A 57,671-nucleotide genomic window follows, 5' to 3' on the forward strand; every position below is an offset into this window, starting at 1 on the left:
GGCCTGCAGTTCCTTGAGTTCATGCAGCTGCTCGGCAGTGATGTTGACCGCGGCCCGCGCGGCCAGCTCTCCACCGACATGTGCCTGCACGTTCGCCACGTCGGTGACGTCTCGGCCGGTGACCGGCAACACCACGAAGCCGCGACGGGGCTGCTGGGCGATCAGCCCCTCGGCACGCAGCGCGAACAGCGCCTCACGGACCGGTGTGACACTGATCCCCAACTCGGCGGCCAGTTGGTCCAGCCGAATATAGGACCCCGCGGTATAGACGCCGTCGAATATCCGCCCACGGATAATCCGCGCGACGTCCTCGGAAAGTTGAGGGCGCGCAGCGAAATCCGGAACGCTCATCTGCCTACACCTGGTATTCCGCGAGCAATCGCTTGCTGATGATGTTCTTCTGGATCTCGCTGGTTCCCTCGCCGATCAGCAGGAACGGCGCGTCACGCATCAGCCGCTCGATCTCGTATTCCTTGGAATAGCCGTAGCCGCCGTGGATCCGGAAGCTCTGCTGAGTCACCTCGGTGCAGTATTCGCTGCACAGATATTTGGCCATTCCGGCAGCGACGTCGTTACGCTCGCCCGAATCCTTCAGCCGCGCCGCGTTGACCATCATCAGATGTGCCGCTTCGACTTTCGTCGCCATCTCGGCCAGCTGGAACGCGATGGCCTGGTGCTCGGCGATCGGCTTTCCGAACGTCTGGCGCTGCTGCGCGTAGCGCACCGCGAGCTCGAAGGCACGCAGCCCCACGCCACACGCGCGCGCCGACACGTTGACCCGGCCAACCTCGATGCCGTCCATCATCTGGAAGAAGCCCTGTCCGGTGATGCCGCCGAGTACATCGTCGGCGCTGGCCCGGTAACCGTCGAAAATCATCTCGGTGGTTTCGATGCCCTTGTAGCCCAGCTTGTCGATCTTGCCCGGAATGTGCAGGCCGGCAACGACTTCGCCGAATCCGACCGGCTTCTCGACCAGGAATGCGGTCAGGTTGCGGTGCGGTTTGTCCGAGCCTTCGTCGGTGCGCACCAGCACCGCCACCAGGGTGGAGGTGGCGCCGTTGGTCAGCCACATCTTCTGGCCGTTGATGATGTAGGTGCCGTCGGCCTCGCGACGGGCCCGGGTGCGGATCGCCGCCACATCAGAACCCAACTCAGGCTCCGACATCGAAAAAGCACCGCGAGTCTCGCCGGCCGCCATCCGGGGCAGGAAGCGCTGCTTCTGCTCGTCCGTGCCGTGCTGGCGCAGCATGTACGCCACGATGAAATGGGTGTTGAGCACCCCGGACACGCTCATCCAGCCGCGCGCCAGCTCCTCCACGCACAACGCGTAGGTCAGCAGCGACTCCCCCAGCCCGCCATACTGCTGCGGAATCATCAGTCCGAACAGGCCCATCTCGCGCATCTGGTCGACGATGTGCTGCGGGTAGGTGTCGCCGCGTTCGAGTTCGGCCGCGTTGGGGATGACTTCTTTCTCGACGAATTGGCGCACCGTGGCGATGATCTCGGTCTGGAATTCGGTCAGCCCGAGGGTTTGGGCGAGCTTGGTCATGTGCTGTGGTTCCTTCCGGCTCAGCAAGCGATGGTGTTCGCGCTCGCGAGGCGCTCGATGTCGGCGGTGGTCAAGCCCAGGCGCCGCAGGACCTCGGCGGTGTCTTGCCCCAGGGCAGGCGCGGGCGCGGGACCCGGATGCGCCCCGTCGAACGCGGCCGGCAGGCCCGGTGCCAGATAGTCGCCCACGCCGGGTTGCCGCAGACGCGAAAACATGGGATTAGCAGTTACTTTCGGTTCGGCAGCAACCTCGGCGAAGGTGCGGTAGCGCTCGAACAACACCGTGGTGTCCGACAGCGCGGCGGTGATCTCATCGGCGGTATGGTCGGCGAACCAGGTGGCGAATAGACCGGACAGCACGTCCCGGTATCGGTAGCGATCGCCCTCGGAACCGAAATCCACCCCCAGCGCCTCAGCGAGCGCCGACACCGCGGCGCCCGTATTCGTCACCCTGAGCAGGTCGCGAAAGTGCCTGCCGGTCAACAGGACAACCATGAACCGGACCCCGTCGCGGCTGGTGAAGTCCTGCCCGTACTGACCGTAGATGGCATTGCCCAGCCGCTCGCGCTGCGTCCCGTTGACTTGAGGTTCGGTCAGCAAGCCAAGATTCGCGGCGGTGGCCAGGGCGACATCCTCCAACGCCAGGCTGATCCGCGCCCCGACCCCGGACTGCTCGCGACGCCGGACGGCAGTCACGACCGCCAACGCGGCGTACAGTCCGCAGCACACATCCCAGGCCGGCAACACGTGATTGATCGGACCGGCCGCGTCGGCCGGGCCCGTGACGAGCGGGTAGCCGATGCCGGCGTTCACGGTGTAATCCACCCCGGTGGACCCGTCACCGCGCCCGAGCAACTGGACGTGAACCACGTCGGATCGCTTGGCCGACAGCACATCGTGGCTCAGCCAGGACAGGCCGGCGGCATTGGTCACCACAATCCCGTCGCCCTCGATGATCAGCCGCGAAACCAGCTCCTGCCCCTCGGGCGAACGCATATCGATGGTGGCCGAACGTTTTCCCTTGTTCAGACCCGTCCAATAGATCGAGGTGCCGTCCGCCGACAGTGGCCAGCGCTGGACGTCGGAGGCGCCGCCGATCGGGTCGACGCGGATCACCTCTGCGCCAAGCTGACTCAGCGTCATGCCACATAGTGGCGCGGCGACGAAACTGGACACCTCGACCACGGTGAGGCCGGCCAGCGGCAACCCGGGATTGCTCATCGTTAGCTGACCCGTTCGAAGATCGCGGCCAGGCCTTGACCGCCGCCGATGCACATGGTCTCCAGCCCGTAGCGTGCCTGGCGACGGTTGAGCTCACGCGCCAAAGTGGCGAGCATCCGCCCGCCGGTCGCGCCGACCGGATGCCCCAGCGAGATTCCCGAGCCGTGCACATTGGTTCGGTCGAAATCGCCCGCGCCGAACTTCCATTCGCGCATCACCGCAAGGGCTTGGGCGGCAAAGGCTTCGTTGAGCTCGATGAGATCGATGTCGGACAGTTGCAAACCGGCCTTGGCCAGCGCAGCCTCGGTAGCGGGAACCGGACCGATCCCCATGATGTTGGGCGCCACCCCCGCCAGGCCCCACGACACCATGCGGACCAGGGGTGTCAGGCCATACTCGTCTGCTTTCTCCAGCGTGGTCACCACACACATCGATGCGGCGTCGTTCTGCCCGCTGGCGTTGCCCGCGGTGACCGTCGCCTCCGGATCATCCTTGAGCAGAACCGGTTTGAGCCTGCTCAGGGATTCCACCGAGGTGTCGGCGCGGGGATGCTCATCGGTGTCGATCACTTCCTCGCCGCCGCGAGTGGTCACCGCGACTGGAATGATCTCGTCGGCCAGCACGCCGTCCTGCTGCGCGGCGACGGCGCGCTGATGCGACCGCACCGCAAGCTCGTCCTGCTCCTGACGTGAAATGCCGTACCGGCGGCGCAGGTTTTCCGCGGTCTCGAGCATCCCTCCCGCAACCGGGTAGTGACGGCCACCGGCGGTCGTGCGCCCGCGCGCCAGCCCGTCGTGCACCCGCACGCCGTTGCGGGCGCCCCAACGCATGTCGGTGGAGTAGAAGGCGACATTGCTCATGCTTTCGCATCCCCCGGCGATGACCAGGTCATTGTCCCCGGCGCCCACCTGCTGGCAGGCCTGGATGACGGCCTGCAGGCCCGACCCACAGCGACGGTCCACCTGCATGCCGGGCACCGTCACCGGCAAGCCGGCGTCCAACGCCACCACCCGTCCGATCGCGGGCGCATCGCTGTTGGGATAGCAGTGACCGAGGATCACGTCCTGCACGGCATCAGCAGCCAGTCCGGTGCGCTCCAGCAGTCCTTTGAGCGCGGCAACCCCGAGATCAACGGCGCTGAGCGGCTTGAACATTCCGCCGTAACGGCCGATCGGCGTGCGGACGGGCTCGCAGATGACGACCTCGGCACTCATAGGTGGCGGCCGCCGGTGATTTCCATAACGGTGCCGGTCATGTACGACGACAGGTCGGATGCCAGGAACAGCGCCACGCTGGCCACCTCACTGGGCTCGCCGGCGCGGCCCATCGGCACCTCGGCGACCTTCGAGTCCCAAATGCGTTGGGGCATAGCCTCTGTCATGGCGGAGCGGATCAAACCCGGAGCGATGGCGTTCACCCGTATACCCAGGTAGGCCAACTCCTTGGCGGCCGCCTTGGTCATGCCGACAATGCCGGCCTTGGCCGCCGAGTAGTTGGTCTGGCCGACCATGCCGACCTTCCCCGAGACCGAGGACATGTTGATGATCGCGCCGCGCTTGTTTTCCCGCATGATCGCCGCGGCGAGCCGGGTGCCGTTCCAGGTCCCCTTCAGGTGCACGTTGATGACCTGATCGAACTGTTCCTCGGTCATCTTGCGCATGGTGGCATCGCGGGTGATGCCGGCGTTGTTGACCATGATGTCCAGGCCGCCGAAATGTTGCACCGCGGTCTGGATCAGGGCCTGCACGTCAGACGATTGCGTGACATCGCAGCGCACCGCGACGGCGACGTCATCACCGCCCAGCTGTTTGGCCACGACTTGGGTTTCCTCGAGGTTGACGTCGCCGAGCACCACGCGCGCACCCTCGGCGACAAACCGCTGCGCGATGGCCAGACCCAGGCCCTGCGCTCCGCCTGTGATTACCGCCGTCTGACCTGTCAACAACGACATCTGGCTCCACTTCCTTCACTGTTTTCGTCACCCACCGGGCACGCTCCAGGCAAATATCATATTTGATATAGGATCCTGCCCTGGACCAGGGCATCCCGCCAGGGAGAGGAGTGTGACGCCAATGGCCACCGCCGAATCCGCAGCAGTCAGCGACGATGATTTCCGCGAGATCCTCGCTCAGACAAGGCAATTCGTGCGCACCGCCGTCGTTCCCCGCGAGCAAGAGATCCTTGACGAGGATCGCGTCCCCGACGACCTGCGCGACGAGGCCAAGAAGATGGGTTTGTTCGGCTACGCGATTCCCCAGGAATGGGGCGGTCTCGGCCTGAACCTGATGCAAGACGTCGAGCTAGCGATGGAGCTGGGCTACACCTCGCTGGCCGTGCGTTCGATGTTCGGCACCAACAACGGCATCGCCGGGCAGGTGTTGGTGGGGTTCGGCACCGAAGAACAGAAATCCCGCTGGCTGGAACCGATAGCCTCCGGCGATGTTGTCGCATCGTTCGCGCTGACCGAACCCGGCGCCGGATCCAACCCGGCCGGCTTGCGCACCAAAGCCGCTCGAGTCGATGACGATTGGGTGATCTCCGGCCAGAAGCGCTTCATCACCAACGCACCCGTCGCCGATCTGTTCGTGGTGTTCGCGCGCACCCGCCCGGCCGACGACGAGGGTCCGGGGATCGCGGTGTTCCTGGTTCCCGCCGATACCGCGGGTGTCGAGGTGGGCGTCAAGGACGCCAAGATGGGCCAGGAAGGCGCGTGGACGGCCGACGTCAACTTCACCGACGTTCGCGTCGGCTCCGATGCGCTCGTCGGTGGCAGCGAAGACGTCGGCTACCGGGCCGCGATGACGTCGCTCGCGCGGGGACGAGTCCACATCGCCGCGCTGGCGGTGGGCGCCGCAACCCGCGCGCTCGACGAATCCGTGGCCTACGCCGCCACCGCGACCCAGGGCGGCGCGGCGATCGGCAGCTTCCAGTTGGTGCAAGCGATGCTCGCCGACCAGCAGACCGAGGTGATGGCCGGGCGCGCGTTGGTACGCGAGGCCGCCCGGCTCTGGGTGACCGACGAGGACCGCCGGGTGGCGCCGTCCGCGGCGAAGCTGTACTGCACCGAAATGGCGGGCCGCGTCGCCGATCTCGCGGTGCAGATTCACGGCGGTAGCGGGTATATGCGTGGCGTGGCCGTCGAACGCATCTACCGCGACGTGCGGCTGTTACGACTGTACGAGGGCACCAGCGAGATCCAGCGTCTGATCATCGGCTCGAACCTGGTCAAGGCCGCGGGGCGGGCTACCACAGCGAAGGAGCGCTAATGGCAGGCAAGTTGGAGGGGCGTGTCGCTTTCATCACGGGAGCGGCGCGCGGACAGGGCCGGGCCCACGCCGTGCGGATGGCCGCCGAAGGCGCCGACATCATCGCCGTCGACATCGCCGGCAAGCTGCCGTCCTGCGTTCCCTACGATCCGGCGACGGAAGAGGACCTGGCCGAAACCGTTCGCCTCGTTGAGGAAACCAACCGTCGCATCCTCGCCTCGGTTGTCGACACCCGCGACCTGGAAGCGCTGCGCAAGGCCGTCGACGATGGCGTCGCCGCGTTCGGACGCCTGGACATCATCGTGGCCAACGCCGGGGTCGCGGCCCCGCAGCCGTGGAACGAGATCACGCCCGAAGACTTCGGCCACGTGCTGGACATCAACGTGACGGGCACCTGGAACACCGTGATGGCCGGTGCGGACAAGATCATCGAAGGCGGGCGTGGCGGCTCGATCATTCTGATCAGCTCGGCAGCCGGGGCCAAGCAGCAGCCGTTCATGGTGCACTACACGGCCAGCAAGCACGCCGTCACCGGGCTGGCCCGGGCCTTCGCGGCCGAACTGGGCAAGCACTCGATCCGGGTCAACAGCGTCCACCCTGGCCCGGTGAACACACAGATGGGCTCCGGCGACATGGTCGCGGCGGTAGCCAGGGCGATGGAAACCAACCCCCAGCTGGCGCACGTATTGACGCCGTTTCTGCCCGACTGGGTTGCCGAACCGGAAGAGATCGCCGACGCCGTCTGCTGGCTGGCCAGCGACGAGTCGCGCAAAGTCACCGCGGCCCAGATCCGGGTCGATCAGGGGTCGAGCCAATACTGACGAGTGGACATCGGTAGCCGCAACGCCACCGAGCTACGAAATGCCCCAACATGTTTCGTTCTGACAACGTCAGATGGAGCCGTTTGTCGGTTACCCGATGAGCTGCGCATTACGTCGCCGTAATGTGATATACATCACATCGTTATTGAACGACCTGGGCGACACACCCACCCGGTGGAGCAAAAGACTAAGAGCGTTACTTATTCTCTCAACATGGGACGGCCCCAAATGTCGATTAATGCTGCTGAGCCACTGGCGGCTGACATTAATGATTACGTCCGCGCCGACGGCTCCATCGTCCTGCCGGACGGCTTGACGCTCACGTCGTTCTTCGACCAGAACCGTGCGGCATTCGGCGACCGTCCGTCCTACCGGTTCATCGACTACGCCAAAGAGCAGGACGGCCGCGTCCTCGAACTGAGCTGGAACGAGCTGTGGACCCAAGTCCGCTCGATCGGCGCCCGTCTCCAGCAGGTTGCCAAGCCCGGAGATCGTGTCGCGATCTTGGCGCCCCAGGGTCTTGAGTATGTGGCGTCGTTCTTCGCCGCCGTCCACGCAGGCAATATCGCGGTTCCGCTGTTCGCTCCCACCCTGGCCGGTCATACCGAGCGGTTGACGGCCGTGCTGTCCGACGCGCGCCCCGCCGTGGTGTTGACGACCACCGCGGCGGCCGAGTCCGTGCGCGAGTCACTGCGCGCGCACCCGGTGGCCGGGCGCCCACGCCTGATCGCGGTCGACGCGATCCCGGCGTCGCTGGCCTCGATGTTCGTCGAGCCGACGATCGGCACCGACGACATCGCGTACCTGCAGTACACCTCGGGGTCGACCCGCAGCCCGGCCGGCGTGGAGGTCACCCATCGCGCCGTCTGCACCAACGTGCTGCAGATGATCCTGGCCGGCGACCTGCACCGAAACACGCACAGCGTGAGCTGGCTGCCGCTGTACCACGACATGGGACTGATCATGATCATGTTCCCGGCGTTGTGCGGTGGCGAATACCTGACGCTGCTGGATCCCATGGCCTTCGTACGCCGGCCGTTCCGGTGGATCAAGGGATTGAGCGCGGAAGCCGCCAACGGCCCGACGTTCGCCGCCGCACCCAATTTCGCATTCGAATTGGCCGCCGAGCGCGGGCTGCCCCCCGAAGGCGCCGACATCGACCTGCGCAACGTGGTCGGCCTGCTCAACGGCTCCGAGCCGGTCACGATTGCCGCCATCGAGAAATTCACCAACGCCTTCGCGCCTTACGGACTGCCCGCGACAGCGGTCAAACCGTCCTACGGGATGGCGGAGGCGACGCTCGGAGTTGCCAGCACTCCCCCACATTCCGGGTTCAAGGCGGTCTACCTGGACCGCGCTGAACTCGCCGCGGGGCGCGCGGTGATCGTCGAACCGGACGCCGAGGGTGCGGTGGCCTATGTGTCCTGCGGCCGTCCGTTCCGCGATCTCTGGGCCGTGATCGCCAGCCCGGACGGGGGCGAGGTGCCGGACTACGGTGTCGGGGAAATCTGGCTGCACGGCAACAACATCGCCCGCGGCTACTTCGGGCGCGAGGAAGAGTCGCAGCGCACGTTCGGCAACAAGCTGCAGTCCCGCCTCGAGCAGGGCAGCCACGCCGAGGGCGCACCGGACAACTGCTACTGGCTGGCCACCGGCGATCTCGGCGTGTACATCGACGGCGAGATCTACCTGACCGGTCGGATCAAAGACCTCATCATCATCGACGGCCGCAACCACTATCCGCACGACATCGAAACCACGGTCAGTCAATCGTCGCCGGCCATCCGGACCGGCTACGTGGCGGCATTCTCGGTGCCGGCCGAGGTTTCCGACGGTGGCTCGGCCGAGCAACTTGTCATCGTCGCCGAACGCGCCGCGGGTGTCGGCCGCGCGGATCCCGAGGCGATCGCCGCGGCCGTGCGGGCGGCGGTCGCACGCGAGCATCAGGTTCGGGTAGCCGACCTGCGACTGGTTGCCGCCGGCGCGATTCCGCGCACCACCAGCGGCAAACTCGCCCGCAACGCGTGCCGGGCCGAGTATCTCGACGGCCGGTTCAACCGATAACCGGGCTCAGCCGAGCAGTTCCAGCGTCCCCAGATCGCGGACGGCCTGGCAGCCACGACTGAGCATCGCCAGCACCATGTCGTCACCGCGTTCGGTCGAGGTCGCGAAGGCGAAGCCCAGGGCGGAGATCAGCAACGCCTGCGGCATCCCGAGTCGGTAATCGCGCCAACATGTTTCGCGGTCGTAGCCGGTGACGCCGTAACCCAGCAGCGCTTGATGATAGTCGATGACGAGGTCTTGCTCGACGGTGGATCGAAGCTGCGAATTCAGGCTCGTCGCCGTGAAATACGCGAGATCCCGCGCCGGCAGACCCACGCCGAGCGTTTGCCAGTCGACCACACTCACCCGGGTACGCCCCGGATCGAAGAGCAGATTGTCCAGCCGGTAGTCACCGTGCAGCAACGCGAACCGGTCCCGCTCGGACGACAGCCATGGTGTCACCAAACCCATTGTCGTGGTGAAGGTCTCGCGATCTTCGGCACTCATCCGGTCGCCCAGCTTTTCCAGGGTGATGTCGGCACTCATCTTCGCGACTTCGCCGAGACCCTTGGCCATGTCGTCATCCGGACGGGGAAACGCGAGCCCGGGCAGATCCAGCCAGTAGGGGTCGCACCAGCTCGGCCCGTGCAGCCCGGCCAGCGCCAGCACCGACAACCGCGCCTCCTGTTCGCCGCAGCCAGCGATCTGGTCGCCTTGCACCGCGGGCGCCTGGTCGGCCAGCAGCAGCGCGTATTCCATGGCGTCGTCGGTGATCTGGCAGTAGTAGCAACTCGGGGTAGGCACCCGCACACGGTCGGCCACCGACGTGTAGAAGGCGCATTCGCTGCGGTAGCCGATCACGACGCGGTCGCGCACGGTGTCGTCCTGGGCGGGCAGCTTGATCACGAAGGTCTGCGGCAGCTCACCGGGATCGGCGGCGTACTCGGCCGTCACCCGATAGGTCGCCCCGGTCTGGCCCGTGCCGATGGCCACCACGTCGACTGCGGACACCTCGACCGGTGCGTGCCGTTCGCTCAGTGCCGCGGATAGCCATGCGGGTGTCACATCGCCGGGGTACCGCGGAATCGAGACCACAGCACTCATACGCAACCACGCCTCCGGGATCCACCAGCTGACCGACCGATCAACTGTAAGGCATACGGCAAGTGCCACCAGCCGTGGCCTAATCGGCGACTTAATCAGTGACTATGTGCCAGTCGGCGGCCTCGTGCTGCTGCCGCCAGAATTCGCTGAATCGTCCACCAGCAGCGAGCAATTCGTCGATCGAACCGTCCTCCGCGACACGCCCGTCGTCTACGAACAGCACGCGGTCGGCGTGACGGATGCTCGCCAGCCGATGGGCCACGATCACGCGTGTGCGCGCTTGCGGGTCGGCGGTGAGCGCGTCGACCACCGCAACCTCGTTCTCGGTGTCCAGGGCGCTGGTCGCCTCGTCGACCAACAACACGGGAGCGGGCTTCAGCAGCGCCCGCGCGATGCTGACCCGTTGCCGCTCGCCACCGGACAACGCCGAGCCGGCCTCACCGACGACGGTGTCGGCGCCGCCTGGCAACCGGTCAATAAGCTCGTCGACCCGCGCCAGCGCGACGGCCCGGCCGAACTGCTCCGCGCCCGCGGCCGGATTGCCGGCCAGGACGTTGTCACGGATCGTCCCGTGGAACAGGTACGGATGCTGGAATACGACGCTGCTGAGGCCGCGGCGCGCGTCGGCGTTGAGCGTGGCGGCGTCGGTGCCGTCGATGACGACACGGCCGCGGTTGGGTTGGTGCAGTCCGGCGATCAGCGCCAGGATGGTGCTCTTTCCGGAGCCCGACGGCCCCACGATTGCCGTCGTGGTTCCGGGGTCCAGTGCGAAGCTGACCCCGTCCAGCACCGGCGCGCTGGCGCCGTCGTAACCGAAGGCGACGTCGTCGAATTCGATGCGTGGGGCGGACGCGGTGTCCGGTAAGTCGGCGGCGCCCGACGCCACGGCCGGTGCGGTGAGCACACTGCGGATGCGGTCGAGGGTGGCGCGGGTGCTCTCCAGCGCCGGTGCCAGCTCGCTGACGGTGGTGAACGGCTCCAGGTAGCGCGCGATCACGACGATCAAGGCAACCGCCTCCGCCGCGGTGAGCGTGCCGTCCATGGTCAGCGCCGTGGTGGCGCCGGCCAGCGCGATCAGGGCCAGCTGGCTGGCGACGCTGAACAACAGCTGGCCGGGGATCTGCATGCCGAGCAGGCGCATTGTCGCGCGGTGTTGCTCGCCCAGCGCGGAACCCACCAGGCTGCGGGCCGGCTCGACCCGCCGCGCGGCCCGCAGCGCCTGCTGGGTCCGCGCGAACTCGATGATCCGTTCGGTGAGTGCGGTATTGGCGTCCCCGGCCGCCGCGTCGGCGCGCCGGGTCAACCGGAGCGAGGCCCACAGCGCGCCAAGCAGCAGCGGCACACCGGCCAGCGCCGCCACACCGAGCTGCCACGAGATGGGCAGCAGCGCCAGGCCGATCACCGCGGGCAGCAGAATCGACGTCGTCAGCGGCGTCAGCAGGTTGACCACCAAGCCGACCAGTTCCGGGCCGGTCGCCGCGATCGCCTGGCGGGCCGTCGCGGTGTTGTCGGCGGTGAACCAGTCCAACCGAACGCCGGGCAGCCGGTCCGCGACGTCGTGCTGGGAATGGTCGAGCACGGCGAAGCCCAAGTCGAAGCTGGTGCGCGCGGTTACGGTGTCGACGATCCATCCGGTTACGGTCACGGCGGTCAGCCAGCCCAGCCACGCCAGCGCACGCTGCGGTGTGTCACTGAACAGTGCGCCCACCAGCGGGACGAGCAGGACCGCGCCGACAGCGCGCACCACGACGGAGATGAGCGCGAGGATCCCGTAAGCCGTCACCTTCGCGCGGCTGTGCGCCGGAATGAGGCTTATCCAGGTGCGAATCATCGCCCACCCTCCTGCGCCGCGCCGGTCGCGGCCACCGCAGCGCCCTGACCGGTATCCCATAACCGCCGATACCGCCCGTCGGCGGCGAGCAACTCCTCGTGGGTGCCGCGTTCGGCGACCTGTCCGTGGTCGAGCACGATGATCTGGTCAGCTTGGGTGATGGTGTGCAGGCGGTGCGCGATCACCAAGACGGTCCGATCGTGGGTCAGTCGGTTAAGTGCTTGCTGTACAAGGTATTCCGATTCCGGATCGGCGAACGCGGTGGCCTCGTCGAGGATCAGAACCGGAGTGTCGGCGAGGATCGCGCGGGCAATGGTGAGGCGTTGGCGCTCACCGCCCGAGAGGGCGGCATTCGCGCCCAGCATGGTGTCGTAGCCCTGCGGGAGCCGCAGTATCCGGTCGTGGATCTGTGCCTCGCGGGCGGCGGTCTGGATCTGTTCGCGGGTGGCATCCGGCACGGCCAGCGCGATGTTCTCCGCGACGGTGCCCTGCACGAGTTGAGTCTCCTGCAGCACGAAACCGACCCGCGTGTAGAGCTGATCAGCCGTCAGTGACCGGATATCTTGTCCCCCAACACGTATCGCGCCGTGTTCGACGTCGTGGAACCGGGCCAGCAGAGCCGCCAGCGTCGACTTGCCGGATCCGGACGGGCCGACGAGCGCGGTCACCGTTCCCGGGCGCAGCTCCAGCGATACGTCGCCGATCACCGGAACCCCGGGGCGATAACTGAAGCCGACCCGGTCGAACACCACCGTGGCCACCGAGTCGCCGCCCGCCGCGCCCGGTTGTTCCCTCACCTCGAGATCTTGCTCGTCGAGCGCGATCTGCAGGCGCCGGGCGGCGAGCATGCCGGTGCGAATGCCGCCGAGCCCGTAGGCGATGCCCAGCAGCCGGACACCGAAAGTGGTGCCCAGCAACAGAAACGGCAGCAGGTTGACCGGATCCATCCGGTGCGTGACGACGAGCAGGGTGCCGATGACCGAGATCAACCACAAGAAGGTGGATGGGCGGGTGGCCAGATCCATCGCGGTTTTCTTGCCGGCCAGCGGGCGCTGCCAGGCCACCAGGAATCCGACGTACTCGTCGAGCCGGCGCCGGAAGCTCGACGCTGCCGCGCCACCGAAGACGCGGATCACCGGTTGGCCCTCGAGGTAGGCGCCGGCCTCGGAGGTCATCCTTTCGGCCCAGCGCGCCGACTGCGCGATCTTCGGACCGGATTGGATCGACAACGCCGACGCCATCACGAGATAGACCAGCACCGGCCCGAACAAGACGAGCGCCACCCGCCAGTCGACGGCAAACAGATAGACCAGCACCGCCACCGGCGCGACGATCGCGTTGACCGCGTCCGGGATCGCGTGCGTGACCAGATAGTGCAGCGACAGGGTGTCGTCGGTGACCAGCTGCTTGATCGCGCCCGATCCACGGGCGGTGAACCAGCCCAGCGGCAGCCGCGACATCTTGCCCAACAACCGCGAGCGCAGCTCGGCGGCGAAGCGGGCATCGATCACATGCAGCCAGAGGGTGAGGGCGGCACCGAGCACAGTGCCCAGCCCCAAAAGCAGGACGGCCGCGATTCCCACATCCCACAATCGCGAGGCGTCGGCGCCGGTCACCAACAGCCGGGCGAGCTCGACCAGCAGCACGAACGGCGCGAGCTGCACGAGTGTGATCACGGCCTGCAGCACGCCGGAGAGGATCAGCGCCCAACGCAGCGGCGCGAGCAACCGGCCGGCGGCCTGAGCGCGCCAGTTGCCGGGGTTCGCCGTCACCTCGTCAACGGCGGCCGCCGGTGTCTCGGACTGTGCCGCAACGCTTTCCAGCGTCGCCTCGTCAGCGGGCGCCGAGGGGGTCTGCGAGTCGCCACCGCGGCTGGTGCCCATTTCGCGACCGGCGCTCCAGTACGCCTGCGCGTGAACCTCGGATTTGGGAAAGCCGAAGGATTCCTTCAGTCGCTTGCGCACGTTCTTCAGCGTGGTGGCCTCGGGTGTCGCCCAGGCGTACCAGTTCGACCAGTCGCGGGACTCGATGGCGTCGGCCAGCGATTTCTCGTCCCTGCGCGGCACCCAGTGCACCCGCAGCCGGGGGTGGGCGGTGATCGGGATCGCTGTGTCGTGGTCGTCGTGCTGCTCGAGGTACATCTCGATCGGCACGTCGTCGGGAATCGTGCCGATGATGCCGTTCATCCCCGGGATCGATGCCGAGTCGCCGATCAGCAGGTAGCCGGCCGGCTGCTCTTCGGGCGGGTCGAACCGCGACGAGCCCATCAGCGACATCACCGCGATCGTGGTGCCGGGCGCGACGGTGCGGGCCCACGTCGATGCCGGGCCGGCGGGTTCGTGCAATACGACGTCGACCGCGAAGCGGCCCGTCGTGGCATCGGCCTCGGAGATCGTGTAGCCGCGCTGAAACTCGGTGCCCGATCCGGCCGGGTCGGGGAACCAGAACCGCAGCCACGCGGCGGGCTCGGCCTCGACGTCTTCGAACAGGGTTGCCGACTCCATCCGGACCCGCACGAAATGCGGTGCGATGTGCACGGTTTCGAGCACGGTTGCGATGTGATCGCGCGCGCCGAATCCGCGCAATATCGCGCCCTGGAACCCGCGGGCCATCAGCGGTCCTCTCCACCCTGGTCGTGACTCAGCTCAAACTAAGGGTTGCCTTACCATAGCTGAAGCCACGAGGGCGGTCGAGGCGCGGTCGGCTGGCACGCCGGGGCGCGCAGCCACGCGTCAGGCGGCGACTCGGCCCGCCTGTAGTTCGCGCAGCGCGGTGCGCAGGCCCCGCCGTTTACCGGTCGCGGGGTCGACGAAGCTGTCCCTGAGGCCCCCACGCACGCGGAACTTCAACTCGGAGTTTGTCTCCGGGGCGTCGTCGGCTGTTGCGGTGAGCAACTTGTCCGGCAGGGCGAGCTTGAGGATCGTCCAGAACGACTGCCAGTATTGCCGGCCCAGCGACCCGGTGGTGTACGGCAAGTCGTACTTCTCGCACAGCTCACGCACCCGCACCGAGATTTCCGCGTACCGGTTGCTGGGTAGATCGGGGAAGAGGTGGTGCTCGATCTGGTAGCACAAATTGCCACTGATGAAAGCCATCAGTGGGCCGGCGTGGAAGTTCGCCGAGCCCAGCATCTGGCGCAGGTACCACTGCGCTTGCGTCTCGTTCTCGAACTCTTCTTTGGTGAACTTCTCGGCGCCGTCGGGGAAGTGACCGCAGAAGATCACCATGTAGGACCAGTAGTTGCGAATCAGGTTGGCGACGGCGTTGGCCCGCAGCGTGTGCTTCCAGTTACGTCCGGCCAGCACCGGAAAAACGATGTAGTCCTTACCGACCTGCTTACCGACTTTCTTGGCGATGATGCGCAGGTCTTTGCGGACTTCGGCCCACGTTTTCTCGTGTCGGCGGACTCGGGAAAGCTCCAGCCCGTGCGCCGCCACACCCCATTCGAACAGGGTGCCCAGCAGCAGGTTGTAGATCGGGTTGCCGATCATCCAGGGCGCCCAGGGCTCGTCGCGGGTGACCCGCATGATGCCGTAGCCGACGTCGTCGTCCATGCCGACGATGTTCGTGTACTTGTGGTGGATGAAGTTGTGCGACTTCTTCCAATGCACGCTCGGTGAGGTTGTGTCCCATTCCCATTCGGTCGAATGGATTTCCGGATCATTCATCCAGTCCCACTGACCGTGGGTGATGTTGTGGCCGAGTTCCATGTTCTCGATGATCTTGCCGGTACCCAGCATCGCCGTCCCGGCAACCCACGCGTACCGATTGTTGCTGGCCATCAACAAGATTCGAGCACCAACGACCAACATTCGTTGCAAGTGCACGGCTCGCCGGATATACCGGGCGTCGCGCTCGCCGCGCGATTCTTCAATGTCGGCGCGGATCGCATCGAGTTCGCGCCCGAGCGCTTCGACGTCCTCTTCGCTGAGATGTGCGTATTCCTTAACGTCGGTAATAGCCATCGGATTCCTCCTCAAATCTTGAGCGTGCAGTCGCCGGATGCCGTCGAGATGCACGTTTGGATGCGGTCACCCTCGCCGTGCTCGGTTCCGGACCGGAAGTCGCGCACGTGCCCCGCCTCCAGGGGCAGCACACAGGTTTGGCAGATGCCCATTCGGCAGCCGAACGGCATCTGGATGCCGACCTTCTCCCCTGCCTCTAAAAGGGATGTGGCGCCATCGATTTCGATTGTCTTGTCGGATATCGCGAATTTGACGGTGCCGCCCTCGCCGCCTTTGTCGGTAGCGGCGATAGTGAACCGCTCCATATGCAGCTGCTCGCCGCAACCCGCGTCCTTCCAGGCACGTTCGACGGTGTCGAGTAGGGCGGGAGGCCCGCAGGCCCAGGTAGGGCGCTGCTTCCAGTCACCCACGATGCCGCTCAGGTCGCCGAAATCGAGGTGGCCCGCAGTTTCGGTGAGGTGCAAGTGAAGTCGATACCCGGGCTCGTTGTTTTCGAGCTCGCGCAATTCGTCGTGAAAAATCACGTCGTCGGCCGTCGGCGCGGAGTGGACGTGCACGATGTCGGCACCGTGTCCCCTGGCCCTCAGGGTGCGCAACATCGCCATCACGGGCGTGATCCCGCTGCCGGCCGTGACGAACAGGATCTTCGCCGGTGGCGGGTCGGGCAGCGCGAACTCTCCTTTCGGAGTCGCCAGCCGCACGATCGTGCCCGGTTCCACGCCGTTGACCAGGTGTGTGGACAGGAAGCCCTCGGGCGTCGCCTTGACGGTGATCGTGATGTTCTTGTTGTCGCGCTGCGGAATTGAGGTCAGCGAGTACGAGCGCCAATGCCACCGTCCATCGATCCGCAATCCAATGCCGACGTACTGGCCCGGCCGGTATTTCCCGGAGAAGCCCCACCCGGGTTTGATGGTCACGGTCGCCGAATCGGCGGTCTCCGGGTGCACGTCGACGATGAGGCCGCGCAGCTCGCGCGCCGACCATAAAGGATTGAGCATCTTGAGGTAGTCGTCGGGCAGCAGTGGAGTGGTCGCACGGGCGGCGAGCCCTCGTGGCACGTTGACCCAGGACTTGGCAGCAGTGACACCCTTAGCGGGTGCCTTGCTCCAGCGAGTGAGGCTGTGCAGCGTAGAACCCATACATCGTCCCAACGTCTTTGTCGGATTGCCGTGCATCGGCTGAGGCACGGTTCTCCTCGAACTACCCGGGCTGGAAATTCACTAAACACTTGTTCGCTGAACGACGCGGATGCATCCGCTGGTCACGGAATCAAGATCAGGCGAGCTCGGCACATCCGTGCACGGCACGGGGACGAGAACGCTAGAGTGCGCAAGGGGGGACTCGAACCCCCACGTCCTAAGACACTGGAACCTAAATCCAGCGCGTCTACCAATTCCGCCACTCGCGCCTGGGCGTAGCGATATTACCGCTCCGGCGCCCGTAAGGACGTCACTGCGGCTGCGGCCAGGCCAACCAGAGCTCCCACAAATTTGGCATGCCTAACCTAACCCGAAGCGCGACTCGGGTAAGGTCAGCAAACGATGAACGGAGCCGCAAGCACCCAGACCGATGATTCGTCGACCCAGGTACTCAAGCGTGAGCGCAAGGACCTCTCCGACGACGTCCGACGCGTTGGCCCCCTTCCGGTCCCCGCGCTCGACTCGCCATACCACCTGCGCGCCGCGGTCAGCGGCGACGCAGAAATGGTGTCGGAGTGGATGAATCGCCCGCACCTCGCCGAGACCTGGGAGTACGCCTGGCCGGTGTCACGCTGGCGCCGCCACCTCGGGGCACAGCTCGCGGGGACCTATTCGCTACCGCTGATCGCCACCCTGCGCGGCGAAGAGTGCGCCTACCTCGAGATCTATTGGGCAGCAAAGGACATGATCTCGCGTCACTACGACGCTCATCCCTACGACATCGGTCTGCATGCGGCTATCGCGGATCTGCGGCTGGTCAATCGCGGCTTCGGCCCGCGGGTGCTACCGCGAATTGTGGCCAGCGTGTTCGCACAGGAACCACGCTGCGAACGGATCATGTTCGACCCGGATCACCGCAACACCACCGTGCGCCGGCTGTGCGAATACGTCGGATGCCGATCGCTGGGCGAGCACGACGCGCCGAACCGGCGGATGGTGCTCTACGCGTTGGACCGTACGACCCAATCCTGATAGCCGTCGTGGTCGGCCTTCATGCCGGCCGCGACCAATTCCCAGAGGACTTCGTCGGTGCCGCCGCCGACGCGGGCCAGCTTCATGTCCCGCCACACCCGGCCCAGCGGTGTTTCGTCGACGAGATAGCCGGACCCGCCGAAGATGTGCATGCACTCGCCGATGACTTCCTCGCCGAGGCGTGCCGCGGTGACCTTGATCCCCGCGGCCGCCCGCAGATCCAGCCGTCCCTGAGTGGCAATGCCGTGCAGCGCGAAACGCAGCTGGTCGACCCGCGCCTGCAGGTCCGCCATCCGTAGCCGCAACGCCTGATGCTCCAACAATGTGCTGCCGAATTGACGCCGATTCATCATGCGGGCCAAGGTAATTCCGATCACACGCTGGCACGACGCCGCGATCTGGCCGGCGATCGACATGCGCTCGTGCGCCAATCCCCAACTGATGGCCGCCAGCCCGGTGCCGGCCCGCGCGACCAGCGCGTCGGCCGGGACCCAGGTATCGATGTGGACCGCCGCGGTGTCCAGCGGCCCGGCACCCACTTTGTTGTACGGCTGCTGCACGTCGACATGTGTGGTCGGCACCGCCACTACGACGACGTTGCCGTGCCGGCTGGACGAGTCGTGGTCGACGCTGCGCGCCACGACCATGATGTGGTCGGCGATCGGAGACAGCGAGACGAACTTTTTGATGCCGCGGACCGCCAAACCGCCGTCGTGCGAGCGGACCTCGGTTTCAACGATCTGCAGATCCGATCCACCGGATTCTTCCGAGGCACCGATGCACAGCACGGCCTCGCCGCGAATCGCCTTCTCGCAGATGTCCTTCAGGTAGTCCGATTTGCCGAACCTGCGCAACACGGCGATAGCCGAGTCGTGCAGGCTGACGCCCACGCCGATACCGGCCGACGCCAGGTGGCCGAGTGCCAGGGCCAGCTCGATCAGCTTGCCGACGTCGGGTTGGACCTGGTCGGTCCACTTGTCGGCAAAGACACCGCTTGCTCCCAGATGCTCGATCAGCTTACGCGGAAAGCGTTGCTGCGCTTCGGCTTCGGAGGTCCACTCGATGACGCGGTCGTCGAACGCCTGGGAGAGCAGCGCGCGGTAGTCGGCATCGAAAACCGTCTGCCCTGTCGCGGTCACGTCAGTCCACCAGCTCGAGAGTGCGTCGCACTTCCAGCCGGCGCAGCTTGCCCGACGAGGTTCGCGGCAGGGAACCCGGCGACATGAAAACCACGTCCGCCGGCACGATCCCGCATACCGACGCGATGCGCTGGATCACTTCGGTGCGAGCCTGGGTCTGGTCGTCACCTTTGAATTCGGCGGCGACGACCAGGCCCGGGCGAGCGGACCGTTCGCCGGTGCCCAAGGCGACCACGCAGCCTGCTCGCACCCCGGTGACTTGAGCGGCGATCAGCTCGATCTCCGTCGGGAAGATGTTGCGTCCCGCGATCGAGATGATTTCCTTGGCCCGGCCACACACCACCAGACCGCCGTCATCGAAAAAGCCCAAATCGCCTGTGGGGAACCAGCCTTCGCGATCGATGGCCGGCTGTCCCAGGTAGCCATCCATCATCGACGTGCCCCGAATCTCGATCTCACCGATCTCGCGGTCGGCCGTGCCGGCATAGCGATCGCTGGATACGACCCGGATTTCCATGCCGGAAAGCGCCTGCCCCAGGACGGCGTATTTCCGCGAACCACTCTCGTCCGAGACGGTGGCGAAGGTCAATCCGGTACCGGGCGCGGGCAGAGCGACCGCGCAGGTGGACTCGGCGAGGCCGTACGACGGCGCCGGCGCTCCGGCGTCAAATCCGAACGGCGCCATGGCTTCTGTGAAGCGCGCGAACCCGTCGCAGTCCACCGGTTCGCCACCGTTGATGGCAACCCGCATGGCCCCGAGATCGACGTCGGACACCAGCGACGCGTACTTGCCGAGGATGTTGTAGGCGAGGTTGGGTGCGGCGGTGATCGTCGCACGGCTTTCCGAGAGCCACTTGAGCCAGTTGAACGGCGACGCGGAGAACGCCGTTGGCGAAGACAGCCACAGTGGCATCCCGGCCAGCGTCGAGGCGAGCACGCAGGTGAGCCCCATGTCGTGAAACAGCGGCAGCCATGAGCAAACAACGTCACGGGACGGGTCGAAGTCGAATCGTTGATCGAGACCACGCATGTTGCTGAGCACGGCGCCCGGCGACAGCATCGCGGTCTTGGGCGATCCGGTCGATCCCGCCGTCCCCTGCAGAATGGCCGGGCCGATTGTTTTGGCGTGCGGGATGCCCGAGGCCGAGCGGTTGGTGCGCGCCGCGGTGGCGAGGTCTTCGGTGACGATGTTCGGGCGCGCAGCGGCTCGCAGGCTTTCCAACTGCGAGCCGTGGCTTAGTACCGCGCTCACCCCGATGCCGGCAAACCGCGTGAGCGTCGACTCCGCCCAGTGCTGCGAGTCCGCGCCTCGTACCGGCCCCGGCAGGATCGAGATGGCTGCGCCGGTCAGCCACGAACCCTGGATCGCGGCGATGAACTCGACGGTCGGCTCACCGACGAGGCCGACCGCAGCCGGCCGGTCATGGTCGAGTAGCCAGGCCGCGACCCCTTCGGCTAACCCGTGCACTTCCGGCCACGGGAGCCGTTTCCAGTCCGACGTCTCCTTGTCGAAGACGGCCAGGTCGGAGGTCGCGGTCTGCATTGACCGGGTGATCGCCGCCGCAAGTTCGCTCATTACGGTGTTTTCGCCGCGATCGCCGCGTCCAGATCGGCGACGGTGTCGCAGGTCAGCAGCTCTTCCTCGGACAGCGCGACGCCGAGCCGCTCTTCGATGGCAACCATGCCCACAGCAAAGGCCACCGAATCCAGGCCGACATCGTCGACCAGCCTGGCGTCGGGCGTAACCCGGGCCATGTCGACGTTGAGGTCGTCACGCAGAATGCTTTGCAGCGCAGTGGTCACCGCGGGGGAAGAGGAGGCCATGGCGAGGGACCTTACACGTCGAAGTAAGGCAAGGCTGGCCTTCTATTAAACGGTGAGAGTTTTGACACACCAGTCCGCCAGCGAACCCTCCGCGCTGCTGTCACCGAGCGTCAACAGCGCGCGGTACCGTCGAGGGGTGTCCAATCAGGCCCGTCGGGCGCGCCATCACCGGCCCGCACTGATCGCTTTGGCGATCGTCGCGGCCGGTGGTTGCCTGGCCCTGGGCTGGTGGCAGTGGACACGCTTCGAGTCCCCGTCGGGCACATTCCAAAACCTCGGCTACGCATTGCAGTGGCCGTTGTTCGCGTGGTTCTGCGTCTACGCGTACCGCAACTTTGTCCGCTACGAAGAGGCACCGCCGCAACCGCGCCATCACGGGGCGGCCACCGAGATCCCGGCCGGGCTGCTGCCCGAGCGGCCCGAACCCGCGCAGCACCCCTCCGACGACGACCCCGCCCTGCGGGAGTACAACGCTTATCTGGCCCAGCTCGCTGCCCAAGACGCCGAAAAGCAGAACAGGACCACCGCATGACCGCGCCCGAGACACCGTCGGAAACCAGCGGAGCCGTCTCCGCCGACCGCATCCGCCCCGCCCTGCTCGGCTACCGGGTCATGACGTGGACCACGGGTCTGTGGCTGATCGCACTGTGCTACGAAATCGTCTCGCATGTGGTTTTCCACCACGAGATTCGATGGATCGGAATCGTGCACGGCTGGGTGTATTTCGCTTACGTGCTAACGGCTTTCAATCTGGCGATCAAGGTGCGCTGGCCGATCGGCAAGACCATCGGTGTGTTGCTGGCCGGCACCATCCCGCTGCTCGGCATCATCGTCGAGCACTTCCAGACCAAGGACATCAAGGCCCGCTTCGGGCTGTAGCGGCGAGTTACATCGCCGCGCGCTCGGGGACAACACTTTTTGCCCGCCTCCGAGCGACAAATTGGGTTGAGCCCGGTTGCGGGGTCCGGCGGTCGTCGCGTTGTCGCTCGGAGGCGGGCAAGTCGCCTGTTGGGTCTGCGGCGGCCCTTCGGCCACGCACCGCTTAGGCCAAGGCGCGCAACGCGGGCAGTAATAGCGCCAGCGCGCGACCACGATGCGAGGCCGCGTCCTTCTCCGCCGGACTCAACTGCGCCGCGGTGCAGTCACTGCCGGCCGGGATGAAGACCGGGTCGTAGCCGAATCCACCGTCGCCGCGCGGCGCGTGGGCGATCGTGCCCGGCCACTCGCCGCGGACGACGACTTCGCCGCTGTCCGACACCAACGCACAGGCCGACACGAATGCCGCGGAGCGCCGTTCGTCGGGCACATCACGCAGCTGGGCAAGCAGCAGCGCGGTGTTGCCGGCGTCGTCGCCGTGAGTGCCCGCCCAGCGTGCCGACAACACGCCGGGCATACCGCGCAGCGCCGCCACCTCCAGGCCGGAATCATCGGCGACGGTCGCTAACCCGGTGGCCGCGAACGCGTCCCGCGCCTTCGCCAACGCGTTGTCCTCGAACGTCGCACCGGTTTCCGGCGCCTCGTCGAACGGCGCCACGTCGTCGAGCGACACCAGCGTCAACCCCGACAACCCGGCGGCATCCAGCACCCGGCGCAGTTCGGCCAGCTTCTTGGGGTTGCGGCTGGCGACGAGCAGCCGAGTCAGCTGCCGAACGCCTTCGACTGCCCGGGCCCCTCGGGGAGCACACCCGGATATGGCAACTCCAGCGCCTCGCGCTGGGCGGCGAAGAGCGTGTCGCAAGCGCCCAGCGCCATATCGAGCAGCTTGTCCAGCGTCGAGCGCGGGAACGTCGCGCCCTCGCCGGTGCCCTGGATCTCCACCAGGGTTCCGGTGTCGGTGGCGACGACGTTCATGTCGACCTCGGCGCGCGAATCCTCTTCGTAGGGCAGGTCGACGCGGATCCTGCCGTCGACCACACCTACGCTGACCGCCGCGATCGCGCACGACAACGGCCGCGGATCCGACAGCTTGCCCGCCGCCGACAGGTAGGTCACCGCGTCGGCCAGCGCCACATAGGCACCCGTGATCGCCGCCGTGCGGGTACCGCCGTCGGCCTGCAGCACATCGCAGTCGACGGCGATCGTGTTCTCCCCCAACGCCGCCAGGTCGATGCACGCGCGCAGCGATCGACCGATCAGCCGACTGATTTCCTGAGTGCGCCCGGACAGCCGGCCCTTCACCGATTCCCGGTCGGAGCGAGTGTGGGTGGCCGACGGCAGCATCGCGTACTCCGCGGTCAGCCAGCCCAGGCCAGTCCCCTTGCGCCAGCGCGGCACTCCCTCGGTGACACTCGCGGTGCACAGGACCTTGGTTCCACCAAATCCGATCAGAACCGAACCCGCGGGATTCTCGGTGAAGCCCCGCGTGATGACTAGCGGGCGAAGCTCGTCGTCATTGCGACCGTCTTCTCGTTTCGACACGACGCCACCCTAGCCCGCCGTACGTCACGCGGGCAGGTCGGCTGAATCAGACCCGTTCGGAGTGCCGAACGTCGAATGTCTCGTTGCACACCACGGCGTGCACCGGACCGTCGAACTCGGCCTTGGCCTCGCTGATCACATCCTCCCGCGAGGTCCACGGCGGTATGTGGGTCAGCAGCAGCTCGCGCACGCCGGCCTGCGCGGCGACCCGGCCGGCTTCGGTGCCCGACAAGTGCAGGGCGGGCGGCCGATCCGGCGCGTGCGTCCAGGACGCCTCGCACAGGAACACGTCGGCGTCGCGAGCCAGCTCGACGAGCTGATCGCAGACTCCGGTGTCCCCGCTGTAGACAAACGACGCCCCGCTGGGGTCGGTGATCCGTAAACCGTAGGACTCGGTGGGATGCGCGACAATGCGTGGTGTCACGGTGAGGGCACCGACTTCGACCGGCTCGCCATCGACCCAGTGACGCACGTCGAATATGTCCGAGCAGTCGTCGATTTCGCCGCCGTATGGCGACGACGCGGCGCCCAACCGCGACCAGGTGTCGCTGGGGCCGTACAACATCGCCTTGCCGAGTGGGCGCGACGACGGGTGGTAGCGACGCCACACGAACAGTCCCGGCATATCCAGACAATGGTCGGCATGCAGATGGGACAACAGCACGTGCACGGAACCCGGGTCGGCGTAACGCTGTAACGCGCCGAGCACACCCCCGCCGAAGTCCAGCACCAGCGGCGGAGTGTCCGGAGCCCGAAGCAAATATCCCGACGCTGGCGAGTCCGGACCGACCACGCTGCCCGAGCAGCCGAGCACGGTTATTCGCACAGGCACTACTGTGCCATGCCCGGAAGCACCATGAGAAAAACATCGCGCGATTGATGTGATGAGAATCTCTCTGTCGACTAGCCAATCGGCGAGTGCTGCACGGGCCGGACGCCACTGACGGCGGGCCCCAGGAATCGCGCCGCCAGTTTCGAGAAGGCCTCGGGGTCGCCGGTGGCTTCGAAGACCCGCGTTGCCGGCGCCGCGTCATGCGGGCGCAGCAAATCCTGTTCGGTGAGCACCCGCAGCACTTCCTTCGCGGTTTCCTCAGCGCTGGAAACGAGCGTCACGTTTTCACCCATCGCCAGCTGAATCAACCCCGACAACAGCGGATAGTGCGTGCAGCCCAGCACCAACGTGTCGACCTGAGCGCGTTGCAGCGGCTCCAGGTATCCCTCGGCCAGTCCCAAGACCTGACGCCCGCTCGTCACACCGCGCTCGACGAAGTCGACGAAGCGCGGGCAGGCCACTGCGGTGATCTCGGTGTCGCGGGCGGCGGCGAACGCGTCTTGGTAGGCGTGCGACGCAATGGTCGCCTGGGTGCCGATCACGCCGATGCGGCCGCTGCGGGTGGTGGCCACGGCGCGGCGCACGGCCGGCAGGATCACCTCGACGACGGGCACGTCGTAGCGCTCGCGGGCATCGCGCAGGCAGGCCGCCGACGCGGTGTTGCACGCGATCACCAACACCTTCACCCCACGGCCCACCAGATCGTCACCGACGGCCAGCGCGTGGGCGCGCACCTCCGGGATGGTGAGCGGGCCGTAGGGACCGTTGCCGGTGTCGCCGACATAGACGATGTCCTCGTCCGGCAGTTGATCGATGATCGCGCGCGCGACCGTCAGTCCCCCCACGCCGGAATCGAAGACCCCGACGGGCGCCAATGGTGAGCTCATGTGGGCGTGCCGGCTTTTCGCTTCGCCCGGGCCTTGCGTTCGGGGGCGGACAACAGATACGCGGCGACGACGCCCGCGATGGCGCCACACAGGTGGCCCTGCCAGGACACCCCGCCGCATTGACCGAGCACCGGCATCGCGCCGAGCAGCACGCCGCCGTAGATGAACAGCACCACCAGGCCGATCACGATGTCGACGAACCGGCGCACGAATATGCCGAAGACCAGCAGAAAGGCCAGCCAACCGAAGATCAGCCCGGAGGCCCCGATATGGTCCGTCGGCCCGCAGTTACTACCCCAGTTGCCGATCAGCCAGGTGCCGAAGCCGCCCAGGATCCACACGATCGCGGTCGCCCACACGAAGCGGGACAAACCCGCCAGGGTCATCAAGAACCCCAGCACTAGCAAGGGAACGGTGTTGGCCATCAAGTGCTGCCAGTTGGCGTGCAGCACGGGCGCGAAGACGATGCCCCACAGGCCATCGGTTTCCAGCGGTCTGATGCCGTTTGCGTCCAGGGAATGCCGCGAGAGTTGGTCGAACAGTTCGATCAGGTAGAGCAGCGCCACAAAGGTGAGGATCGTGGCCCCGCCCACCACCCACTCGGGCCGCTTTTTTTGGGTAGCGGGTACGCGTTGCTGTCTGGGGCTCATGCCCGTCACTGCCCTTCTAGAGCGTCCTCGGCATCATCCAGGCTACCGGCATAGGCGTCGCCAGCCTGGTACTTCCCCCCAGCGTCGGCGCGCACCACAGGCACGTCAGCTCCCTGCCTTGAAGGCGCCCGGCAGCGTGTCCCGGTAGGTCGGTATCCCGGCGACCGACTCCGCGGACAACACACCGATCAGCACCGCACGGGCCAGGCAATCGGCCGCGGCCGCGCCCACCTCGGTGACCAGGGGCGTCTCCGGGGACATCGCCGCGGGCGCATCGGCTGGCGTCGGCACCTCGACCGCCCCGGTCGCCAGCGCGAACACGGTGTCGCCGTCCAGCGGGGTGTGCGCCGGGCGGATGGCGCGGGCCAGACCGTCCTGGGCGGCGATCGCGACCCGCCGGCACGCCGCGGAACTCAGCGCCGCGTCGGTGGCGACCACCGCGATCGTCGTGTTGAGCGGTTCCAGCGGCGAAGGTAACTGCGCGAGCGCGTCGATCTGGTCGGCCGGCGGCGGCGTCAACGCGAACGCCTTGATCGCATCCGCCATCCACGGCAGGCCGGTGGTCCGGTCGACGACCTCGCCGGCGGAGTTGACCGCGACGACCGCGCCGACGGTGACGCCCGACGGCAATGTCGTCGACGCCGTGCCGATGCCGCCTTTGAGCACGCCGGCCCGCGCCCCCACCCCGGCGCCGACCGTGCCGACTGCCACCGTCGAGCCGGCCGCTTCGCAGGCCAAAAAGCCGAACTCCGCCGTCGGGCGGCAGTCCCAGCCGCCGACCGGCAGGTCGAAGATCACCGCGCCCGGGACGATGGGCACCAGTCCGCCCTTCATCGCCACGCCGCGCTCGTGTTCCTCCAGCCAGCGCATCACGCCGTCGGCGGCCGCCAAACCGTAGGCGCTGCCGCCGGCCAGCAGGACCGCGTCGACGAACCGCACCGTGTTGGCCGGGTCCAGCAGATCGGTCTCCCGTGTGCCGGGTGCGCCGCCGCGGCAATCGACCGCGCCGACGGTCCCCGGCGGGGTCAGCACGACAGTGACACCGCTGGCCCATCCGGCGCCTAAGGAGACGTCCGGATCCAGGCGCTGATAGTGGCCGACGCGGATGCCCCCGACGTCGGTGAGCGCGTTCATCCGGCCTGCTTACCCATCAGCACCAACACCAGGTACTCCTGCAGTACGGTCAGCCACTGATAGACGTCGAAGTGGGTGGCCATCGGATGGTCGGCCGACAGCCGTTCCGGCCCGTCCGGCCCGATTTCGAGCATGACTCCCAGCGCCAGCCGAATGTCGTTGACGGCCGAGATCCAGGCGTTGGCCTGGTCCTCGCTCAGCTCGAACCGTCCGCCACTATCCGGAATTGTGCGCAATAGCTGCTGTGCCGCAACCCGTTTGGCGTCGATAATCTCGGGCTCGTGCAGACTGCGCAGCGCCGAGTTCAGCCCTTCGGGAGTTTGCGACCCGGCGCTGGACGCGTCCTCGTCGTCGGGCCGGAAGAAGTCCGGTAGCAGCCGTCGCAGCGTCGGATCTCGAGGCGGCTCCGAATTTCCGGTCTTGATCCCGGTGATCTCCTCGAGTTCGTCTGACGGCGAAGAGGATTCGCGCTCGTCGAGCAAACCGATCAGCGCCCCGACCAGATTCTTCAGCAGCTCCGCCTCGTGCGGAGCCAGCGAGGACCGGAATCGGGGACCATCGGCGGTCTCAACCCGCTTCCATTTGCGCACCGGAAATCGATCTCAGCGGTCCTGTTGCAGCGTCGCCCACAAACCGGCGGCGTGCAGCTTGGACACGTCGACTTCCATCGACTCACGGCTACCCGCCGACACCACTGCCTTGCCCTCGTTGTGCACCTGCAGCATCAACTTGGTGGCATGCGGCTCGCTGTAGCCGAACAACTTCTGGAACACGTACGTCACATAGGTCATCAAATTGACCGGGTCGTCCCACACGATGGTGACCCACGGACTGGCGGTGACCTCGACTGGAGTGGACTCGCGTTGCCCGGTGGTGCCGGGCTTGGTGGGCGCTGCTGCGGCAACCATGGCCTCCAGGATACCGAGCGAACGGCCGCCCGCCGCCAGCCGTTACCGTTGCGAGAATGAACGAGCCGGCCTTAGCTGGGCTGTTAACCGACAAGTACGAACTGACGATGCTGGCAGCGGCGCTGCGCGACGGCACCGCAGAACGCCGGACCACGTTCGAACTGTTCGCCCGCCGCCTTCCCGGAGGTCGGCGCTACGGCGTGGTCGCCGGCACCGGTCGTTTGCTGGAGCTCTTGCCACAGTTCAGGTTCGACGACGACGCGTGCCGGCTACTGGGGCAATTCCTGGACGCCGACACCGTGCGTTATCTCCGCGATTTCCGGTTCACCGGCGATATCGACGGCTACGCCGAAGGCGAGCTGTACTTTCCGGGCTCTCCGGTGCTCTCGGTGCGCGGCAGCTTCGCTGAATGTGTGATGCTCGAAACGCTGGCGCTGTCGATCTTCAACCACGACACGGCGATCGCCTCTGCCGCGGCACGCATGGTCAGTGCGGCCGGCGGGCGCCCGCTGATCGAAATGGGATCGCGGCGAACCCACGAACGATCGGCCGTCGCCGCGGCCCGCGCGGCCTACATCGCCGGTTTCGCCGCGACGTCGAACCTCGAGGCCGAGCGTCGCTACGGCGTGCCAACCGAGGGCACCGCCGCACACGCGTTCACGATGCTGCACACCGGCGCGGGTGGACCCGACGAGCTCGCCGCGTTTCGGGCCCAGGTCGACGCGCTGGGCGTGGACACCACGCTGCTGGTGGATACCTACGACGTGACCAACGGCGTGGCCAACGCCGTGGCCGCCGCCGGGGTGACGCTCGGCGCGGTGCGACTGGACTCCGGCGAGCTCGGCGTGCTGGCCCGCCAGGTGCGCGAGCAGCTCGACCAGCTGGGCGCCACCGGTACCCGCATCGTGGTCTCCGGCGATCTCGACGAATTCTCCATCGCCGCGCTGCGGGCCGAGCCGGTGGACAGCTACGGCGCCGGCACCTCGGTGGTGACCGGTTCGGGCGCCCCGACCGCGGGCATGGTCTACAAGCTGGTCGAAGTCGACGGCATACCGGTGCAAAAACGCAGCAGCCACAAGGAGTCCCAGGGCGGTCACAAAGAAGCGCTGCGACTGTCCCGACCAACCGGCACGATCACCGAAGAGATCGTGCACCCCGCCGGCCGGCCGCCGGCGGTCAGCGAGCCGTTCCGGGTGCTCACCGTCCCGCTCGTCCGCGGCGGCGAGGTGGTGGCGGGCACCGACCGCGTGGCCCTGACCGCCGCCCGGGAGCTGGTGGCGTCCGGGCTGCACAGCCTGCCCTGGGAGGGCCTGAAATTGGCGCACGGTGAACCGGCGATTCCGACGACGCGCATCCCGGTCTGATCGATACCGTCGAGCTAGCCGAATCCGCGCGCAACCAAGGAGTTATCACGCCAGAGGTCTCTGTGCCCGAGCTGCTGTCCATCGCCGTGGCCGCGCTCGGCGGCAGCGAACGCAGCGGCCAGCTGGAGATGGCCACCGCGGTTGCGCGCGCATTCGAAACCGGCGAGCACCTCGCCGTGCAGGCGGGCACCGGGACCGGCAAGTCGCTGGCGTACCTGATTCCGGCGATCGTGCACGCGATCGCCGACGAGGAACCGGTCGTGGTGTCGACGGCGACGATCGCCCTGCAACGCCAGCTTGTCGATCGCGACCTGCCGCGGCTGGCCGAATCGCTTGCCGACGCGCTGCCGCATCCGCCACAGTTCGCGTTGCTCAAGGGACGGCGAAACTATCTGTGCCTGAACAAGATTCACAACGGCTCTGCCGAGGAACCCGACGGCGACGAGGCACGGCCCCAGGAGGAGCTGTTCAATCCGATGGCGGCCAGTGCCCTGGGCCGCGACGTGCAGCGGCTCACCGCGTGGGCCTCGACGACGGATACCGGTGACCGCGACGACCTCAAACCCGGTGTGCCGGACCGATCCTGGTCGCAGGTCAGCGTCTCGGCGCGCGAATGCCTCGGGGTGGCCCGCTGCCCGTTCGGCTCGGAGTGCTTCTCCGAACGTGCTCGCGGGCGCGCCGGTGTGGCCGACATCGTCGTCACCAATCACGCCCTGCTGGCCATCGACGCCGTCTCGGAATCGACGGTGCTGCCCGAACATTCGCTGCTGGTGGTAGACGAGGCGCACGAGTTGGTCGACCGGGTGACGTCGGTGGCCACCGCGGAGTTGACGTCGGCCGCCCTCGGGGTGGCCGCGCGCCGCATCACCCGATTGGTGAACCCGGAACTGGTCGGACGCCTGGAGGCGACCACCGCAACCTTCGCCGCAGCGATCCACGACGCCACTCCGGGACGCATCGATCACCTCGACGACGAACTGGCGACCTATCTGCGGGCGCTGCGCGATGTGGCCGGCGCGGCGCGCGCCGACATCGACACCACCAGCGACGCGAAGGCTGCTGCGGCGCGCGCCGAAGCCGTTGCGGCACTGAGCGAGATCTCGGATACCACGACGCGGATCCTGACGTCGTTCGGGCCGGCGATCCCCGATCGCACCGAGGTGGTGTGGCTGGATCACGAGGACAACCGGGGCTCGACGCGCCCCGTGCTGCGGGTGGCGCCGTTGACGGTGGCCGGCTTGCTGCGCACACATGTGTTCTCGCGGTCGACTACCGTGCTGACCTCCGCCACGCTGACGATCGGTGGTTCCTTCGATGCGATGGCCTCGGCATGGGGTCTGGCCGGACCCGAGGATGCGACCGATCGCCCGTCTTGGCGGGGCCTTGACGTCGGGTCGCCATTTGAACACGCGAAGGCCGGGATCCTCTACGTGGCAAAGCATCTGCCGTCGCCCGGCCGCGACGGAACCGGCTCGGCCGAACAGCTGACCGAGATCGCCGAACTGATCACCGCGGCCGGCGGTCGCACCCTGGGCCTGTTCTCGTCGATGCGCGCCGCGCGGGCCGCCGCCGATGCCATGCGCGAACGGCTGTCCACGCCGGTGTTGTGTCAGGGCGACGACAGCACCTCGGCACTGGTCGAGCAGTTCAGTGCCGACCCCGAGACCTCCCTGTTCGGCACGCTGTCGCTATGGCAGGGCGTTGACGTGCCCGGGCCGTCGCTGTCGCTGGTGCTGATCGACCGCATCCCGTTCCCGCGTCCGGACGACCCGCTGCTGGGTGCCCGCCAGCGCGCGGTGGCCGCTCGCGGCGGCAACGGTTTCATGGCCGTCGCGGCCAATCATGCGGCGCTGTTGCTGGCGCAGGGCTCGGGGCGGCTGCTGCGCCGCGACACCGACCGCGGAGTGGTGGCGATACTCGACTCGCGGATGGTCACCGCCGGCTATGGCGCTTACCTGCGAGCGTCGCTGCCACCGTTTTGGCAGACCACCAACGCCGAGCAGGTCCGCGGCGCCTTGCGGCGCCTGCGCACCGCGCCCGACACCTAACGGGCGAGCGCCACCAGGCCGAGCTCGTTGCCGGCCGCGAGCATCGGGTGATACGGCAGCACCCGAACGGTGTAACCGACCGCCCCCGCCACCGGCAACGAGGTCGTCGTCGAGAAGACCTGGTTGCCACCCTCGGCCGTTCCGGTGTAGGACATTTGGACCGTGACCGGGTCCAGCAGCGCATCGCCGGAATCGACCCGGCCCACCACCGCCTCCACGGTGACCTCGTCGGGCGCCAGTCCGGCCAGCTGCACAGTCGCGGTCAGGGTCAGCTTCGAGCCGAGTATCGGCGTATCGGGCAGACCGGTGGAGTCGACGTCGGTGATCGCGACCTTCGGCCACGCCGCAACGGCGCGCCGCCGGTAGTCGGCTAGCTCACGCGCCGCGCCGAAAGCACCTTCGCCGGTGTCGGCGATGGTCTCGCGCAGCGACTGTGCCGCCGGCGTGTAGTACTGCTCGACGTAGTCGCGCACCATCCGGGAAGCCAGCACCTTGGGCCCGAGCGTTTGCAAGGTGTGCCGGACCATTTCGATCCAGCGCGGCGGCACCCCGTGTTCATTGCGTTCGTAGAACTTCGGCGCCACCGCTTGTTCGAGCAGCCCGTACAGGGCGCTGGACTCCAGCTCGTCGCGGCGATCCTCGTCGCTCACCCCGTCGGCCGACGGTATCTCCCAACCGTTTTCGCCGTCGTACCATTCGTCCCACCAACCGTCGCGGATGGACAGGTTCAGCCCGCCGTTGAGCGCGCTCTTCATTCCCGAGGTGCCGCAAGCCTCCAGCGGCCGCAGCGGGTTGTTCAGCCAGACGTCGCAGCCCCAGTACAGCAGCCGGGCCATGGACATGTCGTAGTCCGGCAGAAACGCGATGCGGTGGCGGACCTCGGGACGATCGGCGAAGCGCACGATCTGCTGGATCAGGGCCTTGCCCCCGTCGTCGGCCGGGTGTGACTTGCCCGCCACGATCAGCTGGATGGGGCGATCCTCATTGAGCAGCAGGCGCTCGAGGCGGTCGGGGTCGCTCAGCATCAACGTCAACCGCTTGTAGGTCGGCACCCGGCGAGCAAAACCGACAGTGAGCACGTCTGGATCGAAAGCCTTTGCGATCCAACCCAACTCAGCATGCGGCGCGCCGCGCTCCAGCCACGAGCGGCGCAACCGCCGCCGGACGTCGTCGACCAGCAGTGCACGCAGTTGGGAGCGGATCCACCACAGATGACCGGCGTCGACTTCCCGCAGCCGCAACCACACACCCGGATCGCTGAATGCGGCGTCGTCCGGCCCGGCCAGCTCGCGGCCCAGCTGCAGCCATTGCGGCGCCGCCCAGGTGCGGGCGTGCACGCCGTTGGTGATCGACCCGATCGGCACCTCGGCGCGGTCGAAGCCCGGCCACAGTTCGTTGAACATGCCCCGGCTGACGCGGCCGTGCAGCAGCGAGACACCGTTGGCGCGTTGCGCGAGCCGCAGCCCCATGTGTGCCATGTTGAATTTGGTCTGATCGTCTTCGGCACCGAGGGCGAGCACCCGATCGATCGGCACGCCCGGCAGCAAGGCGGGTGTGCGATCGCCGGGCGCGTCGTCGGAGTGGTCGTCGAAGTAGCGCCGCACCATCTCGACCGGGAAGCGGTCGATACCCGCAGGCACCGGCGTGTGGGTGGTGAACACGGTGGCCGACCGCACCACCGTCAGGGCGGTGTCGAAGTCCAGTCCCTGATCGGCGATCAGCTCGCGGATGCGCTCCACACCGAGGAACCCGGCGTGCCCCTCGTTCATGTGGAACACCTCGGGTGCGGGCAGGCCCTCGATCGAGGTGAACGCGCGAACCGCCCGCACGCCGCCGATCCCGGCCAGGATCTCCTGGCGCATCCGGTGCTCCTGGTCGCCGCCGTACAACCGGTCGGTGACGCTGCGCAGCTCGTGCTCGTTCTCGGGGACGTCGGAATCCAGCAGCAGCAACGGAACCCGGCCGACCTGTGCCACCCAGATCCGCGCGGAGAGGCGGGCCGAGTCGGGCAGTGTCAGTTCGACCAGCGCGGGATCCCCGCCGGCATCGGTGAGCAGCCGCAACGGAAGTCCCTGCGGATCCAGCGACGGATAGGTCTCGTTCTGCCAGCCTTCCGCGCTCAGCGACTGCCGGAAGTACCCCGAGCGGTAGTAGAGGCCGACCGCGATCAGCGGCACGCCCAGATCGGACGCGGACTTGAGGTGATCGCCGGCCAGGATGCCCAGGCCCCCCGAGTAGTTGGGCAGCACCTCGGCGACGCCGAACTCCATCGAGAAATACGCGATACCGGTCGGCATCGCGAGACCGGCTTCCTGCTGTTGCTGGTACCACCGCGGGCGGGTCAGATACTCGTTCAAATCGGCGGAAAGCTCGTCAAGCCAGCGCAGAAAGCCCTCATCCAGCGCCAACTCGTCGAGACGGGCGGGGCTGACCGCGCCCAGCAGGGCCACCGGATCGCTGCCGCAATTCGCCCACAGCGTCGGATCGATGCTTGCGAACAAGTCTTGCGTCGCCTTGTCCCAGGACCATCGCAGATTGATGGACAGCTGTTCGAGTGCGGCAAGCCGCTCGGGCAGGTGGGCGCGGACCGTAAAGCGACGGAGAGCTTTCACGCAAGACAACCTTACTAAGGATTGGCGCGCGCGCAGGGTCAGTCTTCGACGGTTCGCCGCCGGTCGTGTGTGACCAGACACTAGGGTGGGTAAGGGTACTAATTGGGGCCGCAAAGACGCTTCCCCTGCACAGGAACTTTCCCCACGTGACGATGTTTCCTCAGACGGCATGCATTCCGCGCCGCAGCACAATCCGCGGTTTGCCCGCAAACAATCGAACGGAGTGGTGGTGCCCGGTCGTGTCGAGATCGATAACGTCGCACCCGTAATTTCCTGCGGCGCGTACCCCGCCAAAGCGGTGGTCGGAGAGACGGTCCCAGTCAGTGCCGCGGTGTGGCGAGAAGGCCACGACGCCGTCGCCGCAACCCTGGTAGTCCGCTACCTGGGGCCGCGCTACCCGCAGGTCAACGAGACGCGTCGCGTGACGGCGGTGCAGGCCCCCGAGAAATCCCTGCCCGCGGTGGACGCCGAGCCGCGCGAGCGGGTCAAACCGCTGCAGCTGCCGATGACGATGGGCCTCGAGCCCTTCGTGTTCCACGGTCAGTTCACGCCCGACCGGGTGGGGCTGTGGACCTACCGCGTGGACGGTTGGGGTGATCCGATCCACACCTGGCGGCACGGACTGCTGGCCAAGCTGGACGCCGGCCAGGGCGAGAAGGAGCTGTCCAACGACTTGTTGGTGGGCGCGGGTTTGCTCGAGCGCGCCGCCACCGGGGTGCCGCGTTCAGGTCGTGAGCCGCTGCTGGCCGCCGCGGCGGCGTTGCGCGCCCCGGGAGATCCGGTGACACGCACCGCGCTGGCGCTGGCGCCCGAGATCGAGGAGATCCTGAGCACCTATCCGCTGCGGGAGATCGTCACCCGCGGCGAGCAGCACGGCATCTGGGTGGACCGGCCGCTGGCCCGCTTCGGCTCGTGGTACGAGATGTTTCCGCGCTCAACCGGCGGCTGGGACGCCGACGGAAAGCCGGTGCACGGCACCTTCGCGACGGCGGCCGCGGACCTTCCGCGCATCGCCGAGATGGGCTTCGACGTCGTGTATCTGCCGCCGATCCACCCGATCGGCAAGGTACATCGCAAGGGGCGCAACAACTCGCCTACCGCCGCCCCCGGAGATGTGGGTTCGCCGTGGGCGATTGGTAGCGACGAGGGCGGCCACGATGCGATTCACCCGGAGCTCGGTACGATCGAGGACTTCGACAATTTCGTCGCCGCGGCCCGCGATCTGGGCATGGAAGTCGCTCTGGACCTGGCACTGCAGTGCGCCCCTGACCACCCGTGGGCGCGCGAACACCGGAACTGGTTCACCGAGTTGCCGGACGGCACCATCGCATATGCGGAGAACCCGCCGAAAAAGTATCAGGACATCTATCCGATCAACTTCGACAACGATCCCGCCGGGCTCTACGACGAAGTTCTGCGCGTGGTCCGGCACTGGGTTGACCACGGCATCAAGTTCTTCCGGGTCGACAACCCGCACACCAAGCCGCCCGACTTCTGGGCCTGGCTGATCGGTCAGGTCAAAGACGCCGATCCCGACGTGCTGTTCCTGTCCGAGGCGTTTACTCCGCCGGCCCGGCAGTACGGCCTGGCCAAGCTCGGGTTCACCCAGTCCTACAGCTACTTCACCTGGCGCACCGCCAAATGGGAACTCACCGAGTTCGGCAACGACATCTCGGCTCTGGCGGACTTCCGGCGGCCGAATCTGTTCGTGAACACCCCCGACATCCTGCACGCGATATTGCAGCACAACGGCCCGGGCATGTTCGCCATCCGCGCGGTGTTGGCCGCGACCATGAGTCCGGCCTGGGGTGTCTATTCCGGCTACGAGCTGTTCGAGCACCGCGCGGTTCGCGAGGGCAGCGAGGAATACCTCGACTCGGAGAAGTACGAACTGCGGCCCCGCGACTACGCGGCGGCGCGCGCCGAGGGCCGGTCACTGGAACCATTTCTGAAGCAGCTCAACGCGATTCGCCGAGTCCATCCCGCGCTTGAGCAGCTGCGCACCATCCACTTTCACGGGGTGGACAACGACGCCTTGCTGGCCTACAGCAAGTTCGACCCGGCCACCGGCGACTGCGTGCTGGTGGTCGTGACCCTCAACGCATTCGGGCCCGAGGAGGGCACGCTGTGGTTAGACATGGCCGCATTGGGTATGGAGCCCTATGAGCGGTTTTGGGTACGCGATGAGATAACCGGCCAGGAATTCCAGTGGGGGCAGTCTAATTACATTCGCATCGACCCCGGGCAGGCGGTCGCCCACATCATCAATATGCCGATTATCCCGCAGGAGTCTCGAAACACGTTGCTGCGCAGGAGGTAACAGGGCCCGGAAGGGGATACCAGCATGAGTCGAGCCAAAAGCCGAACCGATCGCACACACCTGGCGCCTGACCCGGGCGACTTGGGCCGGCTGGTGAGCGGCACCCACCACGACCCACACAGCATCCTGGGCGCTCACGAGTACGGCGACCACACTGTGATCCGGGCCTTCCGCCCGCATGCGCAGGAAGTCATCGCGCTGGTCGGTAACGACGAGTTCGCAATGGAGCACGTCGACGCGGGATTGTTCGCCGTCGCGTTGCCGTTCACGGACCTGATCGACTACCGGCTGAAGATCGACTACGGTTCCGGCGCGCAGGTGACCGCCGACGCCTACCGTTTCCTGCCCACGTTGGGCGAAGTCGACCTGCATTTGTTCTCCGAGGGTCGCCACGAGCGACTCTGGGAAGTCCTCGGTGCCCACCCCCGCTCCTTCACCACGGCCGACGGCGTGGTCGACGGCGTGTCGTTCGCGGTGTGGGCGCCAAATGCCAAGGGCGTCAGCCTGATTGGCGAGTTCAACGGCTGGACCGGCACCGAGGCCCCGATGCGGGTGCTGGGCTCCACCGGAGTCTGGGAGCTGTTCTGGCCCGGGTTCGCCCCAGACGGCCTGTACAAGTTCCGGGTGCACGGCGCCGACGGCGTCGTCACCGAACGGGCCGACCCGTTCGCCTTCGCCACCGAGGTGCCTCCGCACACCGCGTCGCGGGTGACGACGAGCACGTTCACCTGGACCGACGCGGACTGGATGACGCAGCGCGCCCAGCGCAATCCGGTCTTCGAGCCGATGAGCACCTACGAGGTACATCTCGGCTCCTGGCGGCCCGGACTCAGCTACCGCCAACTAGCCACCGAGCTGACGGATTACGTTGTGGAGCATGGTTTTACCCACGTAGAGCTGCTGCCGGTGGCCGAGCACCCGTTCGCCGGATCGTGGGGATATCAGGTCACGTCGTACTACGCGCCGACATCGCGATTCGGCACCCCCGACGATTTCCGGGCGCTCGTCGATGCCCTGCACCAGGCCGGCATCGGCGTGATCGTGGACTGGGTTCCGGCGCACTTCCCGAAGGACGCATGGGCGCTGGGCCGCTTCGACGGCACTGCGCTCTACGAGCACTCCGACCCCAAGCGCGGTGAGCAACTCGACTGGGGCACCTACGTTTTCGACTTCGGCCGTCGCGAGGTACGCAACTTCTTGGTCGCCAACGCGCTGTACTGGCTGGAGGAATACCACATCGACGGCCTGCGGGTGGACGCGGTGGCGTCGATGCTCTACCTGGACTACTCGCGGCCCGAGGGCGGCTGGACACCCAACATCTACGGTGGCCGGGAAAACCTCGAGGCGGTGCAGTTCCTGCAGGAGATGAACGCCACGGCACACAAGGCCGCCCCGGGGATCGTCACGATCGCCGAGGAGTCGACGTCGTGGCCCGGCGTAACGCGGCCGACCAACCTTGGCGGGCTGGGCTTTTCGATGAAGTGGAACATGGGCTGGATGCACGACACGCTCGACTACATCAGCCGCGACCCGATCTATCGCAGCTTCCACCACCACGAGATGACCTTCTCGATGCTGTATGCGTTCAGCGAGAACTACGTGCTGCCGATCAGCCACGACGAGGTGGTACACGGCAAGGGCACGCTCTGGGGCCGCATGCCGGGCAACAACCACGTCAAGGCCGCCGGACTGCGTAGCCTGCTCGCCTATCAGTGGGCCCATCCCGGCAAGCAATTGTTGTTCATGGGACAGGAATTCGGCCAGCGCGCCGAGTGGTCCGAGCAAAACGGTTTGGACTGGTGGCAGCTCGACGAGCAGGGCTTCTCCAACGGCATATTGCGTTTCGTGCGCGACATCAACGCTATTTACCGCGACCGTCCGGCGCTGTGGAGTCGCGACACGACGCCCGAGGGTTATTCCTGGATCGACGCCAACGATTCCGGCAACAACGTCTTGAGCTTCCTGCGCTACGGCAACGACGGCTCGGTCATGGCGTGCGTGTTCAATTTCGCGGGATCCGAGCACAGCGGCTATCGACTCGGTCTGCCCAGCGGCGGTCGCTGGCGCGAGGTGCTCAATACCGACGCGACGGACTACAACGGTTCTGGCATCGGCAATCTCGGTGGTGTGGACGCGACCGAGGACCCGTGGCATGGCCGTCCGGCCTCGGCGCTCCTGGTGTTGCCGCCCACGTCGGCGCTGTGGCTGGAACCGGAGTAATCAGTACAGCGCGTTAGCGAGGTTTCGACGGCCGGCGATGACTTCAGGGTCGGCGGGATCGAAGAGTTCGAACAACTCGATCAGCCGGGTTCGGACCCGGGTGCGTTCATCGCCAGATGTGCTGCGCACCAACGCCGTCAATCGCTCGAATGCCGCGGTCACGTCCTGGTTGAGGATCTGCACATCGGCGGCCGCGAAGGCCGCCTCGATGTTGTCCGGAGCGCCATCCGCGACGGCCACCGCGTCCGGACGCTGTGCGGTTGCGCGCATGAGGAAGTCGATCTGGCGGATCGCACCCTTGGCCTCGACACTGTCCGGATTGGTGTTCAGCAACGCCTCATACGACTGCTTGGCCGCCTCGAAGTCACCGGCCTCTAGCTGCTGGCGAGCCTGGGCCAGGGCCGGGTCCACCTCGGCGTCGTCCTCGGAACCGGTTGCGCCCTTGAGCTTTCCGGCCGTCGCCGACAGCAGTTGGTCCAGCCAGCGGCGCAACTGATCGGCGGGCTGCGAACCCTGGAAGCTGGACAGCGGCTGACCGGCTGCCAGGGCCACGACGGTGGGAACGGCTTCGACACCGAAGATCTGGGCCACCCGTGGCGCCACATCGACGTTGACGGTCGCCAGCGCCCATTTGCCGCCGTCCTGGGCGGCCAGACCGGACAGCGTGTCGACCAACTCGACGCAGGCCTCGCTGCGCGGCGACCATAGGGCGACCACCACGGGCACCTCGTCGGAGCGGATCAGCACCTCGGCTTCGAAATTGGCCTCGTTGACCTCGGTGGTCCCCGGACCCGCCGGCGTCGGCCGGCCCGCGGCACCGGTGGCCGAAGGGCTCTGCTGAGCACGTTGCTTTAGACCGGACAGGTCGACCGCACCGGCAAGCGCGGGCCCGATCGAGGATCTCGGACGCGTCACGACGTCAAGTCTGTCATGCGCGCCGACCACCGATCCACCCGGTCACACCGGGGCTCCCGCCCGGGCGAATTTGGCCGAAAACCGGCCCCGCCAAGGCCCCTGGTCGTCTCATGAGAGCAACATCACAACGCGCACCGAATCCGGGCTGCCAGCAACGCCGACCGCTGGTCAGTCCGGGGTTAGCCAGCCCGCAGAATCAGTGCGTCGCCCTGGCCCCCGGCGCCGCACAGCGCCGCGACGCCGTACCCCGAACCGCGCCGCGCCAGTTCCAGGGCGACATGCAGCGTGATCCGGGCGCCCGACATCCCGATCGGATGTCCCACCGCGATCGCACCGCCGTTGACGTTGACGATCTCGGGGTCGATCCCGAGTTCGCGCGTGGAAGCCAGGGCCACCGCCGAGAACGCCTCGTTGATCTCCACCACATCGAGCTGGTCAGCCGTGATGCCCTCGCGGCCCAGTGCCTTCTTGATCGCATTGGCGGGCTGGGACTGCAGTGTCGAATCGGGCCCCGCCACGACTCCATGAGCACCGATCTCTACCAGCCACGACAGACCCATTTCCTGCGCCTTGTCCTTGCTCATCACCACGACCGCCGCGGCACCGTCGGAGATCTGCGACGCGGAGCCGGCGGTGATGGTGCCGTCGCTGCGGAAGGCCGGTTTCAGGCCGGCTAACGACTCGACCGTGGTGTTTGCCCGAATGCCCTCGTCCTCAGTGAACTGCAACGGATCGCCTTTGCGCTGCGGGATGTTCACCGGCACCACCTCGTCGGTGAAGACGCCGTCCTTCCATGCCGCGGCCGCTTTCTGATGCGACCGCGCAGCGAACTCGTCCTGTTCGGCGCGGGTGAACTTGTCGACGTCGTTGCGCTGCTCGGTCAGCGCGCCCATCGGCTGGTCGGTGAACACGTCGTGCAGGCCGTCGTAGGCCATGTGGTCGAGCACGGTCACGTCGCCGTACTTGTAGCCCGCACGGCTGTCCATCAGCAGGTGCGGGGCCTTGGTCATGGACTCCTGGCCACCGGCCACCACGACGTCGAACTCCCCCGCCCGAATCAGCTGATCGGCCAGCGCAATGGCGTCGATACCGGACAGGCACATCTTGTTGATGCTCAGCGCCGGGACGTCCCAGCCGATGCCGGCGGCCACCGCGGCCTGACGGGCGGGCATCTGGCCGGCGCCTGCGGTCAGCACCTGGCCCATGATCACGTACTGCACCGCGGAAGCGGGCACATTGGCCTTCTCCAGCGCACCGGCGATCGCGATCGCACCCAAATCGCTGGCCGAGAAATCCTTCAGCGAACCCATCAACTTGCCGATCGGGGTCCGTGCTCCAGCAACGATCACCGATGTCGTCATAACAACCTCCTAGCGACGCATGGAGGGCCCATTCGGCCTCCCGGAGAAGCGCAATCTTTGCCGCCAGGTTACCTTTATGTGATGACGACCGATCAAGTTGACGCCCGTCAAATCCTGGCCACCTCGCTGGTGACCGCGATCGATCACGTCGGCATCGCAGTCGCCGACCTCGATGCAGCCATCGCCTGGTACCACGACACCCTCGGCATGGTCTTGGTGCACGAGGAAGTCAACGAGGACCAGGGAATCCGCGAAGCCATGATCGCCGTCCAGGACGGCGAGCCCGGCACGGCGCAGATCCAGTTGATGGCACCGATCGACGAGTCTTCGACGATCGCCAAGTTCCTGGACAAGCGCGGACCGGGCATCCAGCAGATGGCGGTGCGAGTCAGCGATTTGGACGCGCTCTGCGAGCACCTGCGGTCCCACGGGGTGCGGCTGGTCTACGAGACCCCCCGTCGCGGCACAGCGAACTCGCGGATCAACTTCATCCACCCCAAGGACGCCGGCGGCGTGCTGATGGAGTTGGTCGAGCCGGCTGCCTAGCCGCTGTGTAGTTCACGACCATTTTCTGGTCGGGCCGCGATTTGCCCGATTCGTCCAGCAGGGCGTGTGCCAGTGCCGACGATCGTCCACCCCGCCCAGCGGCGAGTCCGTCGGCCAGACCACCAGATGTGCTGTGCCGGAGCGGATTTCGTGATCACAGCCGGGGCAGCGGTAAGTTTTGAGCGCACGCGCGGCGGCGATCGGGCGCACTTCGTAGTCGTGACCGTCGGGCCCGGTTTCCACCCGCCTCAGGGCCGGCGACAGCGAAGGCAGCTGTTGCCGACGGGGCGGGGTGCGGCGCCGAGCCATGCCGACAAGTCTAATCGGGCAACTCAGAACAGCCGGTACTCATCGCTGTCCATTCCGCGCATCTTGTCGTAATCCAATGTAAGACAACGTATTCCGCGGTCGGTGGCTAAAGTTCGGGCCTGAGGCTTAATCTGCTGCGCCGCGAACACACCCTGGACCGGCGCCAGCACGGTGTCGCGATTCAGCAATTCGAGGTAGCGGGTGAGCTGCTCCACGCCGTCGATCTCGCCGCGCCGTTTGATCTCGACGGCTACCGAGCCACCGTCGGCGTCGCGGCACAACAGGTCGACGGGGCCGATCGCCGTCATGTATTCGCGGCGGACCAACGTATATCCCTCACCCAGCAGCTGGACGTGTTCGGCGAGCAGCGCCTGCAGATGTGCCTCGACACCATCCTTGACCAGCCCGGGGTCAACCCCCAGCTCGTGGCTGGAGTCGTGCTCGACCTGCTCGACGGTGATGCGCAGCTGTTCGCCCGTCTTGTTCTCCACTACCCACACCGGTGTCTCGCCGACGACCTCTTCGGTCAACCAGCACGGCGGACTCATCCAATTCAGCGGCTTGTAGGCGCGGTCGTCGGCGTGCACGCTGACCGACCCGTCGGCTTTGAAGAGCAACAACCGACGCGCCGACGGCAGATGTGCCGTGAGCCGGCCAACGTAGTCGACGGTGCATTGGGCGATCACTAGACGCACCCGACTCACCTTAGAGCGTCGTTGACGAATTAGGCTGACGCCACCATGTCGGCGAACAAGAGCATGGCGCAACGCTTGGGACGGGTGCTCGAAAGGGTCACCCGTCAGAGCGGCCGGTTGCAAGAGACACCCGCCTACGGTTCTTTGCTGCTCGGGCGGGTGAGCGAGAGCCAGGCCCGCCGGCGGGTGCGCATTCAGCTCATTCTGACCACCTTCATCCTGATCACGAATCTGATCGGTATCGGTGTCGCGGTCCTTCTGCTGGCCGTCGCCCTGCCGTCGCCCAGCATCTTTTCCGACGCGCCGGCGTGGATCACCTGGGCCATCGCACCCGGATACGTCGCGGTCGCGCTGGCACTCGGGGCCTACTGGATCACCCACCGGACGATGGCCACGCTGCGGTGGGCGATCGAAGAGCGCAAGCCCACCCTCGACGACGAACGCAACACCTTCCTCGCCCCGTTCTGGCTGGCGATGGGCGTGCTGGTGCTGTGGGGCGTCGGGACCGCGTTGCTCACCACGCTCTACGGACTGATCAACACGCTGTTCATCCCGATCGTGGGTTTCTCCGTGGGCATCTGCGGGATTCTGGTGGCCACCGCGTCCTACCTGTTCGCCGAGTTCGCGTTGCGCCCGGTGGCCGCCCAAGCCCTGGAGGCCGGGCGAGCCCCACAGCGGCTCGCACCGGGAATTATGGGCCGCACCCTGACGGTCTGGCTGCTCAGTTCCGGGGTTCCGGTGCTCGGCATCGCGCTGATCGCGTTCTTCGCGCTGGTGCTGCGCAATCTGAGCGAGACCCAACTCAGCGTCGCGGTGCTGATCGTCTCGAGCGCGACGCTGATCTTCGGGTTCATCCTGATGTGGATCCTGTCCTGGCTGACGGCGACACCGGTGCGGGTGGTGCGCGCGGCCCTCAAGCGGGTCGAGCAGGGCGATCTGCGGGGCGACCTGGTGGTGTTCGACGGCACCGAACTCGGCGAGTTGCAACGCGGTTTCAACTCCATGGTCGACGGGCTGCGCGAACGCGAGCGAGTACGTGATCTGTTCGGCCGGCATGTCGGTCGAGAAGTCGCACTGGCCGCCGAGCGCGAGAAACCGAAGCTCGGCGGCGAAGAGCGCCACGTCGCGGTCGTGTTCATCGACATCGTCGGCTCCACGCAATTGGTGACCAGTCAGCCCCCGACCGAGGTCGTCAATGTGCTCAACCGGTTCTTCGCGATCGTCGTCGAGGAAGTCGACCGGCACCATGGATTGGTCAACAAGTTCGAAGGTGACGCATCGCTGGCCATCTTCGGCGCCCCGAATCACCTCGACTGTCCCGAGGACGCGGCGCTGGCGACGGCCCGCGCGATCTGCAGTCGGCTGGCGCATGAGATGTGTGAACTCGAGGCCGGTATCGGCGTGGCGGCCGGACAGGTCGTCGCAGGCAATGTCGGCGCCAAGGAGCGCTTCGAATACACCGTGATCGGCGAACCGGTCAACGAGGCGGCCCGGCTGTGCGAGCTGGCCAAGTCACACCCGGGTGGATTGTTGGCAACCGCGGACGCCGTCCAGGGTGCGAGTGAAAGTGAAAGTGCGCGTTGGTCTTTGGGCGAGACCGTGACACTGCGTGGACACGATCACCCCACGCGGCTGGCCTCGCCCAAGCGCGGCGAGTAACCGAGCCGTTCAGTGGCAACCCTCGTCGCCTTCCACGCGCATCCGGACGACGAGGTGGTCCTCACCGGCGGCACGCTGGCCGCAGCGGTGGCGGCAGGGCATCGGGTTGTCCTGGTGACCGCGACCGACGGACGGGTGAACGACGAGGACGATCACACTCGAATTGATGAATTACTCACCAGCGCAAACATTCTCGGCGTGCACCGAGTCGAGTGCCTCGGCTACGCCGACAGTGGCTACGGGCCGATCTTCTACCCGGACCCACCCGGCCGGATCAGGTTCGCGCGGGCCGAGGTCGAAGCGGCGGCGCAGCGCCTGGCCACCATCCTGCGCGACGAGGACGCACAACTACTGCTGAGCTATCAGCCCAACGGCGGATACGGACACCGGGATCATGTGCAGGTCCATCACGTCGGCAAGCGTGCCGCGGAGTTGGCCGCGACCCCGCGGGTTCTCGAGGTCACGATGCCACGCGAATTGCTGCGCCGGGTCTCCAATGTGCTTCGCTTGCTCCGACTTCCGGCGCCCTACGATGCCGACACGGCACGCACCGCATACGCGCCCCAAGCCACGATCACCCACCGCATCGACGTCCGGCGATTCGCCCGGCAGAAGCGGGATGCGTTCGCCGCCCACCGCTCGCAGATCGGCGGCGGGCTCAGCGCGCGCCTGTTCGGGCTGGTGATGCTGTTGCCGCCGCAAGTGTTCGGACTGGTGCTGCGCCACGAATGGTTCGTCGATCCGAGTGCCCAACCGGACACCGTGCGCCGCAACATCTTCGACCGCTAGGACAGACTGCGGACCCGCACGGGCACAGCCGCTCTCACCAACGACGCCACCAGTAGCAGGGCCAGGATCAGCAGCGTCCCCACAAACCAGACGGTGGCCCGCCAGCCGCCCACGCTGTAGACCAACCCGCCCACCGCGCCGGCCACCGACCCACCCAGGTAGTAGCTGAACAGGTACAGCGCGGACGCCTCGGCGCGATCGCAGCGTGCCACGGACCCCACCCAACCGCTGGCCACCGCGTGCGCGGCGAAGAACCCGCCGGTGAACACGCCGGTCCCGACGACGATCACGGGCAGCGCGTCCGGCAGTGTGATCAGCAGCCCCGTCACGGTGATCGGCAGGGCGCCCCCCAGCACGAGCAAGCGCCCCCGCCGATCGGCGAGCCGTCCCGCCACGACCGACGTCCAGGTGCCCACCAGGTACAGCAGGAACAGCAGGCCCACCACCGACGGCTTCAACTCGAACGGCGCGGCGCCAAGTCGGTAGCCGAGGTAGTTGTACACGGTGACGAATCCGCCCATCAGCGTGAAAGCCAGAACAAAAAGCTTCAGCAACAACGGGTTTCGCAGATGTGTCAGCAGACTTCGGGTGGTCGCGCGGATGCTCACCGGCTTCGGAGCGAAGAATTGGGACTTCGGCACCAGCAGGGCGAATACCACCGTCGCGGCCAACGTCGTCAATGAACACACCAACAGTGCGACCCGCCAGCTGCTGACCTCGAGCACCAGCGCAGGGATGATCCGTCCCGCGCAGCCACCGATGGTCGTCCCGGCGATGTAGCGGCCCATCGCCGATCCCAGCGACGACGCGTGCACCTCCTCGGCGAGAAACGCCATCGCGACCGCGGGAATCCCGGCGAGCGCAACGCCTTGGGCCGCCCGCCCGATCAGCAGCACGCCGAGCGTGGGGCTGAAGGGCAACAGCAACCCGATCACGCTGGAGGCCACCCCCGAGATCAGCATCACGGTGATTCGCCCATACCGTTCCGAGAGCACGCTGGCCGGAACGATGGACAGGGCCAGCATTCCGGTGGTCAGCGAGACCGTCAGCGCCGACGTCGCCGGGGAGATCCGGTAGTACGCCGACAACGCGGGCAGCAGCGCCTGCGTGCAGTACATGGCGGCGAAACTGGCCAGACCGGCGCCGACCAGCGCCGCGGTGATACGTCGGTATCCGCGGCTGCCGGCTTGGTGCGCACTGGGGGTCGCGGTGAGCTGGGGCATAGAGCTGATGGTCCGCTCCGAGCCTGCCGATCGGAAATGAATTATTTCACACATTATGATGCAATTTCGACATAGGTAAAGGTGGCGGTCATGGCCGATGGCGACTACGAGTGGTACCTCACACTCGCCGAGCTGCAACACGTAACGGCGGCGGCTCGACAACTGCATATCGCGCAGCCGACGCTGACGCGGATGCTGGCGCGCCTGGAACGCCGGCTCGGGGTGGCGCTGTTCGACCGCCACGGCCGCCGACTCGCGCTGAGCACCTACGGCCGGATCTTCTACGAGCATGCGCGACGGGCGCAGTTGGAGCTCGATTCGGCCCGACGCGAAATCGAGGACCTGAGCAACCCGGCGGCCGGTGAGATCCGGCTGGGTTTCTTGAGTTCGTTCGGATCGGTCGTCGTGCCGCGGTTGATCGCCGGGTTCACCAAGGTGTCGCCGCGCGTGACGTTCACCCTCGAGGAGGGCGCGGCCGAGTCGATCAGTGATCGCGTGTTGGAGGGCTCGATCGACGTCGCGGTGGTATCGCCTCGACCACAGAAGCCAACCTTGGCCTGGCGCAGCCTGTTGCGTCAGCGCCTCGGTGTCGCGGTGCCCCGCGACCATCGGCTCTCGGGCGCGGCGGCGGTGTCGATGACGGATCTTGCCGACGAGCCTTTCATCACCATGCATCCGGGATTCGGCATGCGACAGCTACTCGATGAGCTTTGTGCCGCAGCACAATTCCAGCCACGCATCGTCCTGGAATCGGCGAACCTGACGACGAACGCCGGGCTGGTGGCCGCGGGTCTGGGCATCAGCCTGATACCGATCGACGGCAGCGAGCTTGCGCCCGGGGTCTGCGTGCTGCACCTGGCCGACGCGGACGGTTACCGCGACATCGGGATGATCTGGGACTCGTCGCGGCCCTTGTCCCGCGCCGCCCGGGACTTCGTCGCATCGGCCGCGACGGCTTAGCCGCCGGGTCGCCAGAGCTCGACCGTGCTGCGCGCACCGCCCGGCAGCTCGAGAATTTCGATGGGCGTGTCATCGGGGTCGTGGACGAAGAACATGCGCACCCCACCGATGTCGACGATCGGCTCGGTGCGCACCTCGGGGTGCTGGCGCCGGACGGCCTCGTAGGTGGCGGCGAGATCCGCGACGCGAAATGAGATGTTGGTATAGCCACGATGCGGGCCGGTCGGGCTGGCAGGTACATCCCCGAGAAACAGCAGTTCGACCATTACTCCCCCGATCAATCCGCCGACCATGCGGCCTTTCTGGGCCGTGCCGCCGGTCACGGCATCGAGTCCGCCGCCCTCGAGTTCGACATCGAAGACGACGTCGATGCCCAGCACCGCGGTGTAGAACGCCAGCGCTGTGTTCATGTCGGAGACGCCGATGCAGACATGGGAGAAGTTCTCGACGGCAATGGGCTTCGGCTCGGTCATGCGGCCTCCTCGGACATCGGCAGTTCACAGCGTGCACGTCCGCCCACCATCATGTCGCTTTTCCGCCAGTCTTGTCGGCCCTCTGGTGTAACTGTGGAAGCGTGCACGACGACTTCGAACGTTGTTACCGGGCGGTCCAGTCCAAGGACGCCCGGTTCGACGGCTGGTTCGTCACCGCGGTGCTCACCACCCGCATCTACTGCCGGCCCAGCTGCCCGGTGCGTCCACCGTTCGCGCGCAACGTGCGCTTTTATCCGACCGCGGCGGCCGCGCAGCGGGCGGGTTTCCGCGCGTGCAAACGGTGCCGACCCGACGCCTCGCCGGGGTCGCCCGAATGGAATGTGCGCGGCGACGTCGTGGCGCGGGCCATGCGGCTCATCGCCGACGGAACGGTGGACCGCGACGGAGTGAGCGGTCTGGCCGCCCACCTCGGGTACACGACCCGGCAGCTGGAGCGGCTGTTGCAGGCCGAGGTCGGCGCCGGTCCGCTCGCGCTGGCGCGCGCGCAACGAAGCCAGACCGCCCGGCTACTGATCGAGACGACCGAACTGCCGTTCGGCGACGTCGCGTTCGCCGCCGGTTTTTCCAGCATCCGCCAGTTCAACGACACCGTGCGCCTGGTGTTCGAAAGCACACCGACCGACCTGCGCACGCGCGCGGCGTCCCGGTCGGGGTCTTCGAAAGCCGGTGTGACTTCGACTGGGACAGTGTGCCTTCGGCTGCCGGTGCGCACTCCTTTCGCCTACGAGGGCGTCTTCGGACATCTGGCAGCGGGCGCCGTTGCAGGTTGCGAGGAAGTGCGCGACGGCGCCTACCGGCGCAGCCTTCGACTTCCGGCCGGCAACGCCGTAGTCGCGCTGACGCCGGCTGTCGATCACGTCCGCTGCCTGCTCGTGCTCGATGACTTTCGTGATCTCACGACCGCGATCGCCCGCTGCCGGCGGCTGCTGGACCTCGACGCGGATCCGGAAGCGATCGTGGACACGTTGAGTCGCGACCCGCTGCTGGCACCCGTCGTGGCCAAGGGTCCAGGACAACGCATTCCGCGCGCGGTCGACGAAGCCGAACTCGCCGTGCGCGCGGTACTCGGTCAACAGGTCTCCACCAAGGCCGCACGCACCCATGTCGGCCGATTGGTCAGGGCGTACGGGCCGCAAGTCCACGACCCCGAAGGCACACTGACGCATGCCTTCCCGTCGATCGAGCAGCTCGCCGAGATCGATCCCATCCATCTGGCGGTGCCCAAGTCGCGGCAGCGGACGATGACCGCGTTGGTCGCCGGACTCCTCGAAGGCAGCGTGGTCCTGGACGCCGGAAGCGACTGGGACAGCGCGCGTACTCAGCTGCAGGCCCTGCCGGGGGTGGGCCCATGGACCGCCGAGGTGATAGCGATGCGCGGCCTTGGCGACCCGGACGCGTTTCCCGCCAGCGACCTTGGGCTCCAACTCGCCGCCAGACAGCTGGGCCTGCCGACGAATCAACGCAAACTCATTGAGCACAGCGCACATTGGCGCCCGTGGCGCTCGTACGCCACTCAGCATTTGTGGACCACGCTCGAGCACCCGGTGAACCAATGGCCGCCACAGGAGGTCGCATGATCCAGTACCGCACCATCGACAGCCCGATCGGGTTGCTGACCCTGGCCGGCCGCGACTCGGTGCTGACCAATCTGCGAATGGTCGATCAGACCTACGAACCGAGTCGCGCCGGCTGGTCGCCCGATCCGGGGGCGTTCGGCGCGGCCGTCGAACAGTTAGTGGCGTACTTCACCGGCGAGCTCACGTCTTTCGACATTGAACTCGACCTGCGGGGTACCGAATTTCAGCGACGCGTCTGGAAAGCGCTGCGGACGATTCCATATGGACAAACGCGTTCGTATGGAGAAATCGCGGAACAGATCGGGGCCCCGGGCGCCGCACGCGCGGTCGGACTGGCCAATGGCCACAATCCGATCGCAATTATCGTGCCATGCCATCGCGTCATCGGCGCCAATGGCAGCCTCACCGGTTTCGGCGGCGGGCTCGGCCGCAAGCGCACATTGCTCGAATTGGAAAATCAACGGTCGAATTTGACGCTCTTCGATTAATAGATAACGCAAAAATGCCCCCTTTGCAGGGGGCATTTTTGTGTATGTTCGGCGGTGTCCTACTTTTCCACCCGATAGGGCAGTATCATTGGCGCTGACAGGCTTAGCTTCCGGGTTCGGAATGGGACCGGGCGTTTCCCTGTCGCTGTGGCCGCCGTAACTCTATTTATTTTTCATTCAAGTGTTCTGGTGGGGGGTGTGGTATCGAGATATTTCGCAGCAAATGCCGGAAAAAGAATAGTGGTTGCGATTATGTTGGTAAGTTTTCGGCCGGTTAGTGCCAGTTCCCTGCACTCATTACTGAGCTTCTAGGTCTGGCCTATCAATCCCGTGGTCTGCGGGGGGCCTTATCCCTCTAAAAGGGTGAGAAACCTGATCTTGGAGAAGGTTTCCCGCTTAGATGCTTTCAGCGGTTATCCTGTCCGAACGTAGCTATCCAGCAGTGCCTCTGGTGAGACAACTGGTGCACTAGAGGTTCGTCCGTCCCGGTCCTCTCGTACTAGGGACAGGTTTCCTCAAGTTTCTGACGCGCGCGGCGGATAGAGACCGAACTGTCTCACGACGTTCTAAACCCAGCTCGCGTGCCGCTTTAATGGGCGAACAGCCCAACCCTTGGGACCTGCTCCAGCCCCAGGATGCGACGAGCCGACATCGAGGTGCCAAACCATCCCGTCGATATGGACTCTTGGGGAAGATCAGCCTGTTATCCCCGGGGTACCTTTTATCCGTTGAGCGACACCCCTTCCACTCGGGGGTGCCGGATCACTAGTCCCGACTTTCGTCCCTGCTTGACGTGTAGGTCTCGCAGTCAAGCTCCCTTGTGCACTTACACTCAACACCTGATTGCCGTCCAGGTTGAGGGAACCTTTGGGCGCCTCCGTTACATTTTAGGAGGCAACCGCCCCAGTTAAACTACCCGCCAGGCACTGTCCCTGAACCCGATTAGGGTTCGAAGTTAGGTGTCCAATACGGTCAGAGTGGTATTTCAACAACGACTCCGCTCTAACTGGCGTTAGAGTTTCACAGTCTCCCACCTATCCTACACAAACAGTACCGAACACCAATACCAAGTTGTAGTGAAGGTCCCGGGGTCTTTTCGTCCTGCCGCGCGTAACGAGCATCTTTACTCGTAGTGCAATTTCGCCGAGTCTATGGTTGAGACAGTTGGGAAGTCGTTACGCCATTCGTGCAGGTCGGAACTTACCCGACAAGGAATTTCGCTACCTTAGGATGGTTATAGTTACCACCGCCGTTTACTGGGGCTTAAATTCTCCGCTTCACCTTACGATTAACGGGTCCTCTTAACCTTCCAGCACCGGGCAGGCGTCAGTCCGTATACATCGTCTTGCGACTTCGCACGGACCTGTGTTTTTAGTAAACAGTCGCTTCCCACTGGTTTCTGCGGCCGGTTCCCGCTCCCAGCGCAAGGCTGTTCACGGTAAGCCGGCCCCCCTTCTCCCGAAGTTACGGGGGCATTTTGCCGAGTTCCTTAACCATAGTTATCTCGTACGCCTTGGTATTCTCTACCTGACCACCTGTGTTGGTTTGGGGTACGGGCCATGTATGCGCTCGCTAGAGGCTTTTCTTGGCAGCTGAGGATCACCGAATTCGCCTCAATCGGCTATGCATCACCTCTCAGGAATATGAACGACGGATTTGCCTATCGTTCTCCCTACAGGCTTGCCCCAGTATTACCACTGACTGGTACGGCTACCTTCCTGCGTCACCCCATCGCTTGACTACTACCCACCCGGGTCCCACGCAGCCGGCGGTCTTCGCTCCCCGAAGGGATTGATAGACCACCATTTGGGTGGTTAGCAGAATGGATTCGTCAGGGACGCTCATACACGGGTACGGGAATATCAACCCGTTGTCCATCGACTACGCCTGTCGGCCTCGCCTTAGGTCCCGACTCACCCTGGGCGGACTGGCCTGGCCCAGGAACCCTTGGTCTTTCGGCGGGCAAGGTTCTCACTTGCCTAATCGCTACTCATGCCTGCATTCTCACTCCCCCAAACTCCACCATCGGTTACCCGACAGCTTCTCTGCATGGGGGACGCTCCCCTACCCAACCTTGCGGTTGCCGCGGCTTCGGCGGTGTGCTTGAGCCCCGCTACATTATCGGCGCACAATCACTTGACCAGTGAGCTATTACGCACTCTTTCAAGGGTGGCTGCTTCTAAGCCAACCTCCTGGTTGTCTCTGCGACTGCACATCCTTTTCCACTTAGCACACGCTTAGGGGCCTTAGCCGGCGATCTGGGCTGTTTCCCTCTCGACGTACGGAGCTTATCCCCCGCCGTCTCACTGCCACGCTATACACCACGGCATTCGGAGTTTGGCTGACGTCAGTAACCTAGTAGGGCCCATCGGCCATCCAGTAGCTCTACCTCCGTGGTGAAACACGTAACGCTGCACCTAAATGCATTTCGGGGAGAACCAGCTATCACGGAGTTTGATTGGCCTTTCACCCCTACCCACAGCTCATCCCCTCAGTCTTCAACCTAAGTGGGTTCGGGCCTCCACGCGGTCTTACCCGCGCTTCACCCTGGCCATGGGTAGATCACTCCGCTTCGGGTCCAGAACATGCCACTCAAGCGCCCTATTCAGACTCGCTTTCGCTGCGGCTACCCCACACGGGTTAACCTTGCGACATGTCCCTGACTCGCAGGCTCATTCTTCAAAAGGCACGCCATCACTCCACAAGGAAGCTCTGACGGATTGTAGGCACACGGTTTCAGGTACTATTTCACTCCCCTCCCGGGGTACTTTTCACCATTCCCTCACGGTACTAATCCGCTATCGGTCATCGAGAAGTATTTAGGCTTACCGAGTGGTCTCGGCAGATTCACAGCAGATTTCACGGGCCCGCTGCTACTCGGGAGTTGATACAAGGCAGGTGCCGGGTTTTCGCGTACCGGGCTCTCACCGTCTGCGGCAGACCATCCCAGGCCACTTCCGCTAACCACGACACTTTCTGACTGCCCCCCAGCTAGGTAGAGCTGAGAAATATCAATCCCACAACCCCGCACACACAACCCCTACCCGGTTACACATGCATGCGGTTTAGCCTGTTCCGCTTTCGCTCGCCACTACTCGCGGAATCACTTTTGTTTTCTTCTCCTACGGGTACTGAGATGTTTCACTTCCCCGCGTTACCTCCCGCACCCTATATATTCAGATACGGGTAACACGACATAACTCGTGCTGGGTTTCCCCATTCGGAAATCCTCGGATCAACGCTCGGTTGACAGCTCCCCGAGGCATATCGCAGCCTCCCACGTCCTTCATCGGCTCTCGATGCCAAGGCATCCACCATGTGCCCTTAAACACTTACGAACACAAAAACCAAAAGAAAAATTACACATTTTTGACGAATACGCAGCCCGAGGGCAACGCATCCGTCTAGATGCTCGCAACCACTATTCAATGCTCAAACACCACACCCCACCACCAAGATGGAGGGACACCACATCGACCTAAGCCGGCCGAGTGTTGTCTCAGGGCCCAATAGTGTGTCTGGCGATTGCCTGCTGTTGTGCACCCGGCTCCCGTCCACTACAGACGAGAACCCCTCACGGCTCACACCCCACCAATTGGAGTGTTTCTCGTGGTGCTCCTTAGAAAGGAGGTGATCCAGCCGCACCTTCCGGTACGGCTACCTTGTTACGACTTCGTCCCAATCGCCGATCCCACCTTCGACAGCTCCCTCCAAAAGGTTAGGCCACTGGCTTCGGGTGTTACCGACTTTCATGACGTGACGGGCGGTGTGTACAAGGCCCGGGAACGTATTCACCGCAGCGTTGCTGATCTGCGATTACTAGCGACTCCGACTTCACGGGGTCGAGTTGCAGACCCCGATCCGAACTGAGACCGGCTTTAAAAGGATTCGCTTAACCTTACGGCATCGCAGCCCTTTGTACCGGCCATTGTAGCATGTGTGAAGCCCTGGACATAAGGGGCATGATGACTTGACGTCATCCCCACCTTCCTCCGAGTTGACCCCGGCAGTCTCTCACGAGTCCCCGCCATTACGCGCTGGCAACATGAGACAAGGGTTGCGCTCGTTGCGGGACTTAACCCAACATCTCACGACACGAGCTGACGACAGCCATGCACCACCTGCACACAGGCCACAAGGGAACCGACATCTCTGCCGGCGTCCTGTGCATGTCAAACCCAGGTAAGGTTCTTCGCGTTGCATCGAATTAATCCACATGCTCCGCCGCTTGTGCGGGCCCCCGTCAATTCCTTTGAGTTTTAGCCTTGCGGCCGTACTCCCCAGGCGGGGTACTTAATGCGTTAGCTACGGCACGGATTCCAAGGAAGGAAACCCACACCTAGTACCCACCGTTTACGGCGTGGACTACCAGGGTATCTAATCCTGTTCGCTCCCCACGCTTTCGCTCCTCAGCGTCAGTTACTGCCCAGAGACCCGCCTTCGCCACCGGTGTTCCTCCTGATATCTGCGCATTCCACCGCTACACCAGGAATTCCAGTCTCCCCTGCAGTACTCCAGTCTGCCCGTATCGCCCGCACGCCGAGGGTTAAGCCCCCGGTTTTCACGAACAACGCGACAAACCACCTACGAGCTCTTTACGCCCAGTAATTCCGGACAACGCTCGCACCCTACGTATTACCGCGGCTGCTGGCACGTAGTTGGCCGGTGCTTCTTCTGCAGGTACCGTCACTTGCGCTTCGTCCCTGCTGAAAGAGGTTTACAACCCGAAGGCCGTCATCCCCCACGCGGCGTCGCTGCATCAGGCTTGCGCCCATTGTGCAATATTCCCCACTGCTGCCTCCCGTAGGAGTCTGGGCCGTATCTCAGTCCCAGTGTGGCCGGACACCCTCTCAGGCCGGCTACCCGTCGTCGCCTTGGTAGGCCGTCACCCCACCAACAAGCTGATAGGCCGCGGGCCCATCCCACACCGCAAAAGCTTTCCACCAAAAGGCATGCGCCAAAAGGTCCTATCCGGTATTAGACCCAGTTTCCCAGGCTTATCCCGAAGTGCAGGGCAGATTACCCACGTGTTACTCACCCGTTCGCCACTCGAGTACCTCCGAAGAGGCCTTTCCGTTCGACTTGCATGTGTTAAGCACGCCGCCAGCGTTCGTCCTGAGCCAGGATCAAACTCTCCAAACAAAAACTCCTCGTTGAACGAGGTGTATTTCGAATCAGAGATAATCTGACCTAACAAAAAGACACCATCTTACTGGCATCAAAAAACGACCATACCCACACACGGGGAGTGTTAAAAGTATGGTCAAAAAAACAACAACAAACAAAAACACCAAACACACTATTGAGTTCTCAAACAACACTCTTGCTTTTGTTGCCCGCTTCGGGGCAACCCTGCCAGCTTAATACAGATCCGGCAGAGGCGTCAACCCCCAAATTTCTTGCGATCGTGGTGATCGCTGCGAGGGCAGCCGTGCCAGGTTAGTACCAATCCGGCGAGGGAGTCAAGCCCCGGTCTCGGTCTCCTTCGAGTGGTGACCGCGCCTGTGGGGCACTGACTTTGGTTACTGTACCCGCTCGATCTCCGCTCCCAAAATCGCCAGGTTTTCGACGAACAACGGGTAGCCCCGATCGATGTGAAAGACGTCGTGAACCTCGGTGTCACCGTCGGCGACGAGCCCGGCCAACACCAGGCCGGCACCCGCTCGAATATCCGAACACCAGACCGGTGCGCTGGAAAGTTGCGGCAGACCGCGGACCACCGCGTGGTGGCCGTCGGTGCGCGCGTCGGCGCCCAGCCTGATCATTTCTTCGACGAATCGAAAGCGCGCCTCGAACACGTTTTCCGTGATCATCGAGGTGCCGTCGGCGATCGACGCCAGCGCGATCGCCATCGGTTGCAGATCCGTCGGGAAACCGGGAAACGGCAAAGTCGCAACGTTCATCGCCTTGGGACGCTCGTACTGCGTCACCCGGAAACTGTTGTCCGTCTGGGTGACGGTGGCGCCCGCGTCATGCAGTTTGTGCAGCACCACCTGAAGGTGCGCCGGATCGATGCCGCTGACCGAGATGTCGCCGCGGGTGATCGCGGCGGCGATCCCCCAGGTGGCGGCGACGATGCGGTCACCGATCACCCGGTGCTCGGTCGGGTACAGCCGCGGCACCCCGGTGATCGTCATGGTCGGCGAGCCCGCACCCTCGATCTTCGCGCCCATCTGATTGAGCATCGTGCAGAGGTCGACGACGTCGGGTTCGCGCGCGGCATTGTGGATCGTGGTGACACCCTCGGCTACCACCGCGGCCATCAGGATGTTCTCGGTGGCACCCACCGAAGGGAATTCCAGTTGAATCTCCGCGCCGCGCAACGTATCTGCGTGAGCGACCACACAGCCATGCTCGATATTGCACGTTGCACCCAGTTGCCGCAGGCCCGCCTGATGCATGTCCAGCGGGCGCGACCCGATCGCGTCGCCGCCCGGGAGCGCCACCCTGGCGCGCTTGCACCGGCCGACCAGTGGCCCGAGCACGCACACCGAGGCGCGGAACTGTCGCACGGCCGCGAAGTCGGCGTCGTACTTGGGTTCGTCGGGTGAGGTGATGCGCGCGACGTCGCCGTCGAGTTCGACGGTGGCGCCCAGGCCGCGCAGCACCTCGGCCATCAGCGGCACATCGAGAATGTCGGGGCAATTGGTGATGGTGCTGGTGCCCTCGGCCAGCAGGGTCGCCGCCATCAGCTTGAGCACGCTGTTCTTGGCGCCCCCTACTGCGACTTCGCCTGACAACCGATTACCGCCGGTTACCACGAATCGCTCAGCCACCCGCGTCAGTCTAGTGAAGGGGTATCGGCTTGTCAGTCAGCTAACTGACTTCGCCGAGTACGGTTTGATCATGGCAGTACATCTGACCCGCATCTATACCCGGACCGGCGACGACGGAACCACGGGATTGAGCGATTTCTCCCGCGTCTCGAAAAACGACCCCCGCCTGGTCGCCTACGCCGACTGCGACGAGGCCAACTCCGCGATCGGCGCCGCGATCGCGCTGGGCCAGCCAGATTCCGAAGTCACGGGCGTGTTGCGTCAGATCCAAAACGATTTGTTCGACGCCGGTGCGGACCTGTCGACACCGGTGGTGGAAAACCCGAAATATCCTCCGCTGCGCGTCGCCCAGTCCTACATCGACCGGCTCGAAGGATGGTGTGACAAATACAACGAGCCGCTGCCGGCGCTGAATTCCTTTGTGCTTCCTGGCGGTTCGCCGTTGTCAGCACTGTTGCACGTCGCCCGCACCGTGGTGCGTCGCGCCGAGCGATCGGCCTGGGCAGCAGTCGATTCCGCGCCCGGCGAAGTCAACGTGCTGCCGGCGAAATACCTGAATCGGTTGTCGGATCTGCTCTTCATCCTGTCGAGAACAGCCAACGTGGATGGCGATGTGCTGTGGAAACCAGGCGGGAAGCCGGGCGGCGACTCCTAAACAGGTTGAGCTGCTGGGCTTTTCGTCAAACACTGCGACGGCGTGCGCGCGGTGACGGACGGGACTCCAGCCACGACAGGAAGGCGGTCAGCGCGCCCTGGTCGAGCGCCAGTTCGTAAGCCGACCTACGCTCCTGGGTGGTATCGCGTAGTTCCAGCACCACGATTTCGTCGGTCATGATGTCGAATTCATCGCCGCGCGGCGCCCGCCGGGCGACGATTTCGATCCCGCGGCGGGACACCCGTCGGTCTGGCCACAGGCGCAGGCTGGACAGCCGATAGAAAGCAGCTTCGCCACCGCGGTAACGGATCACGCCGTGCCGCCAGCCATGACCTCCCACCGCCGGAATGTCGCGCATGATGCCGGCTGTCCCGCCCTGCCGCAGCTTCCACAGCCGGTAGCTCAGGGCCAGAACGGCCGCCCCCAACACGACGACGAGCACGACCATGGCAATCATGGGCGCGCTCATCGCCTTGTCCTGGGTGGCTAGTCGATTGCGCCGACGGCGCGCAATCTGGCGCGGCCCCTGGCGGCAACACGAGGATCGTCGGACTCGGAATCCTGCTTGGCCGCGGCCTCGTCGATCTCCGAGGAGAACTCGGCGGACTGGGCGAGAATGGTGACGCTCTCCTCGGTCACCGACAGGAATCCACCGTCCACCGCGACCCGCAGGTCGTCCTGGCCTTCGCGCTCGACGCGCACCATGGCGTCATCGACCAGTTGGGCCACCAACGGGATGTGTCGGGGCAGGATGCCGATCTCGCCGACGGTGGTGCGGGTGAACAAGAACGTTGCCTCACCCGACCAGATCTTTCGGTCGACGGCGACGATCTCAACGTTCAATTCAGCCATTTCACACCATCTTTCGGAATCGCCGACTAAAGCTTGGCGCCAAGGC

General features: G+C 65.6%; 49 protein-coding genes, 1 tRNA gene, 3 rRNA genes and 1 pseudogene (2 of these 54 only partly in view). 17 read left to right on the top strand and 37 right to left on the bottom strand.

The genetic code is table 11. The features are described 5' to 3' along the window. The 5 genes in view from ACAG21_RS19670 to fabG are tightly spaced (at most 20 nt apart) and all read right to left on the bottom strand, a layout consistent with a single transcriptional unit that may run on beyond the window. On the bottom strand, window positions 1-351 hold the 5' portion of the coding sequence (locus tag ACAG21_RS19670) for a GntR family transcriptional regulator (RefSeq protein WP_370497933.1). 330 nt of this gene lie to the left of the window's left edge; 351 of the gene's 681 nt are visible here — the first part of the coding sequence; the start codon lies at window positions 349-351; the stop codon falls past the left edge of the window. 4 nt (window positions 352-355) lie between these two features. Then, window positions 356-1,549, bottom strand: a complete 1,194-nt coding sequence (locus tag ACAG21_RS19675) for an acyl-CoA dehydrogenase family protein (protein ID WP_370497934.1) — start codon at window positions 1,547-1,549, stop codon at window positions 356-358. Window positions 1,550-1,569: 20 nt separating this feature from the next. After that, entirely contained in the window at window positions 1,570-2,769 is a 1,200-nt protein-coding gene (locus ACAG21_RS19680) for a CoA transferase (protein WP_370497935.1), read from the bottom strand. A 2-nt stretch (window positions 2,770-2,771) separates the two neighbouring features. After that, a complete protein-coding gene (locus ACAG21_RS19685; protein WP_370497936.1) occupies window positions 2,772-3,983 on the bottom strand; it encodes an acetyl-CoA C-acetyltransferase in 1,212 nt (403 codons plus the stop codon). After that, entirely contained in the window at window positions 3,980-4,720 is a 741-nt protein-coding gene (gene fabG / locus ACAG21_RS19690; protein ID WP_370497937.1) for a 3-oxoacyl-ACP reductase FabG, read from the bottom strand. The genes ACAG21_RS19685 and fabG overlap by 4 nt, the downstream gene beginning before the upstream one ends. 121 nt (window positions 4,721-4,841) lie before the next feature. Here fabG and ACAG21_RS19695 point away from each other — a divergent pair, with 121 nt between their 5' ends. The 3 genes from ACAG21_RS19695 (at window position 4,842) to ACAG21_RS19705 (ending at window position 8,920) form a co-directional block, all read left to right on the top strand. Further along, window positions 4,842-6,035 (top strand): acyl-CoA dehydrogenase family protein, encoded by a 1,194-nt coding sequence (locus ACAG21_RS19695; RefSeq protein ID WP_370497938.1) that lies wholly within the window; start codon window positions 4,842-4,844, stop codon window positions 6,033-6,035. Then, window positions 6,035-6,856 carry a mycofactocin-coupled SDR family oxidoreductase gene (locus ACAG21_RS19700; RefSeq protein ID WP_096289523.1) on the top strand — a complete coding sequence of 274 codons (822 nt, stop codon included), beginning with the start codon at window positions 6,035-6,037 and terminating at the stop codon, window positions 6,854-6,856. Before ACAG21_RS19695 ends, ACAG21_RS19700 begins: the two co-directional genes overlap by 1 nt. 213 nt (window positions 6,857-7,069) lie before the next feature. Then, window positions 7,070-8,920, top strand: a complete 1,851-nt coding sequence (locus tag ACAG21_RS19705; protein ID WP_370497939.1) for a fatty acyl-AMP ligase — start codon at window positions 7,070-7,072, stop codon at window positions 8,918-8,920. Window positions 8,921-8,926: 6 nt separating this feature from the next. Here ACAG21_RS19705 and ACAG21_RS19710 read toward each other — a convergent pair whose 3' ends face one another. The 6 genes from ACAG21_RS19710 to ACAG21_RS19735 all read right to left on the bottom strand — a co-directional run bounded on the left by ACAG21_RS19710 (window position 8,927) and on the right by ACAG21_RS19735 (window position 17,207). Then, window positions 8,927-10,003 carry a phosphotransferase gene (locus tag ACAG21_RS19710; protein WP_370497940.1) on the bottom strand — a complete coding sequence of 359 codons (1,077 nt, stop codon included), beginning with the start codon at window positions 10,001-10,003 and terminating at the stop codon, window positions 8,927-8,929. A 91-nt stretch (window positions 10,004-10,094) separates the two neighbouring features. Next, window positions 10,095-11,834, bottom strand: coding sequence for an ABC transporter ATP-binding protein (locus ACAG21_RS19715; RefSeq protein WP_370497941.1), 1,740 nt, complete (start codon window positions 11,832-11,834; stop codon window positions 10,095-10,097). Beyond that, entirely contained in the window at window positions 11,831-14,446 is a 2,616-nt protein-coding gene (locus tag ACAG21_RS19720; protein ID WP_370497942.1) for an ABC transporter ATP-binding protein/permease, read from the bottom strand. Before ACAG21_RS19720 ends, ACAG21_RS19715 begins: the two co-directional genes overlap by 4 nt. 120 nt (window positions 14,447-14,566) lie before the next feature. Then, window positions 14,567-15,799 carry a fatty acid desaturase gene (locus ACAG21_RS19725; RefSeq protein ID WP_370497943.1) on the bottom strand — a complete coding sequence of 411 codons (1,233 nt, stop codon included), beginning with the start codon at window positions 15,797-15,799 and terminating at the stop codon, window positions 14,567-14,569. An 11-nt stretch (window positions 15,800-15,810) separates the two neighbouring features. After that, window positions 15,811-16,938: a ferredoxin reductase gene (locus ACAG21_RS19730; protein WP_370497945.1), complete on the bottom strand. Its 1,128-nt coding sequence runs from the start codon at window positions 16,936-16,938 to the stop codon at window positions 15,811-15,813. Between the two features lie 187 nt (window positions 16,939-17,125). Further along, window positions 17,126-17,207, bottom strand: a tRNA-Leu gene (locus ACAG21_RS19735). Between the two features lie 133 nt (window positions 17,208-17,340). On the opposite strand from ACAG21_RS19735, the gene ACAG21_RS19740 reads away from it, so the two are divergent. Further along, the gene (locus ACAG21_RS19740; protein ID WP_370497946.1) at window positions 17,341-17,970 is read left to right on the top strand and encodes a GNAT family N-acetyltransferase; all 630 of its coding nucleotides are present in this window, start codon (window positions 17,341-17,343) and stop codon (window positions 17,968-17,970) included. Here the strand turns inward: ACAG21_RS19740 and mbtN are convergent. The 3 genes from mbtN to ACAG21_RS19755 are packed head-to-tail and all read right to left on the bottom strand — an operon-like array spanning window position 17,940 to window position 20,933. Further along, window positions 17,940-19,109 carry a mycobactin biosynthesis acyl-ACP dehydrogenase MbtN gene (gene mbtN / locus ACAG21_RS19745; RefSeq protein ID WP_370497947.1) on the bottom strand — a complete coding sequence of 390 codons (1,170 nt, stop codon included), beginning with the start codon at window positions 19,107-19,109 and terminating at the stop codon, window positions 17,940-17,942. The two genes, ACAG21_RS19740 and mbtN, sit on opposite strands and share 31 nt — an antisense overlap. 1 nt (window position 19,110) lies before the next feature. Next, complete coding sequence (gene mbtM, locus ACAG21_RS19750; RefSeq protein WP_370497948.1) at window positions 19,111-20,685, bottom strand: long-chain-fatty acid--ACP ligase MbtM; 1,575 nt, start codon at window positions 20,683-20,685, stop codon at window positions 19,111-19,113. Next, window positions 20,685-20,933, bottom strand: a complete 249-nt coding sequence (locus tag ACAG21_RS19755) for a mycobactin biosynthesis acyl carrier protein MbtL (RefSeq protein ID WP_370497949.1) — start codon at window positions 20,931-20,933, stop codon at window positions 20,685-20,687. The genes mbtM and ACAG21_RS19755 overlap by 1 nt, the downstream gene beginning before the upstream one ends. Window positions 20,934-21,069: 136 nt before the next feature. On the opposite strand from ACAG21_RS19755, the gene ACAG21_RS19760 reads away from it, so the two are divergent. Beyond that, the gene (locus ACAG21_RS19760) at window positions 21,070-21,465 is read left to right on the top strand and encodes a hypothetical protein (RefSeq protein ID WP_370497950.1); all 396 of its coding nucleotides are present in this window, start codon (window positions 21,070-21,072) and stop codon (window positions 21,463-21,465) included. Continuing rightward, window positions 21,462-21,812 (top strand): DUF3817 domain-containing protein, encoded by a 351-nt coding sequence (locus ACAG21_RS19765; protein WP_370497951.1) that lies wholly within the window; start codon window positions 21,462-21,464, stop codon window positions 21,810-21,812. The genes ACAG21_RS19760 and ACAG21_RS19765 overlap by 4 nt, the downstream gene beginning before the upstream one ends. Window positions 21,813-21,975: 163 nt before the next feature. Here the strand turns inward: ACAG21_RS19765 and rdgB are convergent, their stop codons facing one another. The 9 genes and pseudogenes from rdgB to clpS form a co-directional block, all read right to left on the bottom strand. Beyond that, the gene (rdgB, locus tag ACAG21_RS19770; protein ID WP_370498032.1) at window positions 21,976-22,575 is read right to left on the bottom strand and encodes an RdgB/HAM1 family non-canonical purine NTP pyrophosphatase; all 600 of its coding nucleotides are present in this window, start codon (window positions 22,573-22,575) and stop codon (window positions 21,976-21,978) included. After that, window positions 22,572-23,351, bottom strand: coding sequence for a ribonuclease PH (gene rph / locus ACAG21_RS19775; RefSeq protein WP_342930518.1), 780 nt, complete (start codon window positions 23,349-23,351; stop codon window positions 22,572-22,574). The genes rdgB and rph overlap by 4 nt, the downstream gene beginning before the upstream one ends. Window positions 23,352-23,397: 46 nt before the next feature. Next, window positions 23,398-24,183 (bottom strand): cyclic nucleotide-degrading phosphodiesterase, encoded by a 786-nt coding sequence (locus ACAG21_RS19780; RefSeq protein ID WP_370497952.1) that lies wholly within the window; start codon window positions 24,181-24,183, stop codon window positions 23,398-23,400. Between the two features lie 71 nt (window positions 24,184-24,254). Next, window positions 24,255-25,070 carry a glutamate racemase gene (murI, locus tag ACAG21_RS19785; RefSeq protein ID WP_370497953.1) on the bottom strand — a complete coding sequence of 272 codons (816 nt, stop codon included), beginning with the start codon at window positions 25,068-25,070 and terminating at the stop codon, window positions 24,255-24,257. After that, the gene (locus ACAG21_RS19790) at window positions 25,067-25,720 is read right to left on the bottom strand and encodes a rhomboid family intramembrane serine protease (RefSeq protein WP_370497954.1); all 654 of its coding nucleotides are present in this window, start codon (window positions 25,718-25,720) and stop codon (window positions 25,067-25,069) included. Before ACAG21_RS19790 ends, murI begins: the two co-directional genes overlap by 4 nt. A 5-nt stretch (window positions 25,721-25,725) precedes the next feature. Beyond that, window positions 25,726-25,830, bottom strand: a pseudogene (gene cysM, locus ACAG21_RS19795) (cysteine synthase B); the annotation flags it as partial. Continuing rightward, window positions 25,826-26,854 carry a P1 family peptidase gene (locus ACAG21_RS19800; protein WP_370497955.1) on the bottom strand — a complete coding sequence of 343 codons (1,029 nt, stop codon included), beginning with the start codon at window positions 26,852-26,854 and terminating at the stop codon, window positions 25,826-25,828. The pseudogene cysM and the gene ACAG21_RS19800, both read right to left, overlap by 5 nt. After that, window positions 26,851-27,444 carry a DUF2017 domain-containing protein gene (locus ACAG21_RS19805; protein WP_370497956.1) on the bottom strand — a complete coding sequence of 198 codons (594 nt, stop codon included), beginning with the start codon at window positions 27,442-27,444 and terminating at the stop codon, window positions 26,851-26,853. Before ACAG21_RS19805 ends, ACAG21_RS19800 begins: the two co-directional genes overlap by 4 nt. Before the next feature lie 12 nt (window positions 27,445-27,456). After that, a complete protein-coding gene (gene clpS / locus ACAG21_RS19810) occupies window positions 27,457-27,762 on the bottom strand; it encodes an ATP-dependent Clp protease adapter ClpS (protein WP_370497957.1) in 306 nt (101 codons plus the stop codon). Window positions 27,763-27,818: 56 nt separating this feature from the next. Here clpS and ACAG21_RS19815 point away from each other — a divergent pair, with 56 nt between their 5' ends. Both ACAG21_RS19815 and ACAG21_RS19820 read left to right on the top strand, forming a co-directional pair. Next, window positions 27,819-29,126 (top strand): nicotinate phosphoribosyltransferase, encoded by a 1,308-nt coding sequence (locus ACAG21_RS19815; protein WP_370497958.1) that lies wholly within the window; start codon window positions 27,819-27,821, stop codon window positions 29,124-29,126. Window positions 29,127-29,170: 44 nt separating this feature from the next. Continuing rightward, window positions 29,171-31,174, top strand: coding sequence for an ATP-dependent DNA helicase (locus ACAG21_RS19820; protein ID WP_370498033.1), 2,004 nt, complete (start codon window positions 29,171-29,173; stop codon window positions 31,172-31,174). Here ACAG21_RS19820 and glgP read toward each other — a convergent pair. Next, on the bottom strand, window positions 31,171-33,786 hold the full coding sequence (gene glgP, locus ACAG21_RS19825) for an alpha-glucan family phosphorylase (protein ID WP_370497959.1): 2,616 nt from the start codon (window positions 33,784-33,786) through the stop codon (window positions 31,171-31,173). The two genes, ACAG21_RS19820 and glgP, sit on opposite strands and share 4 nt — an antisense overlap. Window positions 33,787-34,015: 229 nt before the next feature. Here glgP and ACAG21_RS19830 point away from each other — a divergent pair, with 229 nt between their 5' ends. Together ACAG21_RS19830 and glgB are read left to right on the top strand one after the other, a co-directional pair. Further along, window positions 34,016-36,106: an alpha-1,4-glucan--maltose-1-phosphate maltosyltransferase gene (locus ACAG21_RS19830; RefSeq protein ID WP_370497960.1), complete on the top strand. Its 2,091-nt coding sequence runs from the start codon at window positions 34,016-34,018 to the stop codon at window positions 36,104-36,106. Window positions 36,107-36,130: 24 nt separating this feature from the next. Beyond that, complete coding sequence (glgB, locus tag ACAG21_RS19835) at window positions 36,131-38,326, top strand: 1,4-alpha-glucan branching protein GlgB (RefSeq protein ID WP_370497961.1); 2,196 nt, start codon at window positions 36,131-36,133, stop codon at window positions 38,324-38,326. Here glgB and ACAG21_RS19840 read toward each other — a convergent pair whose 3' ends face one another. Next, entirely contained in the window at window positions 38,327-39,241 is a 915-nt protein-coding gene (locus tag ACAG21_RS19840; protein ID WP_370497962.1) for a co-chaperone YbbN, read from the bottom strand. A 179-nt stretch (window positions 39,242-39,420) separates the two neighbouring features. Then, window positions 39,421-40,602: an acetyl-CoA C-acetyltransferase gene (locus ACAG21_RS19845; protein WP_370497963.1), complete on the bottom strand. Its 1,182-nt coding sequence runs from the start codon at window positions 40,600-40,602 to the stop codon at window positions 39,421-39,423. 78 nt (window positions 40,603-40,680) lie between these two features. On the opposite strand from ACAG21_RS19845, the gene mce reads away from it, so the two are divergent. Continuing rightward, the gene (gene mce, locus ACAG21_RS19850) at window positions 40,681-41,148 is read left to right on the top strand and encodes a methylmalonyl-CoA epimerase (protein ID WP_370497964.1); all 468 of its coding nucleotides are present in this window, start codon (window positions 40,681-40,683) and stop codon (window positions 41,146-41,148) included. A gap of 12 nt (window positions 41,149-41,160) precedes the next feature. Here mce and ACAG21_RS19855 read toward each other — a convergent pair whose 3' ends face one another. Together ACAG21_RS19855 and nucS are read right to left on the bottom strand one after the other, a co-directional pair. After that, a complete protein-coding gene (locus ACAG21_RS19855; protein WP_370497965.1) occupies window positions 41,161-41,457 on the bottom strand; it encodes a hypothetical protein in 297 nt (98 codons plus the stop codon). Window positions 41,458-41,480: 23 nt separating this feature from the next. After that, a complete protein-coding gene (nucS, locus tag ACAG21_RS19860; RefSeq protein ID WP_370497966.1) occupies window positions 41,481-42,152 on the bottom strand; it encodes an endonuclease NucS in 672 nt (223 codons plus the stop codon). Window positions 42,153-42,197: 45 nt separating this feature from the next. Between nucS and ACAG21_RS19865 the strand changes: the two genes are divergently transcribed. Then, entirely contained in the window at window positions 42,198-43,811 is a 1,614-nt protein-coding gene (locus ACAG21_RS19865) for an adenylate/guanylate cyclase domain-containing protein (RefSeq protein WP_370497967.1), read from the top strand. Between the two features lie 12 nt (window positions 43,812-43,823). Then, window positions 43,824-44,600, top strand: coding sequence for a PIG-L deacetylase family protein (locus tag ACAG21_RS19870; RefSeq protein ID WP_370497968.1), 777 nt, complete (start codon window positions 43,824-43,826; stop codon window positions 44,598-44,600). On the opposite strand, the gene ACAG21_RS19875 is transcribed toward ACAG21_RS19870, so the two are convergent. Further along, on the bottom strand, window positions 44,597-45,823 hold the full coding sequence (locus tag ACAG21_RS19875; protein WP_370497969.1) for an MFS transporter: 1,227 nt from the start codon (window positions 45,821-45,823) through the stop codon (window positions 44,597-44,599). The genes ACAG21_RS19870 and ACAG21_RS19875 overlap by 4 nt on opposite strands. Window positions 45,824-45,913: 90 nt before the next feature. Between ACAG21_RS19875 and ACAG21_RS19880 the strand changes: the two genes are divergently transcribed. After that, window positions 45,914-46,783, top strand: coding sequence for a LysR family transcriptional regulator (locus tag ACAG21_RS19880; protein WP_370497970.1), 870 nt, complete (start codon window positions 45,914-45,916; stop codon window positions 46,781-46,783). Here ACAG21_RS19880 and ACAG21_RS19885 read toward each other — a convergent pair. Further along, window positions 46,780-47,256: a VOC family protein gene (locus ACAG21_RS19885; protein ID WP_370497971.1), complete on the bottom strand. Its 477-nt coding sequence runs from the start codon at window positions 47,254-47,256 to the stop codon at window positions 46,780-46,782. The two genes, ACAG21_RS19880 and ACAG21_RS19885, sit on opposite strands and share 4 nt — an antisense overlap. Before the next feature lie 101 nt (window positions 47,257-47,357). Between ACAG21_RS19885 and ACAG21_RS19890 the strand changes: the two genes are divergently transcribed. Both ACAG21_RS19890 and ACAG21_RS19895 read left to right on the top strand, forming a co-directional pair. Further along, a complete protein-coding gene (locus ACAG21_RS19890) occupies window positions 47,358-48,854 on the top strand; it encodes an AlkA N-terminal domain-containing protein (protein ID WP_370497972.1) in 1,497 nt (498 codons plus the stop codon). Beyond that, window positions 48,851-49,342, top strand: coding sequence for a methylated-DNA--[protein]-cysteine S-methyltransferase (locus tag ACAG21_RS19895; protein ID WP_370498034.1), 492 nt, complete (start codon window positions 48,851-48,853; stop codon window positions 49,340-49,342). Before ACAG21_RS19890 ends, ACAG21_RS19895 begins: the two co-directional genes overlap by 4 nt. Before the next feature lie 46 nt (window positions 49,343-49,388). Here the strand turns inward: ACAG21_RS19895 and rrf are convergent. From rrf to murA, 4 genes are all read right to left on the bottom strand, one after another. Beyond that, window positions 49,389-49,501 (bottom strand): 5S ribosomal RNA (rrf, locus tag ACAG21_RS19900). 95 nt (window positions 49,502-49,596) lie between these two features. Continuing rightward, window positions 49,597-52,680 (bottom strand): 23S ribosomal RNA (locus ACAG21_RS19905). A gap of 285 nt (window positions 52,681-52,965) precedes the next feature. After that, window positions 52,966-54,484, bottom strand: a 16S ribosomal RNA gene (locus tag ACAG21_RS19910). Together the 16S, 23S and 5S rRNA genes form the textbook arrangement of a ribosomal RNA operon. 380 nt (window positions 54,485-54,864) lie before the next feature. After that, window positions 54,865-56,118 carry a UDP-N-acetylglucosamine 1-carboxyvinyltransferase gene (gene murA, locus ACAG21_RS19915; RefSeq protein ID WP_370497973.1) on the bottom strand — a complete coding sequence of 418 codons (1,254 nt, stop codon included), beginning with the start codon at window positions 56,116-56,118 and terminating at the stop codon, window positions 54,865-54,867. Between the two features lie 70 nt (window positions 56,119-56,188). On the opposite strand from murA, the gene ACAG21_RS19920 reads away from it, so the two are divergent. Further along, window positions 56,189-56,773 carry a cob(I)yrinic acid a,c-diamide adenosyltransferase gene (locus ACAG21_RS19920; RefSeq protein WP_370497974.1) on the top strand — a complete coding sequence of 195 codons (585 nt, stop codon included), beginning with the start codon at window positions 56,189-56,191 and terminating at the stop codon, window positions 56,771-56,773. Window positions 56,774-56,798: 25 nt separating this feature from the next. Here ACAG21_RS19920 and ACAG21_RS19925 read toward each other — a convergent pair whose 3' ends face one another. The 3 genes in view from ACAG21_RS19925 to atpD are tightly spaced (at most 26 nt apart) and all read right to left on the bottom strand, a layout consistent with a single transcriptional unit that may run on beyond the window. Further along, entirely contained in the window at window positions 56,799-57,242 is a 444-nt protein-coding gene (locus ACAG21_RS19925; protein ID WP_370497975.1) for a DUF2550 domain-containing protein, read from the bottom strand. 17 nt (window positions 57,243-57,259) lie between these two features. Next, window positions 57,260-57,625: a F0F1 ATP synthase subunit epsilon gene (locus ACAG21_RS19930; RefSeq protein ID WP_370497976.1), complete on the bottom strand. Its 366-nt coding sequence runs from the start codon at window positions 57,623-57,625 to the stop codon at window positions 57,260-57,262. 26 nt (window positions 57,626-57,651) lie between these two features. Further along, window positions 57,652-57,671 carry the 3' end of a F0F1 ATP synthase subunit beta gene (gene atpD, locus ACAG21_RS19935; protein WP_370497977.1) on the bottom strand. 1,429 nt of this gene lie beyond the right edge of the window, so the window shows 20 of its 1,449 coding nt (coding positions 1,430-1,449); the start codon falls outside the window, past its right edge — the gene reads right to left on this strand; its stop codon occupies window positions 57,652-57,654.

This window comes from Mycobacterium sp. pR1184, assembly GCF_041287235.1.
In the GTDB taxonomy this organism is placed as follows: domain Bacteria; phylum Actinomycetota; class Actinomycetes; order Mycobacteriales; family Mycobacteriaceae; genus Mycobacterium.

What these genes read in the sequence shown, in the direction of transcription:
- ACAG21_RS19675 (WP_370497934.1), bottom strand. Translation starts at nt 1,549, where the DNA reads ATGACCAAGCTCGCCCAAACCCTCGGGCTGACCGAATTCCAGACCGAG.
- ACAG21_RS19700 (WP_096289523.1), top strand. Translation starts at nt 6,035, where the DNA reads ATGGCAGGCAAGTTGGAGGGGCGTGTCGCTTTCATCACGGGAGCGGCG.
- ACAG21_RS19815 (WP_370497958.1), top strand. Translation starts at nt 27,819, where the DNA reads ATGAACGAGCCGGCCTTAGCTGGGCTGTTAACCGACAAGTACGAACTG.
- ACAG21_RS19740 (WP_370497946.1), top strand. Translation starts at nt 17,341, where the DNA reads ATGAACGGAGCCGCAAGCACCCAGACCGATGATTCGTCGACCCAGGTA.
- ACAG21_RS19685 (WP_370497936.1), bottom strand. Translation starts at nt 3,983, where the DNA reads ATGAGTGCCGAGGTCGTCATCTGCGAGCCCGTCCGCACGCCGATCGGC.
- ACAG21_RS19880 (WP_370497970.1), top strand. Translation starts at nt 45,914, where the DNA reads ATGGCCGATGGCGACTACGAGTGGTACCTCACACTCGCCGAGCTGCAA.
- ACAG21_RS19895 (WP_370498034.1), top strand. Translation starts at nt 48,851, where the DNA reads ATGATCCAGTACCGCACCATCGACAGCCCGATCGGGTTGCTGACCCTG.
- ACAG21_RS19875 (WP_370497969.1), bottom strand. Translation starts at nt 45,823, where the DNA reads ATGCCCCAGCTCACCGCGACCCCCAGTGCGCACCAAGCCGGCAGCCGC.
- ACAG21_RS19720 (WP_370497942.1), bottom strand. Translation starts at nt 14,446, where the DNA reads ATGGCCCGCGGGTTCCAGGGCGCGATATTGCGCGGATTCGGCGCGCGC.
- ACAG21_RS19865 (WP_370497967.1), top strand. Translation starts at nt 42,198, where the DNA reads ATGTCGGCGAACAAGAGCATGGCGCAACGCTTGGGACGGGTGCTCGAA.
- ACAG21_RS19755 (WP_370497949.1), bottom strand. Translation starts at nt 20,933, where the DNA reads ATGGCCTCCTCTTCCCCCGCGGTGACCACTGCGCTGCAAAGCATTCTG.
- ACAG21_RS19705 (WP_370497939.1), top strand. Translation starts at nt 7,070, where the DNA reads ATGGGACGGCCCCAAATGTCGATTAATGCTGCTGAGCCACTGGCGGCT.
- ACAG21_RS19855 (WP_370497965.1), bottom strand. Translation starts at nt 41,457, where the DNA reads ATGGCTCGGCGCCGCACCCCGCCCCGTCGGCAACAGCTGCCTTCGCTG.
- ACAG21_RS19725 (WP_370497943.1), bottom strand. Translation starts at nt 15,799, where the DNA reads ATGGCTATTACCGACGTTAAGGAATACGCACATCTCAGCGAAGAGGAC.
- murI (WP_370497953.1), bottom strand. Translation starts at nt 25,070, where the DNA reads ATGAGCTCACCATTGGCGCCCGTCGGGGTCTTCGATTCCGGCGTGGGG.
- mbtM (WP_370497948.1), bottom strand. Translation starts at nt 20,685, where the DNA reads ATGAGCGAACTTGCGGCGGCGATCACCCGGTCAATGCAGACCGCGACC.
- ACAG21_RS19695 (WP_370497938.1), top strand. Translation starts at nt 4,842, where the DNA reads ATGGCCACCGCCGAATCCGCAGCAGTCAGCGACGATGATTTCCGCGAG.
- ACAG21_RS19730 (WP_370497945.1), bottom strand. Translation starts at nt 16,938, where the DNA reads ATGGGTTCTACGCTGCACAGCCTCACTCGCTGGAGCAAGGCACCCGCT.
- ACAG21_RS19845 (WP_370497963.1), bottom strand. Translation starts at nt 40,602, where the DNA reads ATGACGACATCGGTGATCGTTGCTGGAGCACGGACCCCGATCGGCAAG.
- ACAG21_RS19765 (WP_370497951.1), top strand. Translation starts at nt 21,462, where the DNA reads ATGACCGCGCCCGAGACACCGTCGGAAACCAGCGGAGCCGTCTCCGCC.
- ACAG21_RS19710 (WP_370497940.1), bottom strand. Translation starts at nt 10,003, where the DNA reads ATGAGTGCTGTGGTCTCGATTCCGCGGTACCCCGGCGATGTGACACCC.
- clpS (WP_370497957.1), bottom strand. Translation starts at nt 27,762, where the DNA reads ATGGTTGCCGCAGCAGCGCCCACCAAGCCCGGCACCACCGGGCAACGC.
- ACAG21_RS19885 (WP_370497971.1), bottom strand. Translation starts at nt 47,256, where the DNA reads ATGACCGAGCCGAAGCCCATTGCCGTCGAGAACTTCTCCCATGTCTGC.
- ACAG21_RS19920 (WP_370497974.1), top strand. Translation starts at nt 56,189, where the DNA reads ATGGCAGTACATCTGACCCGCATCTATACCCGGACCGGCGACGACGGA.
- ACAG21_RS19790 (WP_370497954.1), bottom strand. Translation starts at nt 25,720, where the DNA reads ATGAGCCCCAGACAGCAACGCGTACCCGCTACCCAAAAAAAGCGGCCC.
- ACAG21_RS19930 (WP_370497976.1), bottom strand. Translation starts at nt 57,625, where the DNA reads ATGGCTGAATTGAACGTTGAGATCGTCGCCGTCGACCGAAAGATCTGG.
- ACAG21_RS19800 (WP_370497955.1), bottom strand. Translation starts at nt 26,854, where the DNA reads ATGAACGCGCTCACCGACGTCGGGGGCATCCGCGTCGGCCACTATCAG.
- ACAG21_RS19680 (WP_370497935.1), bottom strand. Translation starts at nt 2,769, where the DNA reads ATGAGCAATCCCGGGTTGCCGCTGGCCGGCCTCACCGTGGTCGAGGTG.
- glgB (WP_370497961.1), top strand. Translation starts at nt 36,131, where the DNA reads ATGAGTCGAGCCAAAAGCCGAACCGATCGCACACACCTGGCGCCTGAC.
- fabG (WP_370497937.1), bottom strand. Translation starts at nt 4,720, where the DNA reads ATGTCGTTGTTGACAGGTCAGACGGCGGTAATCACAGGCGGAGCGCAG.
- ACAG21_RS19715 (WP_370497941.1), bottom strand. Translation starts at nt 11,834, where the DNA reads ATGATTCGCACCTGGATAAGCCTCATTCCGGCGCACAGCCGCGCGAAG.
- ACAG21_RS19925 (WP_370497975.1), bottom strand. Translation starts at nt 57,242, where the DNA reads ATGAGCGCGCCCATGATTGCCATGGTCGTGCTCGTCGTCGTGTTGGGG.